This window comes from Streptosporangium lutulentum, from assembly GCF_030811455.1.
Lineage (GTDB): Bacteria > Actinomycetota > Actinomycetes > Streptosporangiales > Streptosporangiaceae > Streptosporangium > Streptosporangium lutulentum.
Window position 1 is genome coordinate 7160754 of sequence record NZ_JAUSQU010000001.1, and the last position, 57237, is coordinate 7217990.

Consider the following 57237-nt stretch of genomic DNA (forward strand, 5'->3'; position numbering starts at 1 on the left):
AGGGGCTGGCCCAGCGGATCGTCGCGGGTGACGTGCCCTCCAGCCTGCGCGACAAGCGTCTGATCGCCCTGGACCTGGGCGCGATGGTCGCCGGCGCCAAATACCGGGGCGAGTTCGAGGAGCGCCTCAAGGCCGTGCTCAGCGAGATCAAGGAGAGCGACGGCCAGATCGTCACCTTCATCGACGAGCTGCACACCATGGTCGGCGCCGGTGCCGCCGAGGGCGCGATGGACGCGGGAAACATGCTCAAGCCCATGCTGGCCCGGGGCGAGCTGCGAATGATCGGCGCGACGACGCTCGACGAATACCGCGAGCGCATCGAGAAGGACCCCGCCCTGGAGCGGCGCTTCCAGCAGATCTACGTGGGCGAGCCCAACGTCGAGGACACCATCGCCATCCTGCGCGGCCTCAAGGGCCGCTACGAGGCGCACCACCAGGTCCAGATCGCCGACAGCGCGCTCGTGGCCGCCTCCGCCCTCTCCGACCGCTACATCACCTCCAGGTTCCTGCCGGACAAGGCGATCGACCTCATCGACGAGGCCGCCTCCCGGCTCCGCATGGAGATCGACTCCCGTCCCGTGGAGATCGACCAGCTCCAGCGGAGCGTGGACCGGATGAAGATGGAGGAGCTCGCGCTCTCCAAGGAGACCGACGAGAGCAGCGTCCAGCGACGGGAGCGGCTCCGCAGAGAGCTCGCCGACCGTCAGGAGGAGCTCAACGGCCTGGTCGGCCGCTGGGAGCGGGAGAAGGCCGGGCTCAACCGGCTCGGTGACCTCAAGAAGCAGATCGACGAGGCGCGCGGCGCCGCCGAGCGGGCACAGCGCGACGGTGACTTCGAGGCCGCCTCCCGGCTGATGTACGCCGACGTGCCCAAGCTGGAGGCCGAGCTCGCCGAGGCCAGCACGGCCGCCCAGCCCGAGAACCCGATGGTCAAGGAGGAGGTCGGCCCCGACGACATCGCCCAGGTCATCTCCTCATGGACCGGCATCCCCGCCGGCCGCCTGCTCGAAGGTGAGACCAGCAAGCTGCTCCGCATGGAGGAGGAGCTCGGCAAGCGCCTGATCGGCCAGAGGCCGGCCGTCCAGGCCGTCTCCGACGCCGTACGGCGGGCACGCGCGGGCATCTCCGACCCCGACAGGCCGACCGGAAGCTTCCTGTTCCTCGGCCCGACGGGTGTCGGCAAGACCGAACTGGCCAAGGCGCTGGCGGACTTCCTGTTCGACGACGAGCGGGCGATGGTCCGCATCGACATGAGCGAGTACGGCGAGAAGCACAGCGTCGCGCGCCTCGTGGGAGCCCCTCCCGGTTACGTGGGGTACGAGGAGGGCGGCCAGCTCACCGAGGCCGTGCGGCGCAGGCCGTACACCGTGGTGCTGCTGGACGAGGTCGAGAAGGCCCACCCCGAGGTCTTCGACGTCCTGCTCCAGGTCCTCGACGACGGGCGGCTCACCGACGGGCAGGGCAGGACCGTCGACTTCCGCAACGTGATCCTGGTCCTCACCTCCAACCTCGGCTCGCAGTTCCTCGTGGACCCGAAGCTGGACAAGGAGACCCAGCGGAAGACCGTGATGGACGCGGTGCGAAACGCCTTCAAGCCCGAGTTCCTCAACCGGCTCGACGACGTGATCCTGTTCGACGCGCTCGGCACGGAGGAGCTGTCCAGGATCGTGGACCTCCAGGTGGCGCACCTGGCCGCGCGGCTGGCCGATCGGCGGCTCACGCTGACCGTGACCCCGGCGGCGCGCGACTGGCTGGCTCTGACCGGCTACGACCCGCTGTACGGCGCACGCCCGCTGCGCCGCCTCATCCAGTCGGCGATCGGCGACAAACTGGCCAAGCAGGTGCTCGCCGGCGAGGTCCACGACGGAGACGAGGTCCTCGTCGACCTCGACGAGGCGAACGACACCCTGGCGATCGGCCCGGTAATGGCTTAACCATCGTTGGGCCAAACGGATCCCCCTTCAAAACCCCGCTGTTACGTTCGGCACTCATCCGATTACCGAAAACGAACAGGGAAACGCGCATGTCTAACGCATCACGGAACGTCAGGGGGATCCTCGCGACGGCGGCGCTCATGGCCGGCGTGAACTGGGCGGTGATCATTCCTGCGTCGGCGGAGGTCGTGCCCTGCCAGGGCCGGGACGTGGTGAGCGTGGTGGGGGCGCCGGGCTACGGGGCGGCGATCTGCGACGGGATCGGCGATTCCGGGATCACCGCGACCGGCGGCGAGATAATGATCCCCGCCGGCTACGGAGCCCCGAGGACCGTGGACCCGTTCGCCCGGGCCGCGGGCCTGCCCGGTCTCTCCTGGGCCTCCGGAACGGTCGGCTTCACCGACGCCGGGGCGATCGGCTTCACCGACGGCGGAGGCGCCGCCGGGATGGTCGGCTTCGCCGACCCCGCGGGCGCCGCCAGGGGCATCGGCTTCCAGTCTCTGCCCCTGGAACGGCGGTGGGCCGGCACCCTGTCCACCACCCCGGACCTGCCCGGCCTGCCGGGCGCGCCCGGCACCGGAGCGGACGGGTCGCCGGTCCAGGTCTCCCGGTTCCCGGGCCTTCCCGGACCGAGTGGCACGGTGTCCGGCGACATGCCGCTGCCGGAGCCGATCCCGGTGAGGGCCCGCACGGAAGAGGCGCCCGGCACGAACCCGCCCGGCGTGGACGCGAGCCCGTCCCGGACGGACCTGCCCGGAACCGGCACGGACCTTCCCGGCCCGGGCACGGACCTTCCCGGCGCGATCCGGCTGGAGGTCCCGCCCGTGCCGGAGAACCTCGTGGACGACGCCGCACCGGACGACGCCGCTCCGGTGGACGGTGCGGAGGTCGCCCCGCTGGACGGCATGGAGGACGGCACGGGGATCGCTCCGCTGGAGGACGCGGAGGAGGTCTCCCGGCCCTCGACCCTGAGCACGGTGTCCTCGGGTCTCGGACTCGGCTAGCCGGCGGGGTCGCTCGACGGAGAAGGGCCGTGATTCGGGGGGATCACGGCCCTTCTCCGTCGGCACGACCCACCGGCCACGACGCGCCTGCCCCGTCACCACGACGGATCAGGCGAGGAGCCGGCCGCGTTTCCCGACCCACCGGCGCGCCGGATCGGGCGGGGAGCCGTCCGCCGGCGTTCAGTGCGAGGCGTCCAGCAAGGCGTCGAGCTCGTCTTCGGGAAGGCCCAGATCCACCCGGATCCGGTAGCGGGTCCTGAGCAGCGCGATGTGCTCACTGCCGCCCTCCGCGGCCTCGTGGGCCCCCTCGGTGGCCCAGCGATGGGCCTCCCTCAGGTCGCCGTAGGCGACGAGGGTCTCGGCGACCGTGAGGGCGGTGGCGGGGGTGACCCCGCCGTCGGCCCGGATCGCTTCGATCACCTCCCGCGCCTCATCCGCCTGTTCGAGCTCGAAGAGGGTGTCCGCGATCCCGGCCCGGGGGTCGACACTCACCTCGCCCCCGTCGTCCACCGCCCGCTGGAAACAGTCGAGGGCGTGGGCCGGCTGTCCGGCCTGCCGCCACTCCTCCGCCGCGAGCAAGAGGATCGCCGACCGCGATACGTCACCGGTCACGTATGCCTCTACCAGGGCTTCCAGCCGCCGGGCCAGGTCTTCGTGATCGTCGGCCAGAAGTGTCTGCTCAAGCAATCGATCGAGTTGCTCACGTGTCACATGTGCCACATCGCGAGAGTACCGAGCGGCGCTCGATTTCGTCCGGACAACGGCAGGTATTGGTCACACGACCTTAGGTAAACGACTGGTCACGGTGCGCGTGTCCCTCCAGCAAAACGGGCATATGAGCCGGGACTCCTGGTAATGGAGTGACCTCGTTGGGAGGGCTGCGATGGGCATGTCCAAGCAGACGACCTTCACTCTGACACTCCTGGTGGCCGTTTCCGCGATCGTTCCGGGGTCCGCCGGATACCTGTCCGCCAGGATGGACGCCGTCGAACAGGCCCGCAGCGAGCTGCTCTCCCTGGAGAGCCGGCTCCGGCAGGAGAGGCACGAGGAGCTGGCCGAGGAGATCGAACTGGTCCGCCAGGCTCGGCGGTCCCGGGCCGCCGTACCCGCCCCCACCCCCTGCAAGGCCATGGAGAGTTCCGGACAGGAGCACGGAAGGCAACCGCACAGACCCACCGCGATCGTCCCCGGGCCGTTGGAACGCGAGACGGAGAGGCTTCTCCAGAAGAGGATCCGCGGGGACGAACTCCTTGAGGCGAGGCTCGACGAGGAGATCACCGAGGAGGTGCGCCGGTTGACCGAGCTTGAGCGCAGGCGCAAGATCCGCGAGCGCGTGGAGAGGCTCATCGCCCCCGGGCTGAGCGCCGTCACCGAGAGGATCCTGCCGTCGGAGGCCTACCGGAGAGCCCGGCAGGAGAGCCCGGCCCCCGAGTCGCCTCAGCCCGACGTCCCGGCGAACTGACGGTTCAGATATCCCCGGATCAGGCGCTTGGCCTCGGCCACGATCTCCGGATCACCCTTCGGATCGTGCCGGAAGGCCAGTTTGAGCACCGCGTCTCCCGCCTCCACGGCGACCAGGGCGGCCAGGTCGATCTTCTCGCTGTCGGCCAGGCCGTACTCCTGGAGAAGGAGGCCGCGCAGTCGTCCGGCGATCACCGTGTTGTTGTCCGACACCGCGTCGAGCAGGTTCAGGTCGACCACGTCGCCGAAGTGCAGGGATCGGAAACCCGGGACGGACCTGTGCATCTCCACGTATTCGTCGATGATCGCGTCGACCGCGTCCCACCAGCCGGCGTAGTCCTCCGACAGGAAGCGCCTCCCGATCCGGGAGACGAGCCGCTCCACCTGGCGCCGGGTCATGGCCTGGATGACGGCCCGTTTGTCGGGGAAGAACTGGTAGACCGAGCCGATCGCGACTCCGGCGCGTTCGGCGATCCGGGTGGTGGACAGCGCGTCGTAGCCGACCTCGTCCAGCAGATCGGCACACGCGTCAAGCATCCTCTCGACGCGCCGTGCGCTCCGCCTCTGGGTCGGCCGGCGCCGCAGCGGAGCTTCACCGGGCTCCTCGGCAGGCATGGTGGACACCCCACCATCTTGCCTGCCCCACCTCTCCAGGTCAGGCCTTATTCGTCAATCGCAAGATTTCTCCCGCCCCCGAGAGCCGAAAGGGATTCGGCCTAACCGGGCTCGGCCGCCAGGCCCGCGCAGTCGCGCAGCGCCTTCCAGCCGTTGACGGCCTGCTGCTTGCCGCTTCCGGTGATCGGGAGCGGCACTCCGCCCTGGATGGAGGCGGGGGTCCACTGGTCCTTGAGCACCTTGCGGCCGTTGATGGTCAGGGTGAGAACGCCGGTCCTGCCCGTCTCCGGGCCCCAGTTGTAGAAGACGAAGTTGCCCAGGCCGTAACTGACGTAGGCGTTCTTCAGGTAGCCGCTGCCGAGCAGGATGTGCGCGTGACCTCCCACGACGACGTCGGCCCCGGCCGCGATCAGCTTGGGGGCCAGGCCGAGCTGGGCGTCGTTGGGGCACTTCTGCAGCTCGGTGCCCCAGTGCAGGTGGACGATCACCGTGTCGGAGTTCTTGCGCGCCTTGCGCACCTCCTGAATCAGTCGCGGCTCGTTCTTGGCCGAGGCCAGGCCGCCCTTGCTCGCGGTCGCCGTCCAGGCGTCGATGAACTCGGCGTCCAGCACCTGGGTGGCGCCGATGATGGCGACGCGGTTGCCGTTCACCGTCGTGCGCCAGGGCCTGTACGCCTCGGCCTCGTTCCTCCCCACCCCCACGATGGGGAACTTCGAACGCTTGACGGCGGCCAGGGAGTCGGCCAGCCCGCTCTGCATGTAGTCCATGCCGTGGTTGTTGGCCATGGACGCGACGTCCACGCCGGACGCCTTCAGCGCGGTCAGCGCCGCGGCGGGGGCCCGGAAGGTGTACTGCTTGCCAGGGGCGGGGGTTCCCCCGGTGGTGATCGCGGTCTCCAGGTTGACCATCGCCAGGTCGGAGGCCTTGAGCACCTTGGCGATGGGGCCGAGCGCGGTCTTCGGGTCGGCGTTCAGCCTGGTCCTCAGCACGCCCTCGAAGTGCACGTCGCCGCCGAAGGAGATGGTGTACGGCCTGCGCGTGGGTGTGGGTTTGGGTGTGGGTTCGGTGGAGGTGGTCGGCTTCTCCGCGACGTCGGGTGCGGCCGTCGGGGTGGCGGACTCGGCCGCCGAACAGGCCACGGCGAGCATCGTGGAGAGGGTGACAGCGGTGGCCGCGACGAGGCGGCGGGCGGGATATGTGTCCATCGGTATCCGAGGATGCCATCTCACCCGCGTCATGGGGGATAACCGGCCCTATGAGATTTGACTCCGCGAGACTTGGATGATTCGTTTACTTGAATGATTCCGGTTTGGGTCGTAGCGTGGGGTCCGTGGAAGAGGAGGACCGACTTCGCCGGGCAGGTCTGCGGGTGACCGCGGCCCGACTGGCGATCATGCAGACCGTACAAGAGGGCGACCACCTGGATGTGGACGCCGTTCATCGTGGCGTGCGGGACCGGGTCGGTCAGGTCTCCCTGCAAGCCGTATATGACTCCCTGCACGCACTACACCGCGGCGGGCTGCTCCGCAGGATAGAACCCGCGGGCAGTCCCGCCCGATATGAGGCGCGGGTCGGCGACAACCACCACCATCTCGTCTGCCGAGGATGCGGAAAGGTCACCGACGTCGACTGCGCCGTCGGGCACGCCCCCTGCCTCGACCCCGTATCCGATGCCGGATATCTGGTCGATGAGGCAGATGTCATCTTCTGGGGTATGTGTCCCGACTGCCGTTCCCAAGACGCAAAAGACGCCAGATGAAGAAGAACTCCGGAGGACCGATCTATGAGCACCAGGCCGATCACCACCACCGATGCCGGAATCGCCGCCCCGAGCGACGAGCACTCCCAGTCGGTGGGACCCAACGGCCCCCTTCTCCTTCAGGACCACTACCTGATCCAGAAGATGGCCCACTTCAATCGGGAACGCGTGCCCGAGCGCGTCGTCCACGCCAAGGGCGGCGGTGCGCACGGCATCCTTCAGATCACCGAGGACGTCAGCCAGTTCACCAAGGCCGGCCTGTTCGCCAAGGGCAAGGAGACCCCGCTCTTCCTGCGCTTCTCCACCGTGGCCGGCGAGCTCGGCAGCGCCGACACCCAGCGCGACCCGCGCGGCTTCGCGATCAAGTTCTACACCGAAGAGGGCAACTACGACCTCGTCGGCAACAACACACCGATCTTCTTCATCCGCGATCCGCAGAAGTTCTCGGACTTCATCCACAGCCAGAAGCGCCGCGCGGACACCAACCTGCGTGACCACAACATGCAGTGGGACTTCTGGACGAACTCACCGGAGAGCGCCCACCAGGTCACCTTCCTGATGACCGACCGCGGCACCCCGACGTCCTGGCGCCACATGCACGGCTTCGGCTCCCACACCTTCCTGTGGTACAACGCGGCCGGCGAGAAGTTCTGGATCAAGTACCACTTCAGGACCGACCAGGGCGTCAAGAACTTCACCGACGCCGAGGCCGGCGCCGTCATCGCGCAGGACGCCGATTTCCACCTCCGCGACCTGCACACCGCGATCGCGTCCGGCGACCACCCGTCCTGGACGGTGAACGTCCAGATCATGCCGTTCGAGGACGCCGCCGACTACCGGTTCAACCCGTTCGACCTGACCAAGGTGTGGCCGCACGCCGACTACCCCGAGATCACGATCGGCAGGTTCACCCTGAACCGGAACCCGGTGAACTACTTCGCCGAGGTGGAGCAGGCCGCCTTCGAGCCCGCCAACCTGGTGCCGGGCATCGGCCCGTCACCGGACAAGATGCTCCAGGGCCGGCTGTTCTCCTATCCCGACACCCACCGCTACCGCATCGGCCCCAACTACCTGCAGCTGCCGATCAACGCACCGTTGTCGCCCGTCCACAGCTACAACAAGGACGGCCACATGACCTTCAACAACCCCGCCGACCCGGTCTACGCGCCGAACTCCATGGGCGGCCCCGTGGCCGACCCGACGCTGTTCGAAGGGGAGAACTACCAGGTGAGCGGTGAGATCATCCGCTCCGCCTACACCCTGCACAGCGAGGACGACGACTACGGTCAGCCCCGCGCCCTGTGGGAGAACGTCCTGTCCGACACCGACCGCTCCCACCTGGTGAGCAACGTCGTCGGCCACGCCTCCGCCCCGGAGGTCACGGCCGAGATGAAGAAGCGCGTCGTCGAATACTGGACCAACGTCCACAAGGACCTCGGCCAGGGCGTCGCCCAGGGCCTGGGCGTCACCGCCGGCTAGTCACATCCGCTCATGCGGCCCGCATCTCACCGGGGTGCGGGCCGTACGGCTGTCTCCAGGAACACGAAAGGGGCCTGACCCGCCATTGGGTAAGCCCCCGTCCTGGAAGGGCGGCCGCTCAGAGATCGAAGTCTCCGCCCTTCACTCCCGCGATGAACGCGGCCCATCCGGAGCCGTCGAAGATCAGCACAGGCCCGGTCCGGTCCTTGCTGTCCCTGACCGCGATGCGCCGCCCCGGAAGGCAGGCCACCTCGACACAGTTCCCGTTGACCGCACTGGCCCGGCTCTTCCACCACTCCACCCCGAATGGGTCAATATCGGACATAACTCACCCCTTCTCCCATGAGAGACCATAAGGCACCTTAAGGATGAACGGGTGACGGAAAACCTGCAAGACATTGGACGCGACAAGATAGTGCACTGTGTCTGTCACAACCTACGGCATGCGATGATTCTTGCCTGTTCCACCGGCAGGCCGTCAATCCATCCGGTGGGCGGAAACAATGAAGTCGCAACAATCCCAACGAAGCGGCCCTGGTTCTTGCTCGTGAGTGCCGGGGCCGTTTCTACTAGAGGTCGAATTCCCCGTCCTTCACCCCCCCGACGAAGGCTTTCCACTCATCGGGGGTGAAGACGAGGACCGGGCCGGACTGGTTCTTGCTGTCACGAACCCCCACCTGCCCCTCACCCAAGGGCGCCACTTCGACGCAGTTGCCGTTGATGGCACTCCGGGCGCTCTTTTTCCACATTACACCGCTGAGATTATTTGCGTTCATTGTTCTTCCCGAAAATGACAGGGCAGCGGCAGGCGGAAACCTGTCGCTACTCACTCCAGTACTTGATTGTCTTTTTGATCAGCTCCTGTGACGCCATCTCATCGAGAGCTCGTTCCACCAGGTGACCGAAGGCCAGCTCGTACGCGTAGACCAATTCCGCGTCCTCCACGAATCGCCCGCCGAGGAGAGCCTCCACGTAGACGACATCGGGAAAGTCGGGGAATTTCAGGTGCACGAACGATCCCGTGGACACCGGCGGCGGAACGTCCTGAGGAAGGATTCTCATCTCCACGTGCTCCAGCCTCGACACCTCGATCAGGTGCGCGAGCTGGTCCCGCATGACGCGGGCGTCTCCGTACTGGTTCCTCAGCACGGATTCGTGGAACACGCTCACGTGGGTCAGCGGGTCGGGCACGTGCAGCAGGGTGCGCTGCCGTTCCATCCGGATATCGATCAGCTCCTGGAGCCGGCCCGGCGGAACCTGACCGGCATGCTGATTCGCCTGGACGAGGGATCGCACATATTCCTCTGTCTGGAGAAGGCCCGGCACGATCTGGGGTTCCCAGTTCTGCATCAAGGTGGCCTCCGCCTCCATCCCCATGAGCGTGATGTATTCATCGGGGATGGAATTGCGATACCGCTCCCACCAACCCTTTCGGGACGCGTCGCGCCTCAGCGCGACCAGAACGTCCTGAAGGGCTTCGTCGACCTTGTAAAGCCTGATGAGCGCCTCGACGTCGGCCGGACCGGCCAGCGTCTTGGCGTTCTCGATGCGGCTGACCTTGGCGGTCGACCACTCCAGGCGCTCGGCCACCTCGTCGCCCGTCATGTTCAGGTTCTCGCGGAGCCGACGCAGCTCCATGCCCAGCCGTCGCCGGCGAAGCGCGGGGCTGCCACGTTCGGACATCGCGACCTCCTCACCATGACGCACAGGCGCACCTCATGGCCTCAACAGGAACAATCCGAATGGTAATGCAAATTGCATAGATCGTTGCAGTGCATATGCGAAAGTTTATTGCTTTTTTCCTTACGCCAAGCCTTGCAGGGAAATCTCTGCTGAGCGACTATCGGAACAGGAAGGTTCCCAGAAGATCGGGGAAGCCACCGGTGATCATCCGGCGGAGTTTCTTCAGGAGACCTCAGCGGGCCACGCGCGGGAGTCCGGGTGGTGCGCGACCTGATCGGCAACGGCGCCGGCTCACATGTCGGAGTCATGCGGGGAGGCCACCAGGGGGAGCAGGAAAAACCGGACGGCGACAGCCCAGTGTCGCGCACGCACCAGAAAGGCGCCGACGAGGCGCCACAGAAAAACCGGGTCGGCGGCCACCGACCCGGTTGGCACAAGAACTCCGCGTCAAAGCCACGAAGGGAGTTTCCTATGTCCTTCCACGGTACCAAGGGACTCTGCGGAATCAAGACCCTCATCCTCGACCTCCTCGACCTCTCCGATCGAGAGCTCTGCATGGACCAGGACGAGTGGGCCTACAAGCTCGGCTGGACCGTGACCCGGATCGGGTTCGGGGCCCGGCGCTACCGCGACCCCCGCTTCGACCTCCTCAAGGCCGAGCGCGCCGCCGCTTCCGCCCTCGCTCTCGCGCCCACTCCCGACGAGGGGGTGAGCGGCGGTGTCCCAGCGTAATCTCCGCAACAACCGCTACGACCGGGCGGGCGAGCGGCCGTACCGCCGGGCGAACCCTCTGGTCCGGCTGTGGCGCTGGCGGACGGAGATCGCCCTGCTGGCCGCCGCCGTCACCGTCGTGGCCGTGGTCGTCCACTCCCTGGGGGAGGGCCGCTGGTGGCCGTCCTTGATACTGGCCGGCACCATCGGTGTCCCGGCGGCCTCCCGCCTCGGACGAAACTGGATGATCGCGCACCTGTGGTGCCTGGTCTCCCGGCACCGCGTCCAGAGGACCTGCGTGGAAAGCGGCATACACACCCGCACGGGCCGGCTCCCGCTGATCTTGTGGATCACTCCGACGAACGCCGGGGAGAAGGCCCTCGTCCTCACCCGGGCCGGAACCTGCGCCGAGGACTTCGAGGCCTTCTCCGGGGAGCTCGCGTCGGCCTGCTACGCCCGGCGGGTGAACGTCGCACGGCACCGGAAGTGGGCCCACCTGATCACCATCGAGATCATCCGCAGGGAGCCGGCCCCCGGCCTCTTCCCGGTACTCGACCGGATCTACGGGCAGGCGAACTGGGTGCCCGTGCGCTCCGGCCGGGACCATGAGGAGGTACCCGATATCCGCTCCGTCACGACGACGTTCCCGGTGGCCGCATGACCCCCCGCGAACCCCTCACGACCCTCCATGCACGGCCCGCTTGATCACCGCGAACCCCTCACGACCCCCACGACCGCTGCGAACCACGCGGGCGGCCTTCGCCCCCTGATCGCGTGACCCTCACCCGCGCCATGCGCCCGGCCGTGGTCTCCCCGCTCGGCGTGAAGCGGACCAGGAGTTCACGCGACCCCTTCCGAGGCCCTGAAGCGTGCGCTCCGGGGCTTCGGGAGGGACCGGATCGCGGCCACGACGCGTCCAGGCGTCACCCGCGCCCCATCCCAGGCCGTCCGAGACCGCCCGAGGCCGCCCGCACGACGTGGAACCGTTCGCCGGCGGAGCACCCGACGCGCGCCGACAGCGCTCCGGAAGCACCCCGACAAGGCGATTCGGCGATCGGCGTCCCCTCCGGAAACGCCGTGTTCAACGGGTCACCGTCACACTTGGTCGCGCATGATCCCATGGTCGCTCGGAAAAGGGGGATCGACGCGCATTAGGCTTGCGCAGGTGACCACCCCTCCAGCACAGGACCGTCTGCACGCTCAGCTCGCCTTCGCCATGGAGATCGACAAGCTCAGACGCATCGTCCGCCGCAACACCCTCATGGACGGGTCGCGGCGCGAGAACGACGCCGAGCACTCGTGGTACGTGGGCATGCTGGCGATGGTCTTGGCCGAGCATGCCCCTCCAGGCACCGACCTGGACAGAGTCGTCGCGATGCTGCTCGTCCACGACATCGTCGAGATCGACGCCGGAGACACGTTCATCTACGACGCCCCCGCCGTCGAGGCCCAGCTCGGCATCGAGCGCAAGGCCGCCGACCGGATCTTCGGACTGCTTCCCGAGGACCAGGCGAAGCGGCTGCGCGCGCTCTGGGACGAGTTCGAAGAGCGCAAGACTCCCGAAGCCCGGTTCGCCAAGGCCCTCGACCGGATCGCGCCGATCATGGCCAACCATCACAACGAAGGCGGCACCTGGTCGCTCTACAAGGTGACAGCCGACCAGGTGCTTGAGAAGGTGAAAATCATCGAGGAGGGATCGGCGACCCTGGGCGCCTACGCCACCGAGATCATTGCTCTCTCCGTCAGCCGGGGGCATTTGGCGCGTGCATAATGCCGTTCCCGGGTAGGTCCCTATGGGCTAAGAAGGGGGCAAATATGAAGGAAACAGTCAAAACAGGACGCCGGACCTTCAGAGATCTGGTGCCTCCGGTCGACCTCACCGACCGCATCGAGCGGTCGACCAGGGCCGACAAGCCGATCCGGATACTGGCCAAAGCCGTGCGACGGCGGATCCGCCCGGGCCGGTTGCGCGACCTGCTGCACGGGGTGCCTCTCGGCAAACCCCTCCATCCACCGCTCGCCAACGCCAGCCTGGGCTTCTGGATGGCGACGGCGGTGCTCGACGTGACCCACTCCGATCCGCGGGCGGCGCGGATGGTGCTCGCCGCCGGGATCGCCGGCGCGATGCCCGCCGCCGCGGCGGGAGTCACCGACTGGTCGGTACTTCACAGAGAGCAGCAGCGGGTCGGGTTCGTACACGCGATCTCCAACCTGGCCGCCCTCGGGCTCTACACCGGCTCGCTGGCGCTCCGGCTCGCCGGGCGCGAACGGGACGGACGGACGTTGTCGTTCGCCGGGCTGGCCGCCGCCGGCATCGGGGGCTACCTCGGCGGCCACCTGGCCTACCGGCAGGCCGCCGGGGCCAACCACGCCGAGTCGGTCACCCACCTGGTCCCGCTGGGCTGGCATGACCTGTGCGATATCACCGACCTTCCCGACGGACGCCCCGTGTCCAGGCGGCTGGGCTACATCGACCTGTTCGTCCTACGGGTCGGCGGCGGGGTCACCGTGCTCGCCGATGGTTGCTCCCACCTGGCCGGGCCCCTTCACCAGGGGAAGCTGGTCTCTGAAGAGGGCACCACCTGCGTGGTGTGCCCGTGGCACGGGAGCACCTTCCGGCTGTCCGACGGAGCCGTCGTCCACGGCCCCGCCACGGCCCCGCAGCCGTCCTTCGAGACCCGGATCCGCCGTGACGGCATCCTTCAGGTCCGTCCCACCCAGGTCTGACCCGCACGTGCCGCCCAGGTCCGGCCCACATGTGACGGCACCCGGGCGGGATGGACGATCTCCATTCCACCCGGGTCCGATCCGCGCGATGAGACCCGACGGGACGGACGGGGTCCATCCCGGCCGTGCCCGGCCGGCGCGCGACGGAACCCGGGCCCGGTGAACGGTCGCCGCCCCACCCGGACGTCGAGCCGGATGGGATGGACGATCAGTCGGGCTTGCCGTCAGCCGGGTGTTCGACCAGGGCGAGGACCCTGCTGGACATGAACCTGGCGGTGCGCACGGCCGTACCCGTTCGGGTGACCTCGCTCACCTCCACCACACCACCGCGGAGATTGGTCACCTCGACCCGGCGGCCGGCTCTGGTTGCGGCGACTTCATAGGTGCGTGAGCTGTCCCCTGCGTCAATGACAATCTCTACCTTGTCACCCTTCATGGGTGCTATATACCCAAAAAACCTGCAGGTTTATCCGTACACCAGTTTGATTATCGCCAGGATTCCGATGAAGACGACGACTGCCCGGAGGACCGGTGCGGGGAGCTTTCTGCCGACTCTCGCGCCGATGAAGGCGCCGATCGTGGTACCCGCCGCGATCAGTGCCACCGCGTGCCAGTCCACCTCGGCGACCATGATGAACAGGGTCGCGGCGGTGGCGTTGACCAGCAGGGTGAGCACGTTCTTGGCGGCGTTGACCCGCTGCAGGTCGCTGTCGAGGAAGGTTCCGAGCAGCCCGATGAGCAGCACTCCCTGGGCCGCGGCGAAGTAGCCGCCGTAGGTCCCGGCGGCGAGGACGCCCAGCCACAGCCACGGCCCGCCGTGCGGATGAGGGTTCTCCCGCCGGCCGTTCATCCACTTGCTGAGCTTGGGCTGGAGCACCACCAGCACGCACGCCAGACCGACCAGGACCGGAACGATCATTTCGAAGGCCTCGGCGGGGAGGAAGAGCAGGAGCACGCCCCCCATGGAGGAGCCCAGAACCGACGCGATCCCCAGCCGGATCAGCCGGGCACGCTGCCCCTTGAGTTCGGCGCGGTAGCCGAGCACCCCGGTCAGCGAGCCGGGCACCAGCCCGATGTTGTTGGAGACGGTGGCGATGACCGGCGGTATTCCCAGGGCGACCAGCGTAGGAAACGTGATCAGCGATCCCGAGCCGACGACCGCGTTGATACCGCCCGCCCCGATTCCGGCCACGAAGATCGCAACCGCGTCCAACGGCGTCATGACGCCTCCCCCTCAAACTTGTCCGGCTCGCGCCCGTGAACGGTGCACGGCACTCACCGGATGCTAGGGGAGGGCCCCGCCTACCCGGAGGCGGGGGTGTCTTTACCTCCGAGCAGGCTCTCCAGGCTTTCCATCACCCTGCCCATGTCAGATGGCATGATCCACACCTTGTTGGCGTCGCCCTTGGCGATCTCGGGGAGCGTCCGCAGGTACTGGTAGGCGAGGAACTCCCGATCCGGCTTGCCCTCGTGGATCGCACGGCAGAGCATGCCGATCGCGTCGGCCTCGCCCTTCGCCCGCACCGCCCTTGCCTCGGCGTCGGCCTGGGCCCTGAGCACCACGGCCTCGGCCTCACCGCGGGCTCTGAGCACCGCGGCGTGCTTCTGACCCTCCGCGGTGAGGATGGCCGCCTGCTTGTGCCCCTCGGCCGCGAGCACCGCCGCCCGCTTGTCGCGTTCGGCGCGCATCTGCTTCTCCATCGACTCCTGGATCGAGGCGGGCACGTCGACCGCCTTGAGCTCGACCCGGTTGACCTGGATGCCCCATTTTCCGGTGGCGTGGTCCAGCGCCCCGCGCAACTCGGTGTTGATCCTCTCGCGGGAGGTCAGCGTGCGTTCGAGATCCATGCCGCCGACCGCGTTACGCAGCGTGGTCACGGTGAGCTGCTCGACGGCGACCAGGAAGTTGGCGACCTCGTAGGTCGCCGCCCGGGGATCGACGACCTGAAAGTACATGACGGCGTCGATGGAAATGACGAGATTGTCCGAGGTGCTCACCGGTTGCGGCGGAAAGGAGACGACCTGCTCGCGCAGATCTATCGTTTTCTTCATCCGGTCGACGAATGGAACCACCAGATTCAGCCCGGGTCTGAGCGCCCGGTGATAACGCCCGAACCGCTCCACGATCCCCGCGGTGGCCTGCGGAACGATACGGACCGACCTCATAAGGGCAAGCCCTGCCATTACCGCGACGACGAGTGCAGCGACCAGCGATTCCATGAGCCACTCCGGACGGTCGAGTCACCTGGGTCTCTCGTACCGGAAGGATATTTGGTTTTACCTTTGACGGCTTTCGAATGTCGCATTGCGTTCTCGGAGAAGGACCTAAAACTCCGATAAGGCCCCTATAATTCCAAGAAAATCCCAGAGTTCAGGGAAAGTCCCAGAACTCCGAGAAAATCCCGGCGAAAACCTTAGAAATGATGCGCCCGTGCGTACCAGCGGCCGTCGCCCCCGCGCTCCAGGCTGAGCGGGACGCTGAAAGTCCGTGACAGGTTCTCGGCGGTCATCACCTGATCGATCGGGCCCTGGGCCACCACCGATCCGTGCCGGAGCAGCAGCGCGTGGGTGAAGCCGCTGGGCACCTCCTCCACGTGGTGGGTGACCAGCACCATCGTCGGCGCCTTCGGATCGTGCGCGAACGTCGCCAGGCGGCGGACCAGATCCTCCCGGCCGCCGAGGTCCAGCCCGGCGGCGGGCTCGTCCAGCAGCAGCAGCTCGGGGTCCGGCATCAGCGCACGGGCGATCTGGACCCGCTTGCGCTCACCCTCCGACAGCGTGTTGAACCGGCGCCGGATCAGATGGGCGCAGCCGAGCTGATCGATGAGCTCGACGGCGCGGGTCACGTCGTTGGAGTCGTACTCCTCCGTCCAGCGGCCGATGATCGCGTAGGAGGCCGTGAGCACCAGGTCGATGACCTTCTCCTCCGGCGGCACCTTCTCGGCCAGCGCCGCGCTCGCAAGTCCGATGCGGGGCCTCAACTCGAAAACGTCACTCTGGCCGAGCCGCTCGCCCAAGATCTCGACAATGCCCTCGGTGGGGAACAGCATCGCCCCCACCACCTGCAGCAACGTCGTCTTGCCCGCGCCGTTGGGACCGATGACGACCCACCGCTCGTCCTCGTGAACGGTCCAGTCGATGTCCCGCAGCAGGGCTGCCCCGTCCCTGCGGACGGTGACGTCCTGTAGCCGAAGCACCTGACCGCCCATCCCTTTACGCCTCCTCATGAATCGCCTGGAACAAAACCTATTGCAGGACAAGCGCATATCGTGGATCGGTGCATCCTGATTCACCGATCTCGGCCACCTTGGTCTGCTGGGGCAACGCCTGGCTCACCGGGCAGGCCGGCCTCGACGAGGCCGTCGACCGCGTGGAGCGGCAGGCCGGCCCCCAGCTCGTCGCCGGAGACTCCGGCGACCTCCCTCTCCGCGGATTCCTCGCCGACCTACGTCTTGAGGGCCTGCGGTCACTGCGACTGGCTCTTCCCGTCGCGGGCGACCCACTCGGGCTCACCGGACCACCCCCCTTCAACTCCGCGGCCATCGAGGCGGGACAGGCTGTGATAGCCGTGCTCGCCGGTAGATGTCTTGGTCTCATCCCCGTGACGGACCGCCGCGGGTCATCGTACGCCGGGGTGCGATGGAGCGTGCTGGAGGCCCGTACCACCGCCCCGGATCTCCCCTCGCTGGCCGAGGCCGAGCGTGAGCTGACCCTCGCGATGAGCGCCGCCACCGACGCCCTGCTCAGCGTGGAGGGCCCGGCTCAGGGCCACCGCCGGGTGAAAATCGTCAGCGACGGCCTGGCCCCCGGCTACCCGGCCCGTGCCCACCGGGTCGCCGCTCTCGCCGCCCGGCTCGACGCGGTGCTCCGCGTCGCCGACGACCGGGGGCTCACCTCGGGTCAGATCGCCGTCCGCGACCACGCCCTGCGCGACCTCGACCGCGCGGTACGGCGTGCGCTGGTGGCCGCCCATCACGCGATCACCGAATTCGTCTAGGTCAGTCCAGGCCGTGTCTCACGGCGTAGAGGGCGGCCTGGGTCCTGTCCTGGACCCCCAGTTTCATCAGCACGTTGGAGACGTGGGTCTTCACCGTCTTCTCCGCCACGGTGAGCTCCCTGGCGATCTCGCGGTTGGACCGCCCGGCGGCGATCAGCGTGAGCACCTCTCGCTCCCGGTCGGTCAGCGGCGTCACGCGCCCGGCCGCCGGCGCCGCGGTACCGGGTCCCGGCAGCCCCGGCGGCTCCGACAGCATCGCCTCGGCGGCCTCGGGCGCCAGCAGGACCTGGCCTCCGTGAACCGCGCGAATGGACTGGACGAGCGCGGCGGGATCGACGTCCTTGTAGAGGAAACCGGCGGCCCCGGCCCGCATCGCCGGAGCCACGTCCTCCCTGTCGCTGACCGAGGTCAGCACCAGCACCCGCGGGAACGGCCCTCGCTCCCCCAGTCTGATCAGCGTGCCGAGACCGTCGAGGACCGGCATCTTCAGATCGAGCAGCAGCACGTCCGGGACGAGGGACTCCACCAGGGCGACCGCCTCGGCGCCGTCCGCGGCCTCTCCCACCACGTCGAGGTCGTCCTGAAGGTCCAGGAAGGTGCGCAGACCCTGCCGGACGACCGGGTGGTCGTCGGCGATCAGCACACGGATCACAGGGGTCACGCGGGCACCTCCATCCTGACCAGTGTCCCGTGGCCGGGCTCCGATCTCACCCGCACGGCCCCGCCCAGCGCCTGAGCCCTGTCTCCCATCGACGCGATGCCCAGCCCTCGCCCCGTGGCGGCCTCCACGTCGAACCCCGCCCCGTCGTCACGAATCTCCAGGACCACGCGCCCGCCCTCGCAGCCCAGCCGTACGCTGACGGTGCCCGCCGCCGAGTGCCGGGAGGCGTTGTGCAGAGCCTCCTGGGCCACCCGGAGGACGGCCACCTCGGTCGTCGGTTCGAGCGCGCACACCGAGCTCTCCTCGAAGGTGAACGAGGCCGGGTGGAGCCGGTCCAGCAGGCGCACGTGCTTGCGGAGCGTCTCGGCCAGGCCGTGCCGGTCGAGCTCGGCCGGGCGGAGCTCGACGATCACCGCGCGGAGCTCGGCCAGGGCCTCCCCCGCCAGCCGTTCGACCCGATCGAGCTCCCGCAGCGCCCGGTCGGGGTCGCGAACCACCAGCGAGGCCGCGGCCTGGGCGGTGAGCCGGAGCGAGAACAGCTTCTGGGTCACCGCGTCGTGCAGTTCCCTGGCCATCCGGGTGCGCTCCTCCACCAGCGCCAGCTCCCGGCCGCGCTCGTAGAGGCGGGCGTTGGTGAGCGCGATCGCGGCGTGCGCGGCGAACATGGTGAGCAGTCGCTGGTCGGCCTCGGTGAAGCCCCCCGGGCTCCGCTTGTTGGACAGGAAGATGATCCCGAGCACCTGGTCGCCGTCGAGGATCGGCACCCCGATGAAATCCTTGAGAACCGGATGAGCTCGCGGCCAGTACTCGAACCGGGGATCCCTGCGGATGTCGGGCAGCCTGACCGGTGCGCCCTCGCGCAGCATCGCGCCCAGCATGCCGTGCTGGCGGGGCGTGGGCCCGATGGCGTCCCACTCCTCGTCGGAGATGCCCTCGGCGACGAACTCAGCGAACGCCCCCTCGTCGTCGGGCACGCCGAGCGCGGCGTAGCGGGCGTCCAGCAGCTGCTGGGCCGACCGCACGATGACCTGGAGCACCTCCCTGACCGACAGGTGCCTGGTCACGGCGAGCACGGCGGAACTCACCGCGTGCAGGACCGCCTCCCGGTCTTCGTTCATGAAAAAACTCTAGGCCCCCGTGCTCGCGAGCGCGTTCGGCCGTAGGTCCTAGGTCCATGAGCCCAGGGACGGCCCGGTCCTGAGCCCGATGTGCCGGGGGCGCGCGATTCCTACCGTCGAGACATGACCCGTCAAGACACGACGAAGACCGCACTCATCACCGGAGCCTCCCGCGGCCTCGGCCTGGCGCTCGCCCGTTCCCTGGCCGCCGACGGCTGGCGGCTCATCCTCACCGCGCGGGGCGCGGACGCCCTCAAGCCCGTCGCGGACGAGCTCGGCGCCCTCGCCCTCGTCGGGGACGTCGCCGATCCGGGCCACCGGGACCGGCTGGCGCACGCCGTACACGATCAGGGTGGGCTGGACCTGCTCGTCAACAACGCGTCCGGGTTGGGCGCGGTCCCGCTGCCGCCCCTGTCCCGCTATCCGATCGACACCCTCGAAGACCTGTTCAGGTCCAACGTGCTGGCCCCGCTGGCGCTGATCCAGACGACCCTGCGGGGGCTCAGGGAGCGGCGCGGGGCGATCGTCAACATCTCCTCCGACGCGGCGGTGGAGTCCTACGAGGGCTGGGGCGGGTACGGCGCGACCAAGGCCGCCCTGGAGCGGCTCTCCGGCGTGCTGGCCGCCGAGGAGCCCGACGTCCTGGTCTGGTGGGTGGACCCGGGCGAGATGAGCACGGCCATGCTCGCCGACGCGGTCGGCGCGGAGGAGGCCGCGGCGGCCCCGGGCCCGGAAGCGGTCGTCCCCACCCTGCGACGGCTGATCGCGGAGCGCCCGGTCAGCGGGCGGGTGAGACACACGTGAACGAACGACGCGAACGGGCCGATGATCGGGGCGGCATGCGGATCAGAGTGGCGAAGGAGGAATCGTGAGCACATCGACGGACGCCATGGCCTCGGGCTTCACACTCCCGTACGACCTGGAGGCGCACGAGCCGCCCGAGGCCCGGGGGCTGACCCGTGACGGGGTGCGGCTGCTGGTCTCGCGGAGTGGCGCCGGCCGGACGCGCGGGGACGTGGGAGGAGTCCTCGAAGGCGCCGGGGAGATCGGTCATCACGCGTTCACCGACCTGCCCGGCCTGCTGGAATCCGGTGACCTGCTGGTCGTCAACAACTCCGCCACGCTCCCCGCCGCGGTCCGGACCGACCGGCTCGCGGTGCACTTCTCCACCGAGCGGGAGGACGGAACCTGGCTGATCGAACTCCGCCTCAGGACGGAGCGGCGAGGCTCGGAGGCGGCCGGTGAGCCCTACTCCGGCGGTGTCGGCGGGGAGTGGCTGCCGCTGCCCGGCGGGGCCACGCTGCGGCTGCTGGGGCGGGAGACGCCACGCCTGTGGCGGGCCAGGCTCGACCGTGACGTCCCCGCCTACCTCCACCGGTACGGCGTGCCGATCCGCTACTCCTACGTGGACAGGGACTGGCCGCTGGCCGCCTACCAGACCGTGTTCGGGGTGCGCCTGGGAAGCGCGGAGATGCCCAGCGCGGGGCGGCCGTTCACCACCGAACTGGTGACCGCGCTGGTGTCGCGCGGGATCGGCGTCGCGCCGATCACCCTGCACACGGGGGTGGCCTCGCCGGAAAAGGACGAGCCGCCCTACCCGGAGTGGTGTGAGGTGCCCGAGACCACCGCCCGGCAGGTGGAGCTCGCGCGCGAGTCGGGCGGCCGGGTGATCGCGGTGGGCACGACCGTGGTGCGGGCGCTGGAGACGGCCGCGCTGGCGGACGGCCGGGTCCGGGCCGTACGCGGCTGGACCTCCCACATCGTGACGCCCTCGACCGGGGTGAGGGCGGTGAACGGCCTGATCACCGGCCTGCACGAGCCGCGCTCCAGCCACCTGCTGATGCTGTCGGCGATCGCCGGTGGCGAGTTGCTCTCCCGCTCCTACGCGGAGGCGCTCGGGGAGGGGTATCTCTGGCACGAGTTCGGCGACGTCCACCTGCTCCTGGGCTAGCGCGGGACGCGCTCCGCTCTCACGTCTCACGCCGAAGCCGGGCCGGGGCACCGGTCACCCCACCGGAGGCATGCCGATCACCGGACCGTCCCGGAACACATGCGTCCGGGGCGGGATCCCGCGAACCCGCTGCCGGTACTGGCACAGCAGTCCCGGCCAGTCGGTCTGGATGATGTCGGCGCCGTGCGCCATGAGCCGTCCCCATCCGTCGGCCGGGTCTCCGAAGACGGAGGTGCGGTCGTCACGGCCCGCGAAGAGCGGGACTCCGTCGGGCAGGTTGATGGCGTTGAGCAGGCAGGCCAGTCCGGCCGCGTGCGCCTCGGCGACGACGTCATGCCCTGTCAGGTCGTCGTCCTCGTGCCCGGCGATGAGCTCCACCCCGACGAGGTTGATGTCCGGGTCGCCGAGCACCGCGCCGATCTCGCGGCGCGATCGCACGATCGGGATGTACGGATACTTGACCGGATGCCGGCGCAGCCTGTCGAGCCAGACCTCCTCGACGGGGCTCTTGAAGACCAGCTGACCGGCCATGTCGAAACGGTCGGCGAAGGGCAGCAGGTCGTCCCAGTACCACCACGAGCGGTCCACGTTCAGGAGCGCCTCACCGGGAAGCCGCTCAAGCACCGCGTCCAACCCGGTCACCGTGGCGTCGTATCGGACCCGCCGGTACCGCAGGGCGCGTATCTCCCCGGTCGTCAGCTTGCGGAGGTCGATGTCGCGCTCGAACGCCTGCCGCTCCATGCCGTCGTGAAAGAGAAAGAAGTCGCCGTCCGCCGACTCGACGACGTCGATCTCCACCATGTCGGCGCCCTGCCGCAGAGCGGCCTCGACGGCCTGCCAGGTGTTCTCCGGCACGTCGCCGAGGCCCGTGCCCCGGTGGACGGCCACCAGCGGCCTCCGCTCGACGAGCCGGGCGTTCAACAGGGCGTTGACGTCCTGGTACTGCGCCTGTCCGAACATGATTCCTACCGTCAGCCGATGGGTGTGCCGTCGATGAGCGGGCGAGCCCGGATCCCGGCGGTCGCCGTCTCCTCCCGTGTACGGGCCCCCGGCCACCGCCGCCGCGCCCGTACACGAACCACATGGTCAGAGTGGAGATGACCATGAGCGGCACGGCGTAAACGAACGTGGACGCCGTGGCGTCACCGTTTCCCTCGCCTTCCCCCGCCTTCCCTCGCATTCCCTCGCCTTCCCTCGCCGGCCGCGGTGCTCTGGACGGCGAGGCCGAGCGGCCGGCGCGCGAGGAGCAGGGCGGTGTCGTGGCCGGCGAGCAGGCCGCCGGCGTTCGATCGTCCGATGCCGTGACCGCCGCGGCCGCCGGCGGGGCTGGGTGGCTGAGGGGCTGGGGACGGAACGACGCCGGCGACCGGCGACCGGCCGGGCGAGGTGCCGATCGTGCGCGCCCACCGTGAAGCCCGCCTCCCGGCAAGAGTGCGGACAACCCCATATGCGCGGGGAACCGTTCCCCGTCATGATTTCCCCATGAACGGTTCCGGGCCCCGCGCGGCCCATGGCTGAGCTCAGGGTCGTCCTGGCCGAGGACCACTACCTGGTGCGTGAGGGCACCCGCCGGCTCCTGCAGGCCTCGGGAGAGATCGAGGTGGTGGCGGCCGTCGGCACCGCCGACGAGCTGCTCGACGCCGCCCGGCGGCTCCGGCCCGACGTGGTGGTGACCGACATCCGGATGCCCGGCTCGGCCGAGCTCGTACGGCCGGGCATGGAGGGCATCGACGCCGCCCACCGGATCCGGGCCTCCTCACGCGACATCGGGGTCGTGGTGCTCTCCCAGTTCTCCGACGCGCTGTTCGCCCTGGATCTGTTCAGGGACGGCACCGAGGGCAGGGCCTACCTGCTCAAGGACCGGGTCGGCGACATCGACGAGTTGCTCGGCGCCATCAGGTCGGTGGCCGCAGGCGGGTCGGTGATCGACCCCAAGGTGGTGGAGGGCCTGCTGGCCAAGCGAGGGGTGCGTGACAATCCCCCGCCCGCCGATCTGACGCCCAGGGAGCTGGACGTGCTCAGGGAGATGGCGCACGGCCTGTCCAACGGGGGCATCGCCCGTGCCCTGCACTTGTCGATCTCCGCGATCGAGAAGCACGTGAACTCGATCTTCATGAAGCTCGCCCTGGAGAACAGCCCTGACACCCACCGCCGGGTGGCCGCGGTCATCGCCTACCTGGAGTCGACCTAGGAGCGTCTCCGGTCGCCGGCGGGGCGACACGTCGTCCCGCGTTCCCACCCGCGCTCCAAGGGGCCCTCACAGGAGTCACAGGACCACCGGCCGCGGTCCAGGGTCACACGGGCCCCGGCCACGGCTCCCGGCCGTCACAGAGCGCCCCACCACCGGCCACGGCTCCGGGCCACGACAGGCCACCGGCCGCGGCTCCAGGCCCCCTGAGGGGACGGTGAGCCGCGGCTCTAGGCCGCCACGGGGACCGCGTGCCGGGCAGGGGCCAGGATCACCGACGCGACCGAGGACTCGGCCTTCCACGCCAGGACCCGGCGATTCGCCGCGGTCACCGGAGGAAGCATGGTCACCTCCACGACCAGCCGGCGGAAGGCGACCACCCTCCGGATCGAGGCCAGAAGCGTGTCGTCGCCGACGAAGGTGGACCCGGTGGCGAGGGTGCCGTCGGTGTCCACGTAGCGCAGCGCGACCGGGCGGACCGGAGCCTCGGCGTCCAGCGCCGCCTGGAACACGGCGGGCTTGAAGGCGCCCATCTCACGGCCGCACCAGGTGGTGCCCTCGGGGAAGGCCATCACCGGGTGACCTTCCCCGAGGGCTCCGGCCATCTCACCGACCGCCTCGGGCAGCGCCGACAGCCGGTCCCTGTCGAGGAACAGGGCGCCCGACCCGGCCGCCAGCATGCCGATCATCGGCCATTCCCGGACCTCCCGCTTCGCGAGCAGGCGGCACGGCAGCGCGGCCGCCATGACGAGCGGGTCCAGCCAGGACACGTGGTTGGCCACGATCAGCGGAGCCGCTCCCGACCTGGCCACGACCGACGGGGCCGTGGCCAGGGTGGGGACGGAGCCGCGCGAGGAGGCCGACCCGGCCAGGAACGTGAAGCCCTGCCGCACCTCGATCCGGACGCCGAGGGCCCGCAGCAGCAGCCGGGACCAGGCGCTTGTCATCCGGATCCGCTCCGCCGTACCGAACGCGCGGGCGGCGAGCGTGAGCACCGTCCCGGCCAGGATCATCATCACGGCGGCCGTCAGCCGCAGGGTCCTGCGCGGCCAGGCGGCCCTCGCCTCGGAGGGAACGAGACAGGTGGCGGGCATGCACGGCGCCACCGGCAGCCAGGGGTTCACGCCTGCTCTCCCAGGAAGTGACGCAGGTAGCGGGGGTCGGCGTTGGCCATCGAGAGCAGCACGAAGAAGTCGGCCGTGCCGAAGGCGGTGTCGTGGGCGGGCGGGCCGCAGACCCACGCGCCCAATCGGACGTAGCCGCGTAGCAAGGGGGGCAGCACGGTCCGGGCTCCGCCCGGGCCACCGAGCCAGGGAAGGCGGGGGGTGACGCGGTACTCCTGCGGGGAGAGCGGCACCCGCTGCATGATCCCGGCGGCGGCGGACACCGGGACCGAGCAGCACCCGGCCAGCCAGCCGTACCCCCCGGCGACCATGTAACGCGCGATGCCCGCCCACATGAGCCCGAGCACCGCCCCGCCCCGATGATCGGCGTGCACGCAGGCCCTGCCCGCCTCGACCATGCCCGGCCGGATCCCGGCCAGCGCGCTGAGATCAAATTCGGAGTCGGAGTAGAGCCGGTCGGCCCGGCGGGGGGTGAGCAGCCGGTAGGTGCCGACGACCTCGCCCGTGTCGCCGCGCCGTACCAGCAGATGGTCACAGTAGGCGTCGAGCGGATCGACGTCCAGACCTGTGATGGGGCTGTCCAGCCGAGCACCCATCTCCTCGGCGAAGACCTGGTGGCGCAGGCGCTGGGCCTCGCGCATCTCGACAGCGGTACTGGCCAGCCCGACGGTGTAGCGAGCGACTCGTGGCTCTGCGGGAAGGGTCGTCATAAGTTCATGAAGACACCCATAAGTGACGCCGGACCTGAGGTGTCCGCGAACTTCAGGCGTCCGGATGATGAACCACATTCACGATCGAATCCAGAGCCAAGTAGCGTAGAGAACGATGAACCAGCGCACACTTCTGATCACGTTGACCGGCCCCGATCGACCGGGCGTCACCTCGCGGATCTTCTCGGTCCTGTCGGGCTTCCCCGTCGTCGTCGCCGATGTCGAGCAGGTCGTCATCCGTGGTCGGCTCACCCTCGGAATCCTCGTCTCCTACGCCGGCGAGGCCCCCACCGGGACCGGTGGCACCCTCGGCGCGCTCTGGACCGCCGTCGAGCGGGCCGCCGAGGACCTCGGCCTGCAGGTGGAGCTGTCCACGGGCTCCGACCCCAAGGAGAGGCGGCGACGCGGGCGGCTTCACATCACCGTGCTCGGCGCCCCCCTCCAGCCCGCCGCGATGGCGGGCATCGCGGGGCGGATCGCCGCGGCGGGCGCCAACATCGACCGGATCGAACGGTTGTCCAACTATCCGGTGACCTGCATCGAGCTGGCCGTCTCCGGAGCCGATCCTGACACGCTGCGGGCGGAGCTGGCCGCCGAGGCGCACACGCAGCAGGTCGACGTGGCCGTGCAGCGGACCGGCCTGCACCGCAGGGCCAAACGGCTGATCGTGATGGACGTGGACTCCACGCTCATCCAGGGCGAGGTGATCGAACTGCTGGCGGCGCACGCCGGCTGCCTGGAGGAGGTCGCCAGGGTCACCGAGGAGGCGATGCGCGGCGAGCTCGACTTCGCCGAGTCGCTGCGCCGTCGGGTCGCGCTGCTGGAGGGCCTCAGCGAGGAGGTCTTCGAGAAGGTCCGCGAGGAGGTCGTGCTCACCCCCGGCGCCCGTACGCTGGTGCGGACGCTCAAGCGGCTCGACTACCGGTTCGCGATCGTCAGCGGCGGGTTCACGCAGCTCACCGACGCCCTCGTCAAGGACCTCGGGATCGACTACTCGGCGGCCAACACCCTGGAGGTCGTGGACGGCAAGCTCACGGGCCGGGTCACCGGCGAGATCGTGGACAGGGCGGGGAAGGCCCGGGCGCTGAAGCGCTTCGCCGAGGAGGCTGCGATCCCGATCAGCCAGACCGTGGCGATCGGCGACGGCGCCAACGACCTGGACATGATCGCGGCGGCCGGTCTGGGCATCGCGTTCAACGCCAAGCCGGTGGTCCGCCGGGCCGCCGACACCGCGGTGAACGTGCCCTACCTCGACTCGATCCTCTACCTGCTCGGCATCCCGAGGGCCGAGGTCGAGGACGCCGACGCCGAAGACGGCGTCACCCTCACGGGGCACTGAACTCACGGGGCACTGAACTCACGGGGCACCGAGCTCACAAAACGCTGAACTCACGAGGCGATGAGCTCACGGGACGCCAAGCTCACGGGACGCCGGGCGAGACGGCCCCGGACGAGACTCACCCTCACGGGGCGCCGGGCGAGACGGCCCCAGACGTGGCTCACCGTCGCGGAGCGCTGAGCGAGGCCAGCCGGACGGCTTCGGCGCTCAGTCCCCGCAGGGGCGACTGAGCGGCCGCGGCATGCCTGATCCCCTCGTGTACCCCGGTCATCCGGTCGGCGGCCCCCTCGGCCCCCTCGGCCCGCTCGTCCATGCGGCGCGCGGCCAGCCCGTCCACGTACGCGCCGAGTTCGTTGAGGATCCCGTCCAGATCATCGGGTGGCTCCTCGGGCCGCTCCGTCCTGACCGCCTCGGCGACCCTCTCCAACCGGTCGGCGACCATGTCCAGAATCGTCACAGTGGGCCCCGCCTTCTCCCCCGGCGGTGGCACCGCGAGCAGCGCGAGCACGTTGTCACGCAGCCGCTGGGCCGCCGTCACCGCGTCCCTGAGCCGCTGCGGCGCGCTGCCCCCGGGCTCCTTGTCCAGTCGGTCCAGGGATTCGGCGAGCCGCTCCTCGGCGTCGGCCGCCGAGGCGACCTCGGCGCGCACCCCGCCGGAATCCTGGTCGACCAGCGACCGCACCAGCGCGGCGTGCTTCTCGATCATGTCCGCGATCCTGCCGGTCAGCTGGGCCCGATTCTCCCTGGGCCACAGCAGCCGGGCGAAGAGCAGCGCCAGCGCCCCACCCGCGATCGTGAGTGCCACCCTGGCCACCGCGGCGCTCCAGTCGAGCGGCAGGGAGAAGTCGGACAGCATCAACGACAGCGGCGTGGAGAACATCGCCCAGTAGCCGTAACAGGAGCCGCGGAACGCGAACCCCAGCGCCGCGCAGATCCCGATGAACAGGATCAGGGGCGGGAGTCCCGGTGCGATCGCGAGCACCAGGGCCGCGCCCATCGCGCCCACCGCCGTGCCCAGCACCCGCAGCAGCACCCGGTCCACCGTGTCGCGATAGGCCGGACGCAGGCTGACGACCACGGTCACCACGAACCACTTGGCGTAGTGCTCATGAACCAGCACCATCAACCCCATGGCCACGATCGTCGCCAGCCCCCTCCGGACGGGGTCGTGACCGGGTGCGAACACCGGCCTTCCGGGCAGTCCGAACCTCGGCAGCCGCAGCCTGACGTCGAGCCCCTCCGCCGTCTGCTGCGCCACCGACCGCACGGCCATCCCGGTACGGTCCACGCCGCGGCGGATCTGCCCCAGCAGCACGGCCCCGGTCAGCGGCGTACCGCCCGTGTCGACGGCCTCGAGGATCTCCTCGGTCCGGTCGGCGAAACGCCTCGCGGCGGCCAGCGCCTCGGGCACCGAGGCCGAGCTTCCGGACGTCACCGCCTCCCGCAGCGCGAGGGCCAGCGCCTCGACCGCCTCCTCCAGCTCCTCGGTCCAGCTCGCCCCGATTCCCGCCTGTACGGCCGCCGCCCGCAGCACACGCAGCGCGATGGTCTCGTGGAGGATGCGGGTCAGCGTGACCAGCAACCGCTCCGGTGATCGGTTGTCCTCGTCCGAGACCCGGTAGAGGGACAACGCCCGGGCCGCGGCCTTCTGCGCGGTGAGGGCGTTGCGCTGCAGCAACTCCCGGCTCTCCTCCGAAAGCGAGGCGCGGCCCTCGGAGGCCAGGAGGTCGGCGACGGCCGTGCCGGCACTCCGCATCGCCCTGTTGAGCGGCTGAAGACGGCGCACCGGCCAGACCACCACGACCAGGAGCGTGACCAGCAGGCCACCGGCCGCAGTGATCGCCATGTGGAACGGCGGACTCAGAGCGGACGGGGCGAAGTAGGCGAGGACCACGGCGAGCATCGCGGGTATGCCGAGCACACTCCAGTAGGTGCCGGCCGCGACGACCAGACCGACCACGACGACGGCCGGCCAGGGATGGAACTGGATCAGCCCGCCGAGGCCGACGCCGAGGGTGACCACCGCCGTGGCCAGGAGCAGCTTGCGGGCGCGCGCGCCGTACGGCAGGCCGGGGGCGTCGCCGAAGACGGCGAGATAGCCGCCCAGCGCCATCGCGGCGCCCTCATGGATGCGGCCGGACAGAACGCCGACCAGCAGCGGGAGGCAGATGCCCAGCGCGCAGATCAGGCCGTATCCCCATGCGGGACGTCCGGAGATCACGAAGTCACAGCGCAGCGCCTCGACGATCCTCCGCATGTCACCCCCGATCTCAGCGACGGGAGGTCGTACCCTTCCTAGCCCTCCTGACCTTCTTGCCCTGATATCGGATGTTCAGTGGTCTCCCGGGCTCCAGCGGATGACACCGCGTCCCGTGTCGAGCCCGGCCCACTCGTCGTCGATCTCGATGACGGCGAACGCTCCGGGGCGGAAGCCGGGGTCTCCGTCCCAGCCGGTGAGCTCCCGGACCAGGTCGTGAACTCCCGGGTTGTGGCCGATCAGCATCAGCGTGCGCGTCTCGGGGTCGCTTCGCCGGATCAGGGTGAGCAACTCTTCGAAATAGGCCTCGTAGATGACCGGCTCGAACAGGATGTCCGCACTGGAAGGGGTGAAATCGCCTTCGAAACCGGAAAGGGCCAGCGCGGCGGTCCGCCTGGTCCGCACCGACGGCGAGCAGAGCACCAGGTCCGGCCGGAGATCCATTCCGGTGAGCGCCTCACCGACCCGGCGGGCGTCGAGCTCCCCGCGTTCGGTGAGAGGGCGCTCCCTGTCGGGGAGGCCGGAACCATGAGCCGCCTGCGCGTGCCTCAGGACGATGAGCGTGCGCGTCGTCACCCCGCCGCCCAGATGGCGGCACCCACGATCACCGCGAACATCACGGCCATCGCCAGCAGGATGAGGAGAAGTGTCTTGCCACCGGAGGGTTGCTGTTCCATGGGCTCAGTTTCCCACCGGGGTCGGCCGGATACTCGGAAGGGGTGCACGCCGGGCGTGCACCCCTTCCGTCACGCCTCGCTCAGCTGGAGATCTGCTCCGGCTCGCGATCCATCTGGCTCTCCTCGGTCGGGGCGATGCTCGCCGAACGACGCTTGGAGATGATCACCGCGGCGACGATGACGCCGACCGCGATCACGGTGGCGCCGATCCGCAGCGCCACGTTGTCGGCATAGGTCACCACGGCGGGAGCGATCAGCAGCGCCACCAGGTTCATCACCTTGAGCAGCGGGTTGATCGCCGGACCCGCGGTGTCCTTGAACGGGTCACCGACGGTGTCACCGATGATGGTCGCCTCGTGGGCCGGCGAACCCTTGCCTCCGTGGTGACCATCCTCGACCAGCTTCTTGGCGTTGTCCCAGGCACCGCCGGAGTTGGCCAGGAACACCGCCATCAGCGTGCCGCAGGCGATGGCGCCGGCGAGGAACGCGCCGAGCGGCGCGTAGCCGAGGGCGAAACCGACGGCGATCGGGGTCAGTACGGCGAGCAGACCTGGCGTGGCCAGCTCCCGCAGCGAGTCGCGGGTGCAGATGTCCACGACCCTGCCGTAGTCGGGCAGTTCCGTACCGGCCATGATCCCCGGCTTGGTGCGGAACTGCTCGCGCACCTCGAAGACCACCCGCCCGGCCGCACGGCCGACCGCCATGATCGCCAGACCGGAGAACATGAACACCACCGCGGCGCCGATGATCAGGCCGACGAGCACGTTCGGGGAGTCGACGCTCAGGTTGAACGACGCGAACGAGCCCAGCGTCTCCTTCACGCTCGCGCTCGCGATGGTCAGCTGGGTCTCGACCGCCGTGCGGAACGCGCCGAACAGCGCGGTCGCGGCGAGCACGGCCGTCGCGATCGCGATGCCCTTGGTGATGGCCTTCGTGGTGTTGCCCACCGCGTCCAGCGACGTGAGCACCTGCGCGCCCTCGCCCTGGACGTCGCCGGACATCTCGGCGATGCCCTGGGCGTTGTCGGAGACCGGGCCGAAGGTGTCCATCGACACGATCACGCCGACCGTGGTCAGCAGGCCGGTGCCCGCCAGGGCCACGGCGAACAGGGCGATGGTGACGTTGCCGAACCCGAGCAGGAAGGCTCCGTAGACCGCGGCACCGATGATCAGCGCCGAGTAGACCGCCGACTCCAGGCCGACGCTGATGCCGGACAGGATGACCGTGGCGGGACCGGTGCGGGAGCTCTCCCCGATGTCCTTCACCGGACGACGGTTCGTCTCGGTGAAGTAGCCGGTGAGGATCTGGATGGCGCTCGCCAGCACCAGGCCGATGAGCACCGCGCCGATCGCCACCAGGCGCGGGTCGGAGGTGATCGCGGCGACCTGCGGGCTCACACCGGTCAGCCCGGCGAAGGTGCTCGGCAGGTAGACGAAGGCCGCGACGGCGACGAGGATCGCCGAGATGGCCGCGGAGATGAAGAAGCCACGGTTGATCGCGGCCATCGCGTTGCGGTCACCCTTGCGCGGGGCGGTGACGAAGATGCCGATGATCGCGGTCAGCACACCGATCATCGGAACGATCAGCGGGAAGACCAGACCCTCGACGCCGAAGGCGACCTTACCCAGGATGAGGCTGGCGACGAGCATGACCGCGTAGGACTCGAACAGGTCGGCGGCCATACCCGCACAGTCGCCGACGTTGTCGCCCACGTTGTCGGCGATGGTGGCGGCGTTGCGCGGGTCGTCCTCCGGGATGCCCTGCTCGACCTTGCCGACCAGGTCGGCGCCGACGTCGGCGGCCTTGGTGAAGATGCCGCCGCCGACTCGCATGAACATGGCGAGCAGGGCGGCGCCGAAGCCGAAGCCCTCCAGCACGGCCGGGGCGTCGCCTCCGTAGACGAGCACCACGATGGCCGCGCCGAGCAGGCCCAGACCAACAGTGATCATGCCGGCCACGCCACCGGTGCGGAAGGCGATCCGCATGGCGACCTTCTCGCCGGCACTACGGGCGGCCGCGGCGACCCGGACGTTTCCGCGGACCGCGAGCCACATGCCGATGAAGCCGGTCAGTGCGGAGAACAGCGCGCCGACCACGAAGAAAATCGATCGGCCTATCGCCACGCCGGTCGACTCGGCGGGGAGAAGATAGAGCAGGAAAGGAATCAGTACGACGAACAACGCGAGCGTCCGGAACTGCCGCGTAAGATACGCGGAAGCTCCTTCTTGAACGGCTCGCGCGATGTTCTGCATACGCTCGGTGCCCTGGTCGGCGGCGAGCACTTCCCGCACCAGGGCGCCTGCGACGCCGAGTGCGAGCAGGGCCACGACGGCGACCACGATCACGATGTTGAAATGGGAACCGCTCAGGGATACCGCTGGCTCTTCGACAGCGGCGAGGTGGAGCACAGACATCCGACTCTCCTTGGCAAGACGGGAACCACGTCCTGCCCGGAGTGCGTTGCAATGGGTGTAGGCGGGCGAAGCGACGCACATCCGGGGTGGTTCGCAGTGCCGCTTCCAGTTGCGTCCGCAGACGCCCACCGGATTCGGCCCGTAATGGGCCGCTCCGAAGGACAAACCTTGGCCGGTGCCGGGAGTCTACGCAGCAGTGACGCGGATATAAAGCCTCTCCTGGCGGCCAATTGACAACGCGTCCGCCAAGCTCTCATCGACCGACCTGCTTATAAGGGCATTTACGCCGCTACACCAGGGCCTGCAACCCAGTTTCACGACTATTTCGGTCTACATATATCCAAATTATGTTTTATCCGAAATTTGGATTACACAGACGAAACAGCCGGGCGCGTCCACAGGTGGACACGCCCGGCTGCCGAAGTCGTCCGCCCCGGAGACAGACCATGGAGTGGCCGTCGACCGGGGACAGCAGTGGTGGCTCGTCAGACCAGCTCGTCAGATCGGCTTGCCAGACCGGAGACAGGCCGCCCGTCTCAAGCCGGAGACAGGCCGTTGGTCGCCGCGGGCCAGCTCATGCGAATACGCATGCCCTTCTGGCTCGGGTAGACCTGAACGTCGTCGGCCAGCCCCGCGATGACCGCGATGCCGAATCCGGACATCAGGGTGTCAGGGAGCTGCCCGAGCGGATCGTCGAACCGTAACAGCTCGCGATCCTGCTCCAGCTCGTCGCTTGGAGCGGAGTCGGTGACTGTCACCTCGAACCGCCCCAAATCATCACGTAGCTCGATACGGATCGGCTCTCCCGGACAGTGGAGACGGTGTGCCTCCACGGCCCGTGAGCATGCCTCACCGACAGCGAGCCGTACCTCGTCCAGCAGCGACTCCTCGACACCGGTGCGCCTGGCGATCGCCGTGGCGACCAGGCGTGCCGTGCGCACATGTGCCGGGAGAGCGCTGAACGTCAGCTCGACGGTAGCCACGACTACTTGTCTCGACCGTGGGCTTCCTTGGCCTCGTCGACCGAGGCGTAGATCCCGAAGACCTTGGTGAGGCCGGTGATCCGGAAAATCTTCAAGATGCGCTCCTGGGTGCAGACCAGCTCCAGTGAGCCATCGTGCGCCCGAACTCGCTTGAGCCCGCCGACCAGGACACCAAGGCCCGTGGAGTCAAGGAAGTCGACCTTCTCCATGTTGACGAGCAGGTGGAAATTCCCCTTGTTGACCAGGTCGATCAGGAGCTCACGCAATCTGGGCGCAGTGTAGACATCGATCTCACCCTCGACCTCAACGATGGTGAGACGGTCCTCGGAATGGTGGTCCAACTTCAGATCCACAGATCCTCCAGCGCCTTGCCTGCGAAAGTACCGATTCGGGCGTGTCTCCTGGGACCGAGTGACCCCCGGACAACAAGCCCCGACGCGCGGCATTCAACCATGCGTACGCTCAGTGTCTATACGAAATCACGATTCCCGGCGACTCTGCCCAGAGATGTGAGACTGGAAACCAGTGACTCCGCCCTCATCCTCTTCCCTTCGAGCGGGCACCGCTCTCACCTACCTGCTCGACGTTCCCGCACGTCGTGAGCGTGTAACGCACGTGGAGCACGTTCCCGCACGTCAGGCGGGCGAGACCCGATGGCCGGACTGGGTCGACGAGCGACTGGTTACGCGCTGGGCGAACCGCGGTATTTCCGGCCTGTGGCCACATCAGGCAGAGGCGGCCGAACTGGCCCACGACGGTCTAAACGTGATCATCGCCACAGGAACCGCGTCGGGCAAATCCCTCTCCTACTTGGTCCCCGCCCTCTCGGCGGTGCTCGACGGCGGCACGATCCTCTACCTGTCGCCCACCAAGGCGCTGGCCGCCGACCAACTCCGCTCGCTGGGCGAGCTCGACGTGCCCGAACTTCGCGCGGCCACCTTCGACGGGGACACGTCCTTCGAGGAACGGGCCTGGATCCGCAGGCACGCCAACTACGTCCTGACCAACCCGGACATGCTCCACCGCACCCTGTTGCCCCGCCACACCCAGTGGTCGGCCTTCTGGCGGCGGCTACGGATGATCGTCGTGGACGAGTGCCACGGCTACCGAGGCGTGTTCGGCTCCCACGTGGCGCAGATCCTGCGCCGCCTGCGCCGGATCTGCGCCCGGTACGGCTCCCGCCCGACCTTCCTGCTCTCCTCGGCCACGGCCAGCGAGCCCGGGACTTTCGCGATGCGCCTGACAGGCCTTCAGATGGCCGAGGTGACCACGGACGCCTCTCCCCGAGGTGCTACCACCTTCGCCCTGTGGGAGCCACCCCTGACCGATCTGCGGGGCGAGGGCGGCGCACCCCTCCGCCGTCCCGCCACCTCCGAGAGCGCCGACCTCCTCAGCGACCTCGTCTCCGCCGACGTCCGCACCCTGGCCTTCGTCCGCTCCCGCCGCGCCGCCGAGTCCGTGGCCCTCACCACCCGGGCCAGGCTCCAGGACCTCGTCGTCGACGTGGGCGCGCCGGCGGAACTGCCCGGCAAGGTGGCGGCCTACCGGGCCGGATACCTGGCGGAGGACCGCCGGAAACTGGAGAAGGCCCTGCGGTCGGGAGACCTGCTCGGGCTGGCGACGACCAACGCGCTGGAGCTCGGCGTCGACGTGTCCGGGCTGGACGCCGTGCTCATCGCGGGCTGGCCGGGAACCCGGGCGTCACTCTGGCAACAGGCCGGGCGGGCGGGACGAGACGGGCAGGACGCCCTGGCGGTGCTGATCGCCAGGGACGACCCCCTGGACACCTACCTGGTCCACCACCCCGAGGCCCTGTTCGGCCGGCCCGTCGAGGCGATCGTTCTCGATCCCGACAATCCCTACGTGCTGGGCCCCCATCTGTGCGCGGCCGCCTCCGAGATTCCCCTCACCCCCGACGACCTGGAGATCTTCGGTCCGGCCACCAAGGAGGTGCTCTCGGGCCTGGTCGAGGACGGCCTGCTCAGAGAACGCGCCACGGGCTGGTTCTGGACCAGCAGGGAGCGGGCCACCGACCTCGCCGACATCCGGGGAGCCGGCGGCGCCCCCATCCAGGTCGTCGAGATGTCCACCGGACGGCTGCTCGGCACCGTGGACGAACCCTCCGCCCACATGTCCGTCCACACCGGCGCGGTCTATGTGCATCAGGGAGAGACCTTCCTGGTGGCCGAGCTCGACCTGGAGGCGGGAGTCGCCCTGCTCGAAGCCGGGACGCCCGAGTACACGACCTTCGCGAGGGATGTCACCGACATCTCGGTGATCGAATCCCTTCGTTCACACCCGCTCGGCCCCGGAGAGCTTCACTTCGGCTCGGTGGAGGTCACCAGCCAGGTGGTCTCCTATCTCAAGCGCCGCGCCCAGAGCGGCGAACTCCTCGGTGACGAGCCTCTCGACCTGCCTCCGCGTACGTTGCGAACCCGCGCGGTCTGGTGGACGCTTCCCGCCTCAGCGATCACCCCCCTGGCCGAGGACGGCCTGGACCTCGGCGGAGCCGCGCACGCGGCCGAACACGCCTCCATCGGCTTGCTACCGCTGTTCGCTACCTGCGACCGCTGGGACATCGGCGGTGTCTCCACCGAACTTCACCCGGACACCGGGCTGCTCACCGTTTTCGTCTACGACGGTCACGAAGGCGGCGCGGGCTTCGCCGAACGCGGTTACTCCCGTGCCCTCGACTGGCTCACCGCCACTCGCGAGGCCATCGCCTCGTGCGAGTGCGAGCGCGGCTGCCCCTCCTGCATCCAGTCGCCCAAGTGCGGCAACGGCAACGAACCCCTGGACAAGGCCGGGGCCCTCCGCCTCCTCGCCGTCCTGCTCTCCATCGATCCATGTGAGGTGTGATCGAAGGTCGGTGCGCTCGAAGGGCGGCGCGCTCGAAGGGCGGCGCGCTCGCATTTTCGGTCAGCTGAAAATCCGTGATGACAAAGCCCTGTATTACCTTCACGGACCGTGGCTGGAATCCCACGCCTACGGACCGTGGCCGGCATCCCACATCCACAGGCTGTGACTGAAACCCCACCTCCACGGACCGTGACTGGAACCCCACCTCCACGGACCGTGACTGGAATCCCGCATCGCTCCTCACCCGGCCGGGGCCCATGTCGGCCTCGGCCTCGCTCCCGAAAGGACTCATCGTTTCCAGCCGTGCCTTCTTCTCAACCGGCCAGATCGGAGATGTGGACAGGCCCGGCGCGCGCGTCGGCCATGACCGTCACACCGCCCGCCAGGGGTAACAAAAACCGCACGGCCACCTGGATGGCGGCGATGCCCCCGCCGTCGATGGAACAGCGTGTGATCTTCGCTCCGTTGCCCACGGCAAGCGTGGAAGCCTCCGCGCAGCCGCGGTTCGGATCGGCGAAGGCCAGCCGCGCGGCGGCGAGCGCGCTCAGATCGGCGGCGCTCTGCGCTCGGTGGCGCGCCACCCTGGCCATACCGGCGAAGGCGACCGCCGTCGCCACCACAAAGATCAACGTCATGAGCCCGACCATCCAGATCGTGGCCGAACCCCGCTCTCTCTCCGCCCTGTCTCCGGCCGCCCTGTCTCCGGCCCACATCCGCTCCGGCCTGTTCTCCATTCGCACCCCTCCGCTCTCCGTTACGGCGTCGATCCCTGACCCGGAACAGGCGACAGCCCTCACTCCCCGGCTCGAAGCCGAAACAGCCATTACTCCCGGTTTCGAGCCGGGGGCAGCCGTCACTCCCGGTCCGGTGTCGAAGACAACTGCCCCCTGACTTCGGCCAGGGAGCAGCCGTCACTCCTGGTCCGGTGTCGAAGACGAGCGCCCCTGATTTCGAGCCGGGGGTAGCCGTCCCTCCCAGTCCGCCGTCACAGACGAGCGCCACCCCTGACTTCGAATAGAAAGCAGCCGTCGCTCCCGGTCCGGTGTCGAAGACGAGCGCCACCTCTGACTTCGACCCGGAAACAGCCGTCGCCCCCCGGCTCGGAGCCTGGAGGGATCACTCCCCGTTGGGTTCGGCGGCGGACATCACGCCGGGTTCGGTGGCGGACATCGCGGCCGCGCGAACAGTGACGCTCGGAAGCGAGGCGCCCCAGCGAGGTCTGACGCTTACGGACACCTCCACCCGGGCGATCTCCGCACTCCTGGTCACCACAACTCGCGCACCTGCCGGAGCGACGGCGAGAACGCCGCCCCGGACCCGCTCCAGCGCTTCACCGCGTGAGGCGGCCCGAGCGCCCGCCCGGGCCGCGTCCACACATTCGAGCTGCGCCTCGACCGCCGCCACGGCCCACAGCCCGGCTGCCAGCACCACCATGAGGGCGGGCAGCACCGCGGCGGTCTCCACGGTCACCGATCCTCTCGATCGGCGAGAGGAAGCCACGGGCGCCACGAAGATCAACCAGCCACGTTCAAGGCCCGGTTGATCAGCCCCGTGATCAGTTGCTGAACCTCGGAGCTCGTCACCACCTTGAACAGGATGGCCGCGAAGGCGCAGGCGGCGATCGTGCCGACCGCGTATTCGGCGGTGGACATGCCCCGGTCGCGGTGCGGACCGGTGGTCAGCGACGCCCAGCGGGCCCGCAACCACCACAGCCGGTCATCCCCGGTGCGGCCGGTGCTCACTCGACCCATCGTTTCCTCCTGGAAAGTCTCAGCCAGGCCCAGCGCCCGGCGTCGGTCCGGCCAGGGTTTCCCAGGTGCCGACGACCTCGTCGACCCGAACCGCGTTCTGGGGAGAACTTCCGGTTGTCCACAGCCACCGATCGGCCGATCCGACCTCACCGCCATGGTGCGATCCGACCTCACCGCCACAGTGGACGATTTCAGACCGCCGGTCGGACGACGAACACCATTCCCCTCCGGCTCCGGATCGCGAGTCGGACCGTGATCTCAGCTCCTCGGCCGCGTCGATCCGTCGCGGATCCCGGACCGACGACGGACAGGCCGATCAAATCGCGTCATCATGCTTGATCACATTCCGTTTGACATGACTCATGGGATCCCAGTAACTTCAAAGGGTTGCAGTCTTAGTTTCCTCGTACGTTTGCTCTGTCTGAAGCGCCCGCGGGAAGTTCCCTGACAGCGGGCTTTTTTGCTTCTCCGGATATTTCGGCGGACGCAATATGCGGTCCGTATGCAGCCCTGTGTTATCGACTTGATGACGCGGTGAGGCTCCCCTTAATAGGAGAAGCAGTTGACTGAAGGCACCGTGAAATGGTTCAACGCCGAAAAGGGCTTCGGATTCATCGCCCCCGACGACGGTAGTGCAGACGTGTTCGTGCACTTCTCGGCGATTACCACCGGTGGCTACCGCAGCCTGGAGGAGAACCAGCGCGTCGTGTTCGAGACGACGCGTGGCCCCAAGGGCCCGCAGGCCGAGCAGGTCACCGCGCTGTAAGCAACGCACCGACTTCTGATCCGGGCTTTCACCGTTCCAATCGGTGGGAGCCCGGATTCATTTCGGTGGGAGCTCGGTTCCTTTTCCGGACGACCTCAACATGGTTTGAAAAACGGCGAAACCGGTGGGATCGACCTGTACGTGCTGAACATTCTGGAGTTATCAAGACGATGGCTCCAGAGAATCGGCCGCGCAACCCGCCCACAACCAGACTCACGGCCGGGTCCATCACCTGGCTCACCGACCGGCCCGGAGCAGACGAAGCGCGTCCGGCGAGCTCGCCCGCGATCACACCGACGGACGTCGCCGGGTGGCCGAGATCTGCATGACGATGAACAGGAACGATGTTGTGGGGGACATGCCAGACAACGGAAGCTGATTACTCACAGCTACTTTGCCCCTGATGACGCCGATCCGAGTGGAGGGCCCGAATCGGGTCATGGCCCGCGTGGAGAGGATCGGCGAGATTCTCACCGGTTGTTCACCCAACCGGCTCGATGCCCTCTCCGACCGCTTCGCCCATGCGTCCGCCACCTGCAGGAGGCCGCCGACAGGCCGCGACCCATCTGCGGTCCATCGACTCTGCGGCCATCGACGGCACTGCCTGGCACCGACCAGCCATGAGAGACCCCTGCCCGCCTCCCCGCCGTCGCTTGAAAAATCTTTGATCGCTTATCCACAGGGCGACATTTCCCTGTGGATAACGTGGAGTCAACCAGGAAAGCCCTGTGGATAACTCAGGGAAGCAGCACCTCTCCGGCGAGACCGGCCACGACGGGGATGATTCCGAGAAAGACGAAGGCCGGCAAGAAGCAGAGGCCCAGCGGGGCGACAGCCTGAACCCCCACCCGCTGAGCAGCCGCCGACGATGCGGCGCGAGCGGCCTGGCGGGAGTCATCGGCCAGTCTGGTGAGAACATCGGCCACCGGGGCTCCGCTGAGCGCGGCCCGGCTCATCGTGCGTGCCAGGGGAGCGAGTGAGCGTTCGGATGCGAGAACCTGCCAGGCGCTCTCCGGCGCGGCGCCCAGTCTCAGCTGTCCGTTCACCCAGGCCAACCGGTCGCCGAGTGGCCCGCCGATCGCCTCCACCGTGACACCGATGGCCCCGCTGATCGGCTGTCCCGCACGCAGGCAGGCGACCATGAGATCGGCTGCCAGCGGCAAATCCGCCATCACCCGAGCACGTTGCCGCCGAAGCTCGGGCGACTCCCGCCTTCGCACGATCACCAACACGACCCCGAACCCGATTGCCCCCACGATGGCTCCAGGCGTTCCGCCGACGGCCAGATACGCCATCAGTCCGGCGGCGAACGCCACCATTGCCTCTCTCCGGCTCGGCCGCCGCCTTCCAGCGGAGTCGTGGCCCGCCGCATGTGGGGAGAACACCGTATGCGGAGAAAAACGCGGAGAGAACGAAGGCGCTTCCGCACTCGTCCGTACCCCCTCAGGTGACCATGCTCCTTGAAGTGCGGGTGACCGTTCTCCCTGAAGCTCGGAGGGGCCGAAGCGCCCTTCTGAAGATGACGGTCCCGAAGCCGACGATCGTCGCCGGGCTCTGCGGATCCGGGCGGCAGGATCGCCAGGTGCGGCCCACAGCCACCCGGCGACTCCGGCGAGCATCACGGTGAGCAGCATGATCATTTTCTTCACTCCTCGCTTCTCGTTCTTTCCCGCCGCGCCCTTCGGCCTCGGTCAGGTCTCCTCCGCACGGGTGACCAGGCGGTGGGTCCACCACAGGCCGCAGGCGTCGAGTGCGAGGCCCAGGATCAGGCAGCCCGCCCCTGCCGGGCTGCCGAGCAGGAAGTGCAGCGGTCGCATGCCGAGCCCAGCCGCCATCAGCAGGCCCAGCACCGGCAGCCCCGCCAGGAGACGGGCGGTGGCGCGAGGACCGGCCAGTTGGGCGGCGACGTCCTGGCGGTGGACCTGAGCCTCCCTGAGCGAATCGGCTACGCGGTCGACGAGAACGGCCAGGCCCGCCCCTGCGGTCATGCTCACCCTCCAGCAGGCGGCCAACCGGCGGAAGGCCTCACCGCCGCGCTCCGGGGCCACGGCGAGTAAGGCGGCGGGGACGTCACCACCGTCCCTCGCTGCCGCGATCAGCGGGCGCAGCACCACCGGATCGGGAAACTCCACGGCGGGCACTGCCCGTACGAGTGCCTCACCGGCCGTCCGGCCGGCCGCCAGTTCGGCCGAGAACGCCTGACACAGCTCGATCGACGCGGTCCGCCAAGCCCGCATGCGTTTGGAAGGCCGGGAGCGGCCGGTGAACCTCTCACGTAGAGAACGCGATTCACCCAAGCGGTGATGCCGTGTCCGCATCCATCGCAACCGGGCCGTACCGGGATCGGGGCCCGTCCACAGCCACACCGCCAGAGCGGCTAGGACCAGGGCCATCATCGTCACGACGACACCCCCGACGTGTCAGAGGCATGGTCGCCCTCCGCAGCGGAGCCCCCCGCGTCGGAGTCGTACAGCGACCGGCGAGTCGCCGGGAATCCCTCCGGCCGCTCATGACGACGCTCCTGCCGAGCGGATTCATACGGCTTACGGACGGGACCGGGCGGCCCAGGGTCATACGCCCTGCGGACGGGACCGGACGGCGCAGACTCCTTGAGACCGGACGACCCGGGCTCCCACGTCCTGCGGACGGGACCGGGCGGCGCGGACTCATACGGTCTGCGGGTGGGGTCGGGCGCGGTGAGAATGCCGGGTGCGCGGGCCGCGAGGGCGGGGAGGCCCGGGCCGGAGATCACCTGGCCATCAGGGGAGAAGGTGAGGGCCGGCTCCGCGTCAACGAAGCCTGAGGGACGGCGGATCATCATGCAGATCTCGGCCACCCGGCGACGTCCGTCGGTGTGATCGCGGGCGAGGTGGATGACGACGTCCAGGGCCGCGGCGATCTGGCTGTGGACCGCCTCCCGGCTGAGACCGGCGGCGCAGGCGAGTGCCTCCAGCCGGGGTGGAACGTCTGCGGCGGTGTTGGCATGCAAGCCCTGTTAACTGAACTAATGATGGAGTTTTTCCAGTTCAGAGGCATATTTCCCTGATCTCTGTTAGCGTCCCGCCTCATGATCGACCAAAGTCCCGATCGGGATCTGGCGTCATTAATGGTGCGGATTGTGGGACGGCTCGTTGCAACGGGTGATCCGTGGGAGCCGTTCCAGTTGCTGGACCGCGGCGGCGCGGTCGTCGAGCCGGTGGCGGCGTTCCTGCGCGAGCTGCAGGCGCAAGACCTGTCGGAGTCGACGCTGCGCTCCTACGGCAATGATCTGCTGCTGTGGTGGCGGTGGCTAGCGGCGGTCGAAGTGCCGTGGAACCAGGTGACGCCGGCCGAGGGGCGGGACTTCGCGCGGTGGATGCAGATCGCGGACAAGCCGACCCGGACGCACTGGCGTCACCGTGACGGCAGCCCTGACGGTGCTGATAGACGTGGGCGGGGCTCGGCGACATCGCGGGCCGGGGAGGTGAATCCGCAGACGGGCAAGGCCCAGCCCGGCACGAAGTTCGCGCCGTCGTCGAGGGCGCATGCCGAGACGGTGCTGCGCCGGTTCTATGACTTCCAGCTCGAGGCCGGGACGGGTCCGATCGTGAACCCGTTCCCGCTGGACCGGTTGCGGCGCGCGGGCCGCGCGAACGCCCATCACAATCCGATGGAGCCGTTCCGGCGCGAGCGGGTCGGCCGCTACCGGCCGAAACTGCCAGCCCGGATCCCCAAGCGGGTCCCCGACGACCAGTTCAACAAGATCTTCGCCGGGCTGAAGTATCACCGCGACCGCGCCCTGGTGGCGTTCTGGGTCTCGACCGGCGCCCGGGCCGAGGAACTGCTCGACTCCTTCCAAGACGATGTCGACCCGGGCGAGCAGGTCATCAGCGTGACTCGCAAGGGGAGCCGGGCGACGCAACTGCTGCCGGCCTCGCCAGATGCGTTCGTGTGGTTGCGGCTCTACCAGGAGGAGATCTGGCGCAAGGGCGCTGCCCGCGGCCGCCGTCAGCCGCTCTGGGTCACGCTCCGGCGGCCCTTCCGGCCACTGACCTACCCCGCCGCCCGCGCGATGTTCGCTCGCGCGCAGGAACTGCTGGGCTCGAACTGGACCATCCACGACCTCCGGCACAGCGCGGCCTGGCGGATGAGCCAGGACCCGAACATGCCGATCAGCGATGTTCAGTGGATCCTCGGCCACGCGAGCTTGAGCACCACGCAGCTCTACATCACCCCCAGCCAGGACGAAGTGATCGCCCACGCCCTCGCCCACCACGACCGCAGAAGACAGCAGAAGCCCGTCTCGGTCACGCCTCCGGCCGTCAGCTACAACCCTCGCTCTCTGGACATCCTCTTCGGACGGGACACATGACAACCCAGAGCAACGCCTCACGCCAGCGACTCGTGAGGGCTGGATCTTTCGCCTCGTCCCTGAGCGGTGAGTCGGTCAAGCAGCTTCGGGTGAAGTTCCCCGCCAGGCAGCCGCCGGCGGTCTGGACGGCGACCACGCACTCCGAACGGCAGATCCTCGAGGATCTGAATCACCATCCTGGTCGGGCCACTGGCACCACGCACGACCAGCGGAAACGCGGAGTGCGGAAGCTGCTGCTCTGGCTCAAGGACTTCCCCGGCGAAACATGGCAGCAGCGTTGGTACGCGACACCCGCCCACTCGCTCGGAGGGAAGTGGGATGAAGAAGCCCTTGCTTGGCTTGTCGACCATGACCCGACCGTCCAGAAGAGAGGAGCCTTGAAGGCTGGGTTCCTCTGGCTGGTCTGCGCGGATGTTCTGCGCCCGGACGTGGAGTGGCTCTCGACGATCATTCGGTCCCGCCACTGGCGGAACCCGATGGCCACCTACCGAGATCCAGAAGGATTCGCTCAACTGCACGCTGCTGCTGATCGTCAGGGAGTCGACGACAAGCGCAAGCACCAGGCTCTCATCCAGATCACCACCATCATGGCCGCCAAGGGCGGCAAGGTGGCTGATATCACTGTTGGTGACTGCCTAGAGCTACGCGAGGTCGAGTCTCGCACTCGCAACCAATTGGGCGCAGGCCGGGGATATTTTTATGATCTTCTGCAGCAGCTGGAGTTTTTCCCCGCAGACGCGCCGCCCACGCTCCGGCAGTTGACCATGCGCTCAGGCCAGGTGAGCCCGGGACAACTGGTGGACCGCTACGCCCTGGAGTGCGGACCCGTTCGCGACCTGATCGTCGACTACTTGGCCGAGCGCCAACCGGCTCTCGACTACAACACCCTGGAACAACTCTCGCGACATCTGGCACTGCACTTTTGGAAGAACATCGAAACCCACTACCCGGGCGCCAGTTCCCTCCGGCTGCCCTCCGACGTCATCGCAGCGTGGAAGTCCAGGCTGCAGGTCAAGACCCGCCGCGAACGACAGCCTGACGGCAGTGTTCGCGAGGTCACCACCCCGCGGAGCAGCTACATCGACCTGTTGACCAACGCCCGGGGGCTTTACCTCGATATCGCCCAGTGGGCGACGGAAGATCCTGCCCGTTGGGGGCCATGGGCAGCGCCCTGCCCCATCACCGCAGCGGAGATCTCCGGCAGAAAGCGCAACGCGAGACGCAAGGCGCGCATGGACCAGCGCACCCGAGAGCGACTGCCCACCATCGCCGCCTTGGTCCAGGTCGCCCACCAGCAGCGAGTGGACGCACAGGCACGCCTGACCGCACTGCGCAACGCAGCTCCCGGTGAGACCTTCACCGTCCTGGGCGAGGTCTTCGTCAAGGCGGTCGGAGAACCCAGCCGGGCCGTCGGCAGCGACTTCGCCTACGACTCTGCCGGGCGACTTCGGCAACTCGCGCGGGCCGAGAACCGGGCCTTCTGGGCCTGGGCATCAGTCGAAGTCCTGCGTCATACCGGTCTCCGCGCCGAGGAGATGCTGGAGATCAGCCACCAGAGCATCACCCAATATGTCGTCCCCGACACCGGTGAACTCATTCCCCTGCTCCACATCGCCCCCTCGAAAACCGATCAGGAACGCCTTTTGGTCGTCGACCTCGAACTCGCCGACGTCCTGGCGACGGTCGTCTCCCGGGTTCGTGGTGACGCAGGCGTCGTTCCATTGGTCTCCACCTATGACGTCCACGAGAAGACCTGGAACCCCCCGATGCCGATCTTGTTCCAATCGCGAGCAGGAGGACAAAACCATCCTCTCGGCCAGAGCGCGATCCGCCGGGTTCTCGACGAGTTGCTGCTGGCGGCCGGCTTCACCGACGCCGGGGGGCAGCCCTTGCAGTTCCAGCCCCATGACTTCCGGAGGATTTTCACGACTGAGGCGATCTTGAATGGGATGCCGCCTCACATCGTCCAGTTGATCTTGGGGCACAAGTCGATCGATACGACCATGGGGTATCACACGGTCTATCCCCAAGAGGTGATCAACGGGCACCGGGCCTTCATCGCCCGACGACGGGCGATGCGCCCCAGCGAGGAATACCGCACCCCCACCGACCAGGAATGGGAGGAGTTCCTCGGCCACTTCGAGCGCCGGAAGATGGCTTTGGGCGATTGTGGCCGCGCCTACGGCACAAGCTGCCAACATGAGCACAGTTGCATCAGATGTCCGCTTTTGCGAGTCGACCCAGCTGAACGGCCCCGCATGGAGGAGATCCGAGACAACATGATCGCCCGGATCGCCGAAGCCGAACACCAAGGATGGCTCGGCGAAGTCGAAAGGCTGCAAGTCAGCCGGGCCGCAGCCGAAGGCAAACTCGCCCAGCTCGACGAGCGGGCCCGCCGCGCGACCACGATCAACCTCGGCATGCCGTCCTTCCCGGAGATCGCCGGGCGAACCGCCACGCTGCCCGGCCGTCGACCATGATCCTGTCCCAGTCCGGGAGCTCAGCCCTGATCCGCGTCTGGAGTGACGAGCAAGACCTCGGTCCCGGCGCATCGCCGATCCCCCTGAGTTGCAGCCCGCGGTGAACGCCTCCGGGCGTTCCATGCCCGTCCCCATAGGGCTTTGTTGACTATTGTGGCCTTCCTGCCAGGCCGCTGGCGGGCAGAAGGGAAGCGGACATGGCCTTGAATTTCGATGCCAGAAAGGCCCCACGCAACCATGCTGAGCTCGAAAAGCTCGTGCAGGCAGTGCGGCAGGCCAGCAAGGCAGACGAGACGATCTGGTTGGAGTGGAAGTCCGAACTGGACTTGAACCCGGCCGACAAAGGAGACAAAAGCGGCAGAGCACATGTCGCCAGGGCGATCATTGGGTTCGCCAACCGGATGCCGGAAGACGCCGCTCGCTTCGCCGAAGGCTACGGCTTCCTCTTGGCGGGAGTAAGCCACGACAGCATGGCCGGCGTTCGCCAGCACGACATCACCGAGCTGGTTCGCTGGATCCGCCCCTATGTCGGCGAGACCATCAACTGGCAGCCGACCTACGTCGAAGGCAACGGGGACAACGGGCCGGTGAGCATTTTGGTCGTCACCGTCGACCCACCCCGCTGGGGCGACCCCATCCACTGCATGCGCAAGGAAGCTCCATCGCCGACCAGAGACAAGAACATCCCCGAAGCGGCGATCTTCACCCGTCGAGCTGATGGCACGACCGCCCGGGTCAACGCCAAAGAGCTCGACTTGCTCAGCCAGCGGCTACTGCGTCATTCCCCCAGCATGGAGCTGGCGCTGGAAGTCGGCAGCGGCGTTGCGACCCCGATTTCCTACCCAGATTCCGATGTCGCTAGGTTGCTTGGAGCTCTGGAGGAGCTAGCTCTGAGCTCTTTGAACGAGCACCTGGCGAACAGGGGCAAGCCGCGTAGTTACGTTGTGATGGAGATTCCAGAGGAACGAACGCCGGAGGAGTATCGGCAAGAGGTCAAGCGCTATCTCGAAAAATGCCAAGCCAAGATCAGCGAAGCAGTGGACGAGACCGCCGCCATCTTCCTAGCCCCGATCGTGTTGCGACTGACCAACCCGACGGAAGCTCCTCTTACCGGCGTCCAGGTTGTCCTCAACATCCCAGGCGATGTCCGTGCCCTGGAGCCAGAGGAGGCGGCCCCCTACGCCAGCAACGACAGGTTCCCCAGAGCCTTGCCAAAGCCGCCCGTTACCTTCGGCCCGACCTTTGGTCACAACTTCCAGAACACCTTCATGTCTCCCCCTGACCTTATGGGCCTTCGATCACTCCGCAACGGGCCTCCGGTCCGGATCGACAACTCCGGCTCGACGACGGTCTACTTCCCCTCCGTGGACATCCACGCAGGCCGTCATGCAGACCTAGCTCCTTTCGTCCTGATAGGCACCGCTGGCAGCGATGAAGGCATCACAGCGCAGTGGTCCGCAACCTCCTCGAACATGAACGGTTCCTTGGCCGGCGAACTGCACATCCCCCAGGCAGAGCCGATGTCTTTCCTTGAGCTGTTTACTGCTCAACCAAGTGACAGCGACGACGAAGACGAGTAGCCCCTGCCCCGGGAGCCACCGCCTCGGGGCAACTCGAACTTCGTCGTAGTTCAGAGAAGCCTCGTTAGCGGCGAAGGAGCATAGCGAGGGCCCTCTCCCGTTCGGGCCTGGTGGCTGCCTGGGCCTGCTTGAACGCCTCAGACTCCTTGTCCTTCCACCATCCGGGCTGCTGCGTTGCGCTGCGTTCGACGCAGAACGGCAACCTTCGCACCAGGGCGTCATCGGCCGTCAGGCAGGACACCCGCCGCTCGCCGGGCCTACTGTGATCTTCACCCCTGACCTCACGCGGATACAGGCCCATTAACACCGCCTGACCGGCCTCGGCGACATAATGACTCGCCTTGCGAGCAGCGTTCATCTCCGAACTCGTGGGCTTGCGTCCCAGGACCTCGGCGACGACGTCCCGCACGATGATGGTTGATTCGGAGCTGAGCCGGGTCAGGAAAAGCTCGCGCCAGAACGCCGTTCCTCGATTCACCTGGGGATGTTCCCAGTTACGCGCTAGATCAACTCAGCATCTTGCCCACAACTGAATCAGCCGACTGAAACCGTTGACCTTAGTTCAGAGAAGGTGCCGCAGCCGCCCTCGTGGCCGGTGTTCAGCGCGGCGAGCAGATCGACCACTTCCGCTCCTCTGACCTCACCGACGACAAGGCGATCTGGGCGCATGCGCAGGGCCTGGCGGACCAGATCACGCAGACCGACGCCGCCGGCTCCCTCCAGATTGGCCGGGCGGGACTCCAGACGGACGACATGGGGATGCAGCGGTCTCAGCTCGGCGGAGTCTTCGACCAGCAACAGCCGATCGCCGGGATCGGCCAGGGACAGCAGCGCCGACAGCAGGGTCGTCTTTCCCGTGCCGGTGCCGCCGGTGACCAGGAAGGCGAGCCTTGACTCGACCATCGCGGTGAGCACGGGAACGCTGTCGGCTCTGATCGTGCCCGCTTCGACGAGGTCGGGGAGGGTGAAGGTGCGACGGGGCGGGAGCCGCAGGGACAGGCAGGTGCCGCCGGGAGACACGGGCGGGAGGACCGCGTGAAGCCGGACGCCCCCGGCGAGGCGGGCGTCGACGTAGGGACAGGCGTCGTCGAGACGCCTTCCCGCGGCCGAGGCGAGGCGCTGGGCGAGCCGCCTGAGCGCGTCTTCTCCAGGGAAGACGACCGAGGTCAGACGCAGGCCGTGGCCGTCGTCGACCCACACCTCGCGTGGGCCGTTCACCAGCACGTCGGTGACCTCGGCCTCGGCCAGCAGCGGCTCCAGCGGACCGGCGCCGATCAGGTCGGCACACAGGACACGGGCCACCGCCAGGATCTCCGCGTCGCCGAGCACCGCCCGCTCGGCGCGGAGCGCGACCGCGACGTGTGCGGCGCTGGGCTCGATTCCGGTCCGGGCCAGCCGCACCCGGACCGCTTCCACCAGCTCGGGTGAGACCGCGGCGGGCTCCGCGCGTTTCACGTGGAACCTCCGAACAACGAATGCAGGAACGAGGCGCAGAACCGGCCCAGAGAGCTTCGGCGGCTGAGCGGGGGGAAGTCTCCGCGGTTGAGGGCCGCGGCAAGCCGGGGCTGATCGGGGAGGCTTCCCGCGTACGGCATGCCCAGGGAGGTCGTCACCACGTCGTCGTCCAGGACACCGTTGCGCACGACGACCCGCACCTCACCGGTGTGCCTGCGCAGCCCGGTGAGCACCTGAGCGGCCGCGAGCACACCGCGTACGTCGGCGGTGACGACGAGGAGGGTGGTGGTGGCCCTGCCGAGAGCCTCCACCGCGGCCTGATCGGGGTGGCGCGGCAGGTCGACGACCACCAGGTCGAAGCCTCGCTGCCCCGCTTCGATCACCGAGCGCATCGCCTCGGCGGGGATGGCCTCGACCTCGCCGCGGTGGAAGGACAGCAGCGTCAACCCGGCGAAGGAGGGCAGTGCCGCCTGGAGCGCGGTGAAGCTGACCCTGCCCTCACGGGCGACCAGATCGGACCAGCGGGCTCCGTCCACCTCTTCCTGCCCCAGAAGGACGTCCAGGCCGCCGCCGAGCGGGTCGGCGTCGATGAGGAGGGTGCGGAGGCGCTGCCGCGAGGCCGCCAGCGCCAGCGAGGTGGCGAGGACGCTGGCTCCGGCTCCGCCGCGTCCACCGGCGACGCAGACCACGTGTCCGGCCCTCGTCGGCGGCTCCACGACGTCGGCGAACTCGTCGACCAGCTGCCGCTCGGCCGAGGGCAGCTCCAGCACCGTCTGCGCGCCGACGGCGACACACTTACGCCAGGTGTCCGGGTCTTCGGAGGTGTGAGTGACCAGGATGACCCGGTGGCGGGGCGGCGGGCCTGTGGCGGCCAGCGCGTCGGCCAGGTCGCTGCCGACCACGACCAGAGGGGCGCGATTCCAGTAGGGCCGGGCATGTGCGGGCACATGAGCGACGTCGAGCTCGGCTCCGGCGGCCGCGGCCACGCGGAGCAGATCATCAAGCAGATCGTGGTCTTCGGTGATGACCAGAGGGCGGTCCAACGGTGCCTCCCTGAAGTGCGGGAACCCCACCTTCCGGGATGGCCCGTTCCCGCCGGGACACCGAATGCCGCACTGTGGACAACCGGGCCCAGGGTCCGCCTCGCCTGTGGACAACCACTCGGCGAAGTGCCGGCAGGTCGTCTCGGAGAGAGCCGTGGGACGCGTCGCCCGGTCGACGCCTCGTGGCGTATCGAGGAGATCCAAACCGATGACCACGACCAGGAGGCCCTTGAGTCGGTGGCCGTGTCCGAGGAGGCTCAGAAGTGCCCGCGGAAGCGCGAATGATCAAGGTCGGCCACGCCTGTTCGCCGGCGAAAGACGTCCATGAGTCCGTGGGCGCGACCGCGGCCCGGGAGCGACGCCGGGAAAGAGGATGCCGCCGGTGCGGGTGTGAACAGGGTGACCAAAAAGTGGCGACCCCCGCCGGGGGGGAGAGCGGGGGTCGCCAACCGGTCCGGCTCTGGGGGGGTAGAGCCGGTCCCGTTTCAGAAGAAAGCTTTCAACAGCAACCAGAGCCTGACAAGAGGATTGCAATACCAACCCATGCGCAGTTACTCCGGTTTGGGGAGATACACCCTCATGCTGCCCGATCCACTTGAGTTTCGTCGAGGAGTAACCTCCACTTTTCGCTGGTTTTTTTTAATGTATCGGTCCAGACCCCGAACATCGTCCGACCGAAACCCGTTCCCGATAGGCCGGGACATGATCACACAGAGTGATCGGAGCCGGAGTGCAGATCCGGCCGGCGAAGGACTTCAGCGCCGGATTCGAGGCATCTCTCATCACATAAGGGATGTTTAGTTCATTAATACCCCTGATCCGTAAAGGTCTTGGTTCCAGGGGTTCCCATCAGCCGGGATTCGTCGTACAAAGGTTTTACGGACCAGTTGTCCGGGCACGGCCGCTTGGTACCCACGCGCCGCCAGCCGCGGGAGGCGCGTCGGAGTGGGCTTGTCCCGCTTCGACGATTATTGGGTGCACGCTTGGTAACCAGGTTGGACGTGCCGGCGACGGCGCCCCGCTACCAGGGGCGCCGTCGGTCTTATGAGGAGACGTCCGTAATCAGCAGCGCTGCGTGATCAACCGCGCTGCATGGCCTCGCAGATCGCCGTGGCCTCGCGCACGCCCAGCGTGACCGCCGACGCACAGTGCCGCACCCACGCCGCGACCCCGTCGGGGGTTCCGCTGAGGTAGGCCCTGAGGTTCTCCGCGTAGGCCGTGCCGAGTTCGAGGTGACCTACCTCGACGGCCGCCAGCGACTTCGGATCCAGGCCGAACTCCACCAGTGTCAGCCGTTCCGCGGCCCGCGCGACCATCCCGTCCGCCGATCCGAACGGTCTCAGCACCGCCAGTTCCGCGTGCACGATGGCGGCGAGCACCAGCGCGGGCGCCTTGGAGGACCCCTCGGCGGCCCCCGTGACCAGCCCGACCAGCCCGTCCACCCGGGCCACCGTCTCCTCGGGGCCCGGGGCCTCGCCCAGGCCGAGAAGGTCGGGCGCCTCGACGGCGCTCCGGGGGCGGCCGAGATCCTCGGTCAGGCCGGCGGCGGCCAGGGTGTGCAACCTGGCCAGCACCTGCCGCGGCGCCGTACGCCAGGTCAGGCCGAGCCGTCCCAGCTCGGCCGAGACCCGCAGCGCGCCCTGGACGACGGGGTCGGTGGCCTCGGGAATGGCCTCAAGGGGAACGTCCACGCCCTCAAGCGCGGCGGACGCCCTGGCCCCGCGCAGTGACGACCTGGCCGACACCTCCGGGCTCTTACGCCGCAGCACGCGGTGCCCGTAGAGCCGGTCCACGGCCTTGCGCGCGTCGGCGACCGCCTCCGACACTCCGGGCAGTCCGGCGATTACCGCCAATGGGTCACTCACGGTCCCCGACCCTACCGGCCGGTCGGCGAAGCCCCGACGGCACCATCGAGGGGTTCGGACCGCGCCGTGCCGTGCCGTGAACACGGGCCGGGCGGTGGGCCGGACCAGAGGGCGGGAAAGATCATCAAACCGTTCACCGAGCGCCTGGCACCGTCCGGCGCGCAGCCCCGCCGAATCACGTTGAATGGCACCCGCTACGTTCTTACGGTGTCAAAAACGTACCGTTTCAGCGGCAGTTATCCTCGCTGATAAGACTTTTACGAAACGTCGCGGGTCCTCATCACCGATCGGTACAGACCTGTCTAGACCTCTTGTGGCAGGCAGTACGGGCCTGGTGAAGTGGGACACGACCAGTACCAGCAGTACCTAAGGAGTGCGTAGTGGCCCCGGAGATCCCTGGTTCCAAGTCGCGTGAGACCCAGGAGACGTTGTCGAACCTGCTGCAGGAGACCCGGCGGTTCGCCCCTCCCGCCGACCTGGCCGCGGCCGCGAACGTGACCGCCGACGCCTACGCCGAGGCGGAACGGGATCGCCTGGCCTTCTGGGAGAAGCAGGCCGACCGTCTGGCCTGGTCGAAGCGCTGGGACACCACGCTTGAATGGAACCCGCCCTTCGCCAAGTGGTTCGTCGGCGGCGAGCTCAACGTCGCCTACAACTGCGTCGACCGCCACGTCGAGGCGGGCCGCGGCGACAAGATCGCCTACCACTGGGAGGGCGAGCCCGAGGGCGACAGCCGTACCCTCACCTACTCCGACCTGCGAAGCGAGGTCGCCAAGGCCGCCAACGCCCTGGAGGAGCTGGGCGTGCGCAAGGGCGACCGGGTCGCCATCTACATGCCGATGATCCCCGAGCTGCCGATCACGATGCTGGCCTGTGCCCGCCTCGGCGCGGTCCACTCGGTGGTGTTCGGCGGGTTCTCCGCCACCGCGCTCAGCGGCCGGATCCAGGACGCGGACGCCAAGGTCGTGGTCACCGCCGACGGCGGCTACCGCCGCGGCGCGCCCAGCGCGCTCAAGCCGACCGTGGACGAGGCGGTCGAGAGCTGCCCCGGCATCGAGCACGTCCTGGTCGTGAGAAGGACCGGCCAGGACGTGGCCTGGACCGACAAGGACGTCTGGTGGCACGACGTCGTGGACCGGCAGCCGGACGTCCACGAGGCGCAGCCGCACGAGGCCGAGGATCCGCTCTACATCCTCTACACCAGCGGCACGACCGGTAAGCCCAAGGGCATCCTGCACACCACCGGCGGTTACCTGACCCAGGTCGCCTACACCCACCACGCGGTGTTCGACCTCAAGCCGGAGACCGACGTCTACTGGTGCACCGCCGACATCGGCTGGGTGACCGGCCACTCCTACATCGTGTACGGCCCGCTGGCCAACGGCGCGACCAGCGTCATCTACGAGGGCACCCCGGACACCCCGCACCGGGGCCGGTTCTGGGAGATCGTGCAGAAGTACGGCGTCACGATCCTCTACACCGCCCCGACGGCGATCCGCACCTTCATGAAGTGGGGCGACGACATCCCCGCCAAGTACGACATGTCGTCCCTGCGTGTCCTGGGCAGCGTCGGCGAGCCGATCAACCCCGAGGCCTACGTCTGGTACCGCGAGCACATCGGCGGCAACCGTACCCCGGTCGTGGACACCTGGTGGCAGACCGAGACCGGCGCCATCATGATCAGCCCTCTCCCCGGCGTGACGAGCGGCAAGCCCGGCGCGGCCATGCGCCCCCTTCCGGGCATCACCGCCGACGTGGTCGACGACCAGGGCGAAAGCGTCGGCGACGGCGGTGGCGGCTTCCTCGCGATCCGCGACCCGTGGCCGTCCATGCTCCGCACGATCTGGGGCGACGACCAGCGCTACATCGACACCTACTGGTCCCGCTTCGAGGGCGTGTACTTCGCGGGCGACGGCGCCAAGAAGGACCAGGACGGCGATCTGTGGCTGCTCGGCCGCGTGGACGACGTCATGCTCGTCTCCGGCCACAACATCTCCACCACCGAGGTCGAGTCCGCCCTGGTCTCCCACCCGAAGGTCGCCGAGGCGGCCGTGGTCGGCGCGACCGACCCGGTGACCGGGCAGGCCATCGTGGCGTTCGTGATCCTGCGCGGCAACGCCGAGGAGGGCCTCGACATCGCCACCGAGCTCCGTGCCCACGTGTCCAAAGCGCTGGGCCCGATCGCCAAGCCGCGTCAGATCCTGGTGGTCCCCGAGCTGCCGAAGACCCGCTCGGGCAAGATCATGCGGCGTCTCCTGCGCGACGTGGCGGAGAACCGCAGCATCGGCGACGTCACCACGCTGGCCGACAGCACGGTGATGAACCTCATCTCCGAGAAACTGCCCAGCGCCAAGAGCGAAGACTGAGACCGAGGGCGTTCACGGGCCACGCCCCCGAACGCCCTCTCGACCCCGCGAAGGCGCGAATCCCCGGTGACGGAGGTTCGCGCCTTCCGCTCAGACGGCCCCATCCGCACTCGCAAGCCCGGCGGAGGTCCGATTCGCGGACTTCTATAGGGTGGTGATCAGGTGTGCCGGGAAGTCTGGTCGGCCGGGGAAGGAAAGCCCTTCCCCGCATTCGCGGAGGTTCTATGCGCCGCACCGTTGATATATGGCCTTTCCGACCTACAGTCCGATACACCCGCCAGCTGGCCGAGGCCCTCCGGGCCGAGACGGTCGGTGGTGTGCTGATGCTGCTGGCCGCCGTCGCCGCGCTGGTCTGGGCCAACGTGTCCAACGACTCCTACCAGGCGCTGCGCACCGTCACGATCGGCCCCGACTTCTTCCATCTCGAACTCTACAAATGGGCCCAGAACGGCCTACTCGCGATCTTCTTCTTCGTCGCGGGAGTGGAGATCAAGGAGGAGTTCGTCCACGGGGAGCTCGCGAATCTCCGCAAGGCCGCGCTGCCCGTCCTCGCCTCCATCGCCGGGATGATCGTGCCCGCCCTGATCTACCTCGCGGTGAGCTGGGGCGCGCCGGGCGCGAGCCGGGGCTGGGCCATCCCCACGGCCACCGACATCGCCTTCGCGCTCGCCGTACTGGCCGTGACGGCCAGCTCGATGCCCGCCGCGCTCCGGGTGTTCCTGCTGACCAGCGCCGTGGTGGACGACCTCGGTGCGATCACCGTCATCGCCGTCTTCTTCACCGAGCACCTGAACATCCTGGCTCTGGCCGCCGGAGCCGTGATCATCGCCCTGTACGGCCTGCTGCAGGCCAGGCGGGTCCGAGGACTGTGGATCTATCTGCCCCTCGCCCTCGTCACCTGGTATCTCATCGAGATCAGCGGCGTTCACGCGACCGTGGCCGGGGTGGCGCTCGGCCTGGTGACCCGCGTGCGCGGCGGCCCCGGAGAGGAGAGCTCCCCCGGCGAATCGGCCGACCGTTACCTCCGCCCCGTCTCGGCGGGCTTCGCGGTGCCCGTGTTCGCGTTTTTGTCCGCCGGGGTAGTACTCGGCGGGGAGGGACTCAGCACGATACTGAGCGATCGAGTGGTGCTCGGTGTGATCGCCGGACTGGTTGTCGGTAAGTTCCTCGGTGTCTTCGGCGGGGCGTGGCTGGCCGTACGGCTGGGCCTGGCGAGACTGTCGGAAGAGTTGCACTGGCGGGACATGGCCGCCGTCTCGATACTGGCCGGGATCGGGTTCACCGTTTCCCTGCTCATCGGCAACCTCGCCTACGGCGACGATCCGGAACGGGTGAACATGGTGACCACCGGCGTGCTCGTGGCAAGCCTCATGGCTTCCGTCCTGGCCACGATCCTGCTGCGGGTGCGCGTGCGTAACCGTCTCAACGCGCAGGATGATATTTGACATCGGCGCTTGATAGGAGATCGTTCATGACACAGATTCCGCCCACGGAACCGCAGGAGGAGTCGCTGGGCTCGCTGGTCGCCGCGGCCAGCGACCAGATCTCCACCCTGGTCAGGGCCGAGATCGAACTGGCCAAGGCGGAGCTCAAGTTCGACGCCAAACGGGTCGGCGTGGCCGGAGGGCTCTTCGGCGCCGCCGCGTTCATGGCCCACCTGTGCCTGATCCTGCTCTCGTTCGCGATCGCCTACGCCCTGATCGGTGTGGGCATCTGGCGCTGGGCGGCCTTCCTGATCGTCACGGGGCTGTACCTGGTCACGGCCGGGCTCCTGGCCTTCATCGGCATGAGACGGCTCAAGGGCATGACCAAGATGAAGGGGACCCTCCGCTCGCTCAAGACCATCAAGAGCGGCGAGCCCGAGCTCGGCTCCGCCCCTCCGGCCACCGCGGGCCAGATCGGCACGCATCGCGAGCCGGTGCGACCAGGCCAATGAACGGTCCCGACGAATCCCTGGTCAGCATCGAGGGCCCGTGGACCCATCGCGCCGTCCACGCCGGTGGCACCCGTTTCCACGTCGTGGAGGCCGGCAAGGGCCCCCTCGTACTGCTGCTGCACGGGTTCCCGCAGTTCTGGTGGAGCTGGCGCAACCAGCTCGTCTCGCTCCCCGCGGCGGGATATCACACCGTCGCCGTCGATCTGCGGGGCTACGGAGCCAGTGACAAGCCGCCCCGCGGTTACGACCTGCCCACCCTCGCCGCCGACGCGACCGGGCTGATCCGGGCGCTGGGTGAGACCGGCGCGATCGTCGTCGGTCACGACTGGGGCGGGCTGCTGGCCTGGACCATGGCCGCGATGGACCCCAAGACGGTCCGGCGGCTGGTCCCGGTGTCGGCCCCGCACCCGCTCCGCCTGCGGTCCGCGCTGCGCACCGAGCCGTTCGGCCAGCTCAGGGCCGGCCGCTACGCGCTGGGCTTCCAGCTGCCGATCCTCCCCGAGCGCCGGCTGACCGCCCACGGAGGCGCGATGGTGGGACGGTTGCTGGACCAGTGGTCGGGGCCCGGCTGGCCGGAGGAGGACGTGTCCAGGACCTACCGTGACGCGTTCCGCATCCCCAACGTCTCGCACTGCGCGCTGGAATATCACCGCTGGTTCGCCCGCTCCCAGCTCCGCCCCGACGGCCTGCGCTACGCCAGGGCCATGCGCGCCGGGATCAACGCGCCCACGCTGCACATGCACGGCGCGCTCGACGGGCACATCCTGCCCCGCACCGCCCAGGGCTCCAGCCGCTACGTGGTCGCCCCCTACAGGTGGCGGCTGATCGAGGGCGCGGGGCACTTCCCCCACGAGGAGCGCCCGGAGGAGTTCGACGCCGAGCTCATCGGCTGGCTGGCCGACCCGGAGCCCGACCGATGATCGAACGCGACCGGGATCCGGACGGCAGGGCGCGCAACCAGCGCCCCAGGGACGCGCTCGGACGGCCGCTGCCCCACGGAGCCGAGGGGGTGGAGCGCATCCCCGACGACTACGCGCCGAGCGCGGAGGAGGCTCTCTCCGAGGCGCGTCGCCTGCTCGACGAGGGCAGGCCGTTCCATGCCCACGAGGTGCTGGAGGGCCGCTGGAAGACCGCCCCGGAGGAGGAGCGGGAGCTGTGGCAGGGACTGGCGCAGATCTGTGTCGGCCTCACCCATCTCCAGCGGGGCAACCGGCGCGGGGCCGCGGCGCTGTTCGCACGCGGCGCCGACAGGATCTCCTCGTACGGCGCGCCGTACGAGGAGATCGCCCGGACCGCTCGCGCGCTGGACGACCTGGACGCCGGGACGGCCGTCTCCAGGATCCGGGCCCTGCTCTAGCCGGCCCGGCCCGGACCGTCTCCGGCCGCCGAGGTCCGGCCCTGCCCGGCCGGTCCGCTAGTTCTGGTTGCACTCCTGGGTGCTCACGGCGTTGACCAGTTTGGAGCCGTCTTCGGCGTCGGGGGCCACCTCCGCGGCCGTCAGGACGAACCCGGTCTCCGGCTGGTCGAGGACCGCCGCGAAGACGACTCCGTAGACACGGCCGTCCGTGGTGAGCAGCGGTCCGCCGGAGTTGCCCTGCCGGACCAGGCCGCGGATCGAGTAGACGTCGCGGGTGACGGACTTGCGCTCGTAGATGTCGGGCCCGTTGGCCCTCTGCTGCACCCGGATCCGGGCCTCGTTGGTGGTGAAGCCCAGGCCGTGCGGGAAACCCGCGATGATCGCGTCGTCGCCCTGCTTGGCATTGCCGTCGAAGCGCAGGAGCGGCATGTTCAGTCCGGGGACGTAGAGGATGGCGATGTCCCTGTCGGGGTTGTAGAGCACCACCTTGGCCCGGTGGGTGTGGTTCAGGTAGTCGGTGACCTGAAGCTCCTTGTCGACCCCGGCGACCACGTGGGCGTTCGTCATGATCCGGTCTTGCGAGTAGACGAACCCGGTGCCCTCGATGTGCTTGCTGCAGCTCGACGCGACGCCCTG

The 57237-nt window shown here is 68.5% G+C and carries 54 protein-coding genes and 1 pseudogene (2 of these 55 running past the window's edge); 24 read left to right on the plus strand and 31 right to left on the minus strand.

Annotation, left to right across the window (positions count from 1 at the left end; genetic code table 11):
• Both clpB and J2853_RS32015 read left to right on the plus strand, forming a co-directional pair.
• Positions 1–1934 carry the 3' portion of an ATP-dependent chaperone ClpB gene (clpB, locus tag J2853_RS32010; RefSeq protein ID WP_307564435.1) on the plus strand. Its footprint begins 649 nt before the window's first position, so only the last 1934 of its 2583 coding nucleotides appear in the window; the start codon falls outside the window, past its left edge; its stop codon occupies positions 1932–1934.
• Between the two features lie 89 nt (positions 1935–2023).
• Positions 2024–2938, plus strand: coding sequence for a hypothetical protein (locus J2853_RS32015; protein WP_307564436.1), 915 nt, complete (start codon positions 2024–2026; stop codon positions 2936–2938).
• 180 nt (positions 2939–3118) lie between these two features.
• On the opposite strand, the gene J2853_RS32020 is transcribed toward J2853_RS32015, so the two are convergent.
• Positions 3119–3658 (minus strand): hypothetical protein, encoded by a 540-nt coding sequence (locus tag J2853_RS32020; RefSeq protein WP_307564437.1) that lies wholly within the window; start codon positions 3656–3658, stop codon positions 3119–3121.
• A 169-nt stretch (positions 3659–3827) separates the two neighbouring features.
• Here J2853_RS32020 and J2853_RS32025 point away from each other — a divergent pair, with 169 nt between their 5' ends.
• The gene (locus tag J2853_RS32025; RefSeq protein WP_307564438.1) at positions 3828–4400 is read left to right on the plus strand and encodes a hypothetical protein; all 573 of its coding nucleotides are present in this window, start codon (positions 3828–3830) and stop codon (positions 4398–4400) included.
• Here the strand turns inward: J2853_RS32025 and J2853_RS32030 are convergent.
• Positions 4376–4936, minus strand: a complete 561-nt coding sequence (locus J2853_RS32030; protein WP_307564439.1) for a TetR/AcrR family transcriptional regulator — start codon at positions 4934–4936, stop codon at positions 4376–4378. The two genes, J2853_RS32025 and J2853_RS32030, sit on opposite strands and share 25 nt — an antisense overlap.
• A 179-nt stretch (positions 4937–5115) precedes the next feature.
• Complete coding sequence (locus J2853_RS32035; RefSeq protein ID WP_307564440.1) at positions 5116–6219, minus strand: CapA family protein; 1104 nt, start codon at positions 6217–6219, stop codon at positions 5116–5118.
• A 125-nt stretch (positions 6220–6344) separates the two neighbouring features.
• Between J2853_RS32035 and J2853_RS32040 the strand changes: the two genes are divergently transcribed.
• Positions 6345–6773 carry a Fur family transcriptional regulator gene (locus J2853_RS32040; RefSeq protein WP_307564441.1) on the plus strand — a complete coding sequence of 143 codons (429 nt, stop codon included), beginning with the start codon at positions 6345–6347 and terminating at the stop codon, positions 6771–6773.
• A 24-nt stretch (positions 6774–6797) separates the two neighbouring features.
• Positions 6798–8252, plus strand: a complete 1455-nt coding sequence (locus tag J2853_RS32045) for a catalase (protein WP_307564442.1) — start codon at positions 6798–6800, stop codon at positions 8250–8252.
• 118 nt (positions 8253–8370) lie between these two features.
• On the opposite strand, the gene J2853_RS32050 is transcribed toward J2853_RS32045, so the two are convergent.
• The 3 genes from J2853_RS32050 to J2853_RS32060 all read right to left on the minus strand — a co-directional run bounded on the left by J2853_RS32050 (position 8371) and on the right by J2853_RS32060 (position 9935).
• On the minus strand, positions 8371–8577 hold the full coding sequence (locus J2853_RS32050; protein ID WP_307564443.1) for a DUF397 domain-containing protein: 207 nt from the start codon (positions 8575–8577) through the stop codon (positions 8371–8373).
• A 244-nt stretch (positions 8578–8821) separates the two neighbouring features.
• Entirely contained in the window at positions 8822–9028 is a 207-nt protein-coding gene (locus tag J2853_RS32055; RefSeq protein ID WP_307564444.1) for a DUF397 domain-containing protein, read from the minus strand.
• Positions 9029–9074: 46 nt separating this feature from the next.
• Positions 9075–9935, minus strand: a complete 861-nt coding sequence (locus tag J2853_RS32060) for a helix-turn-helix domain-containing protein (protein WP_307564445.1) — start codon at positions 9933–9935, stop codon at positions 9075–9077.
• Between the two features lie 471 nt (positions 9936–10406).
• Between J2853_RS32060 and J2853_RS32065 the strand changes: the two genes are divergently transcribed.
• The 4 genes from J2853_RS32065 to J2853_RS32080 all read left to right on the plus strand — a co-directional run bounded on the left by J2853_RS32065 (position 10407) and on the right by J2853_RS32080 (position 13373).
• Entirely contained in the window at positions 10407–10667 is a 261-nt protein-coding gene (locus tag J2853_RS32065; RefSeq protein ID WP_307564446.1) for a hypothetical protein, read from the plus strand.
• Positions 10654–11307: a hypothetical protein gene (locus J2853_RS32070; protein ID WP_307564447.1), complete on the plus strand. Its 654-nt coding sequence runs from the start codon at positions 10654–10656 to the stop codon at positions 11305–11307. Before J2853_RS32065 ends, J2853_RS32070 begins: the two co-directional genes overlap by 14 nt.
• Positions 11308–11862: 555 nt before the next feature.
• Positions 11863–12417 (plus strand): HD domain-containing protein, encoded by a 555-nt coding sequence (locus tag J2853_RS32075; protein WP_307568898.1) that lies wholly within the window; start codon positions 11863–11865, stop codon positions 12415–12417.
• A 44-nt stretch (positions 12418–12461) separates the two neighbouring features.
• Positions 12462–13373 carry a Rieske (2Fe-2S) protein gene (locus J2853_RS32080; protein WP_307564448.1) on the plus strand — a complete coding sequence of 304 codons (912 nt, stop codon included), beginning with the start codon at positions 12462–12464 and terminating at the stop codon, positions 13371–13373.
• A 208-nt stretch (positions 13374–13581) separates the two neighbouring features.
• Here the strand turns inward: J2853_RS32080 and J2853_RS32085 are convergent, their stop codons facing one another.
• From J2853_RS32085 to J2853_RS32100, 4 genes are all read right to left on the minus strand, one after another.
• A complete protein-coding gene (locus J2853_RS32085; protein WP_307564449.1) occupies positions 13582–13809 on the minus strand; it encodes a DUF8836 family protein in 228 nt (75 codons plus the stop codon).
• Between the two features lie 30 nt (positions 13810–13839).
• Entirely contained in the window at positions 13840–14595 is a 756-nt protein-coding gene (locus J2853_RS32090) for a sulfite exporter TauE/SafE family protein (protein WP_307564450.1), read from the minus strand.
• An 80-nt stretch (positions 14596–14675) separates the two neighbouring features.
• Complete coding sequence (locus tag J2853_RS32095; protein WP_307564451.1) at positions 14676–15593, minus strand: SPFH domain-containing protein; 918 nt, start codon at positions 15591–15593, stop codon at positions 14676–14678.
• Positions 15594–15787: 194 nt separating this feature from the next.
• Positions 15788–16582, minus strand: coding sequence for an ABC transporter ATP-binding protein (locus J2853_RS32100; protein ID WP_307564452.1), 795 nt, complete (start codon positions 16580–16582; stop codon positions 15788–15790).
• A 68-nt stretch (positions 16583–16650) separates the two neighbouring features.
• Between J2853_RS32100 and J2853_RS32105 the strand changes: the two genes are divergently transcribed.
• Positions 16651–17370 carry an Rv1486c family protein gene (locus tag J2853_RS32105; RefSeq protein ID WP_307564453.1) on the plus strand — a complete coding sequence of 240 codons (720 nt, stop codon included), beginning with the start codon at positions 16651–16653 and terminating at the stop codon, positions 17368–17370.
• Between the two features lies 1 nt (position 17371).
• Here J2853_RS32105 and J2853_RS32110 read toward each other — a convergent pair whose 3' ends face one another.
• Both J2853_RS32110 and J2853_RS32115 read right to left on the minus strand, forming a co-directional pair.
• Complete coding sequence (locus J2853_RS32110) at positions 17372–18022, minus strand: response regulator (protein WP_307568899.1); 651 nt, start codon at positions 18020–18022, stop codon at positions 17372–17374.
• Between the two features lie 5 nt (positions 18023–18027).
• Positions 18028–19149, minus strand: a complete 1122-nt coding sequence (locus tag J2853_RS32115; RefSeq protein ID WP_307564454.1) for a GAF domain-containing sensor histidine kinase — start codon at positions 19147–19149, stop codon at positions 18028–18030.
• 123 nt (positions 19150–19272) lie between these two features.
• Between J2853_RS32115 and J2853_RS32120 the strand changes: the two genes are divergently transcribed.
• On the plus strand, positions 19273–19953 hold the full coding sequence (locus tag J2853_RS32120; RefSeq protein ID WP_307564455.1) for an SDR family NAD(P)-dependent oxidoreductase: 681 nt from the start codon (positions 19273–19275) through the stop codon (positions 19951–19953).
• A gap of 64 nt (positions 19954–20017) precedes the next feature.
• Positions 20018–21100 carry an S-adenosylmethionine:tRNA ribosyltransferase-isomerase gene (locus tag J2853_RS32125; RefSeq protein ID WP_307564456.1) on the plus strand — a complete coding sequence of 361 codons (1083 nt, stop codon included), beginning with the start codon at positions 20018–20020 and terminating at the stop codon, positions 21098–21100.
• A 54-nt stretch (positions 21101–21154) separates the two neighbouring features.
• Here the strand turns inward: J2853_RS32125 and J2853_RS32130 are convergent, their stop codons facing one another.
• Positions 21155–22060, minus strand: coding sequence for a glycerophosphodiester phosphodiesterase family protein (locus J2853_RS32130; protein ID WP_307564457.1), 906 nt, complete (start codon positions 22058–22060; stop codon positions 21155–21157).
• A 550-nt stretch (positions 22061–22610) separates the two neighbouring features.
• Between J2853_RS32130 and J2853_RS32135 the strand changes: the two genes are divergently transcribed.
• Complete coding sequence (locus J2853_RS32135) at positions 22611–23291, plus strand: response regulator transcription factor (RefSeq protein ID WP_307564458.1); 681 nt, start codon at positions 22611–22613, stop codon at positions 23289–23291.
• A 227-nt stretch (positions 23292–23518) separates the two neighbouring features.
• Here J2853_RS32135 and J2853_RS32140 read toward each other — a convergent pair whose 3' ends face one another.
• Positions 23519–24412 carry a lysophospholipid acyltransferase family protein gene (locus tag J2853_RS32140; protein WP_307564459.1) on the minus strand — a complete coding sequence of 298 codons (894 nt, stop codon included), beginning with the start codon at positions 24410–24412 and terminating at the stop codon, positions 23519–23521.
• A complete protein-coding gene (locus J2853_RS32145; RefSeq protein WP_307564460.1) occupies positions 24409–25122 on the minus strand; it encodes a GNAT family N-acetyltransferase in 714 nt (237 codons plus the stop codon). Before J2853_RS32145 ends, J2853_RS32140 begins: the two co-directional genes overlap by 4 nt.
• Before the next feature lie 115 nt (positions 25123–25237).
• On the opposite strand from J2853_RS32145, the gene serB reads away from it, so the two are divergent.
• Positions 25238–26461: a phosphoserine phosphatase SerB gene (gene serB / locus J2853_RS32150; RefSeq protein WP_307564461.1), complete on the plus strand. Its 1224-nt coding sequence runs from the start codon at positions 25238–25240 to the stop codon at positions 26459–26461.
• A gap of 160 nt (positions 26462–26621) precedes the next feature.
• Here the strand turns inward: serB and J2853_RS32155 are convergent, their stop codons facing one another.
• From J2853_RS32155 to J2853_RS32175, 5 genes are all read right to left on the minus strand, one after another.
• Positions 26622–28718 (minus strand): FUSC family protein, encoded by a 2097-nt coding sequence (locus J2853_RS32155; RefSeq protein WP_307564462.1) that lies wholly within the window; start codon positions 28716–28718, stop codon positions 26622–26624.
• Between the two features lie 75 nt (positions 28719–28793).
• The gene (locus J2853_RS32160; RefSeq protein WP_307564463.1) at positions 28794–29294 is read right to left on the minus strand and encodes a SixA phosphatase family protein; all 501 of its coding nucleotides are present in this window, start codon (positions 29292–29294) and stop codon (positions 28794–28796) included.
• A gap of 181 nt (positions 29295–29475) precedes the next feature.
• Positions 29476–31809, minus strand: coding sequence for a sodium-translocating pyrophosphatase (locus tag J2853_RS32165; protein WP_307564464.1), 2334 nt, complete (start codon positions 31807–31809; stop codon positions 29476–29478).
• A 536-nt stretch (positions 31810–32345) separates the two neighbouring features.
• Positions 32346–32792, minus strand: coding sequence for an ATP-binding protein (locus J2853_RS32170; protein WP_307564465.1), 447 nt, complete (start codon positions 32790–32792; stop codon positions 32346–32348).
• 2 nt (positions 32793–32794) lie between these two features.
• The gene (locus J2853_RS32175; RefSeq protein WP_030916965.1) at positions 32795–33145 is read right to left on the minus strand and encodes an STAS domain-containing protein; all 351 of its coding nucleotides are present in this window, start codon (positions 33143–33145) and stop codon (positions 32795–32797) included.
• Positions 33146–33407: 262 nt separating this feature from the next.
• On the opposite strand from J2853_RS32175, the gene J2853_RS32180 reads away from it, so the two are divergent.
• Positions 33408–35651: a DEAD/DEAH box helicase gene (locus tag J2853_RS32180; RefSeq protein WP_370879546.1), complete on the plus strand. Its 2244-nt coding sequence runs from the start codon at positions 33408–33410 to the stop codon at positions 35649–35651.
• A 314-nt stretch (positions 35652–35965) separates the two neighbouring features.
• On the opposite strand, the gene J2853_RS32185 is transcribed toward J2853_RS32180, so the two are convergent.
• From J2853_RS32185 to J2853_RS32195, 3 genes are all read right to left on the minus strand, one after another.
• Entirely contained in the window at positions 35966–36385 is a 420-nt protein-coding gene (locus tag J2853_RS32185) for an Rv3654c family TadE-like protein (protein WP_307564466.1), read from the minus strand.
• Positions 36386–36767: 382 nt separating this feature from the next.
• Positions 36768–37121: a TadE family type IV pilus minor pilin gene (locus tag J2853_RS32190; RefSeq protein WP_307564467.1), complete on the minus strand. Its 354-nt coding sequence runs from the start codon at positions 37119–37121 to the stop codon at positions 36768–36770.
• 44 nt (positions 37122–37165) lie between these two features.
• On the minus strand, positions 37166–37402 hold the full coding sequence (locus J2853_RS32195) for a DUF4244 domain-containing protein (protein WP_307564468.1): 237 nt from the start codon (positions 37400–37402) through the stop codon (positions 37166–37168).
• A 562-nt stretch (positions 37403–37964) separates the two neighbouring features.
• Between J2853_RS32195 and J2853_RS32200 the strand changes: the two genes are divergently transcribed.
• Complete coding sequence (locus J2853_RS32200; RefSeq protein ID WP_089208975.1) at positions 37965–38168, plus strand: cold-shock protein; 204 nt, start codon at positions 37965–37967, stop codon at positions 38166–38168.
• Between the two features lie 737 nt (positions 38169–38905).
• Here the strand turns inward: J2853_RS32200 and J2853_RS32205 are convergent.
• The 3 genes from J2853_RS32205 to J2853_RS32215 form a co-directional block, all read right to left on the minus strand.
• On the minus strand, positions 38906–39487 hold the full coding sequence (locus J2853_RS32205; RefSeq protein ID WP_307564469.1) for a type II secretion system F family protein: 582 nt from the start codon (positions 39485–39487) through the stop codon (positions 38906–38908).
• Between the two features lie 372 nt (positions 39488–39859).
• Positions 39860–40564 (minus strand): type II secretion system F family protein, encoded by a 705-nt coding sequence (locus J2853_RS32210; protein ID WP_307568903.1) that lies wholly within the window; start codon positions 40562–40564, stop codon positions 39860–39862.
• A 2-nt stretch (positions 40565–40566) separates the two neighbouring features.
• The gene (locus J2853_RS32215) at positions 40567–41157 is read right to left on the minus strand and encodes a P-loop NTPase family protein (RefSeq protein ID WP_307564470.1); all 591 of its coding nucleotides are present in this window, start codon (positions 41155–41157) and stop codon (positions 40567–40569) included.
• 129 nt (positions 41158–41286) lie between these two features.
• Here J2853_RS32215 and J2853_RS32220 point away from each other — a divergent pair, with 129 nt between their 5' ends.
• The 3 genes from J2853_RS32220 to J2853_RS32230 all read left to right on the plus strand — a co-directional run bounded on the left by J2853_RS32220 (position 41287) and on the right by J2853_RS32230 (position 46579).
• On the plus strand, positions 41287–42519 hold the full coding sequence (locus J2853_RS32220; protein WP_307564471.1) for a tyrosine-type recombinase/integrase: 1233 nt from the start codon (positions 41287–41289) through the stop codon (positions 42517–42519).
• Between the two features lie 89 nt (positions 42520–42608).
• A complete protein-coding gene (locus tag J2853_RS32225) occupies positions 42609–44999 on the plus strand; it encodes a tyrosine-type recombinase/integrase (RefSeq protein WP_307564472.1) in 2391 nt (796 codons plus the stop codon).
• A 197-nt stretch (positions 45000–45196) separates the two neighbouring features.
• Entirely contained in the window at positions 45197–46579 is a 1383-nt protein-coding gene (locus tag J2853_RS32230) for a hypothetical protein (protein WP_307564473.1), read from the plus strand.
• 64 nt (positions 46580–46643) lie between these two features.
• On the opposite strand, the gene J2853_RS32235 is transcribed toward J2853_RS32230, so the two are convergent.
• From J2853_RS32235 to J2853_RS32250, 4 genes and pseudogenes are all read right to left on the minus strand, one after another.
• Positions 46644–47057: a hypothetical protein gene (locus J2853_RS32235; RefSeq protein ID WP_307564474.1), complete on the minus strand. Its 414-nt coding sequence runs from the start codon at positions 47055–47057 to the stop codon at positions 46644–46646.
• Between the two features lie 92 nt (positions 47058–47149).
• Positions 47150–48034 (minus strand): annotated as a pseudogene (locus J2853_RS32240) (TadA family conjugal transfer-associated ATPase); the annotation flags it as partial.
• Positions 48031–49077 (minus strand): septum site-determining protein Ssd, encoded by a 1047-nt coding sequence (gene ssd, locus J2853_RS32245; RefSeq protein WP_307564475.1) that lies wholly within the window; start codon positions 49075–49077, stop codon positions 48031–48033. The gene ssd and the pseudogene J2853_RS32240, both read right to left, overlap by 4 nt.
• A gap of 1079 nt (positions 49078–50156) precedes the next feature.
• Entirely contained in the window at positions 50157–50942 is a 786-nt protein-coding gene (locus J2853_RS32250) for a Fic family protein (protein WP_307564476.1), read from the minus strand.
• Positions 50943–51322: 380 nt separating this feature from the next.
• Here J2853_RS32250 and acs point away from each other — a divergent pair, with 380 nt between their 5' ends.
• From acs to J2853_RS32275, 5 genes are all read left to right on the plus strand, one after another.
• On the plus strand, positions 51323–53308 hold the full coding sequence (gene acs, locus J2853_RS32255; RefSeq protein WP_307564477.1) for an acetate--CoA ligase: 1986 nt from the start codon (positions 51323–51325) through the stop codon (positions 53306–53308).
• A 224-nt stretch (positions 53309–53532) separates the two neighbouring features.
• Positions 53533–54753 (plus strand): Na+/H+ antiporter NhaA, encoded by a 1221-nt coding sequence (gene nhaA / locus J2853_RS32260; protein WP_307564478.1) that lies wholly within the window; start codon positions 53533–53535, stop codon positions 54751–54753.
• A 26-nt stretch (positions 54754–54779) separates the two neighbouring features.
• Positions 54780–55244 (plus strand): phage holin family protein, encoded by a 465-nt coding sequence (locus tag J2853_RS32265; protein ID WP_307564479.1) that lies wholly within the window; start codon positions 54780–54782, stop codon positions 55242–55244.
• Positions 55241–56164 (plus strand): alpha/beta fold hydrolase, encoded by a 924-nt coding sequence (locus J2853_RS32270; RefSeq protein ID WP_307564480.1) that lies wholly within the window; start codon positions 55241–55243, stop codon positions 56162–56164. Before J2853_RS32265 ends, J2853_RS32270 begins: the two co-directional genes overlap by 4 nt.
• The gene (locus J2853_RS32275; RefSeq protein WP_307564481.1) at positions 56161–56601 is read left to right on the plus strand and encodes a DUF309 domain-containing protein; all 441 of its coding nucleotides are present in this window, start codon (positions 56161–56163) and stop codon (positions 56599–56601) included. Before J2853_RS32270 ends, J2853_RS32275 begins: the two co-directional genes overlap by 4 nt.
• A 57-nt stretch (positions 56602–56658) precedes the next feature.
• Here the strand turns inward: J2853_RS32275 and J2853_RS32280 are convergent, their stop codons facing one another.
• A protein-coding gene (locus tag J2853_RS32280; protein ID WP_307564482.1) for a MarP family serine protease crosses the window boundary here: on the minus strand, positions 56659–57237 show its final stretch. It continues 618 nt past the right edge of the window; 579 of the gene's 1197 nt are visible here — the last part of the coding sequence; its start codon lies off the right edge, out of view; its stop codon occupies positions 56659–56661.

Excerpts from the sequence above, each read along its gene's own strand:
- J2853_RS32135 (WP_307564458.1), top strand. The coding sequence starts at position 22,611 with ATGGCTGAGCTCAGGGTCGTCCTGGCCGAGGACCACTACCTGGTGCGT.
- J2853_RS32185 (WP_307564466.1), bottom strand. The coding sequence starts at position 36,385 with ATGGAGAACAGGCCGGAGCGGATGTGGGCCGGAGACAGGGCGGCCGGA.
- J2853_RS32050 (WP_307564443.1), bottom strand. The coding sequence starts at position 8,577 with ATGTCCGATATTGACCCATTCGGGGTGGAGTGGTGGAAGAGCCGGGCC.
- J2853_RS32045 (WP_307564442.1), top strand. The coding sequence starts at position 6,798 with ATGAGCACCAGGCCGATCACCACCACCGATGCCGGAATCGCCGCCCCG.
- J2853_RS32090 (WP_307564450.1), bottom strand. The coding sequence starts at position 14,595 with ATGACGCCGTTGGACGCGGTTGCGATCTTCGTGGCCGGAATCGGGGCG.
- J2853_RS32030 (WP_307564439.1), bottom strand. The coding sequence starts at position 4,936 with ATGCTTGACGCGTGTGCCGATCTGCTGGACGAGGTCGGCTACGACGCG.
- J2853_RS32210 (WP_307568903.1), bottom strand. The coding sequence starts at position 40,564 with ATGATGGCCCTGGTCCTAGCCGCTCTGGCGGTGTGGCTGTGGACGGGC.
- J2853_RS32100 (WP_307564452.1), bottom strand. The coding sequence starts at position 16,582 with ATGGGCGGTCAGGTGCTTCGGCTACAGGACGTCACCGTCCGCAGGGAC.
- J2853_RS32155 (WP_307564462.1), bottom strand. The coding sequence starts at position 28,718 with ATGCGGAGGATCGTCGAGGCGCTGCGCTGTGACTTCGTGATCTCCGGA.
- J2853_RS32205 (WP_307564469.1), bottom strand. The coding sequence starts at position 39,487 with ATGGTGGCGTTCGCCGCCGGACTGATGGCGTATCTGGCCGTCGGCGGA.
- J2853_RS32080 (WP_307564448.1), top strand. The coding sequence starts at position 12,462 with ATGAAGGAAACAGTCAAAACAGGACGCCGGACCTTCAGAGATCTGGTG.
- J2853_RS32130 (WP_307564457.1), bottom strand. The coding sequence starts at position 22,060 with ATGTTCGGACAGGCGCAGTACCAGGACGTCAACGCCCTGTTGAACGCC.
- J2853_RS32270 (WP_307564480.1), top strand. The coding sequence starts at position 55,241 with ATGAACGGTCCCGACGAATCCCTGGTCAGCATCGAGGGCCCGTGGACC.
- J2853_RS32055 (WP_307564444.1), bottom strand. The coding sequence starts at position 9,028 with ATGAACGCAAATAATCTCAGCGGTGTAATGTGGAAAAAGAGCGCCCGG.
- nhaA (WP_307564478.1), top strand. The coding sequence starts at position 53,533 with ATGCGCCGCACCGTTGATATATGGCCTTTCCGACCTACAGTCCGATAC.
- J2853_RS32025 (WP_307564438.1), top strand. The coding sequence starts at position 3,828 with ATGTCCAAGCAGACGACCTTCACTCTGACACTCCTGGTGGCCGTTTCC.
- J2853_RS32035 (WP_307564440.1), bottom strand. The coding sequence starts at position 6,219 with ATGGACACATATCCCGCCCGCCGCCTCGTCGCGGCCACCGCTGTCACC.
- J2853_RS32265 (WP_307564479.1), top strand. The coding sequence starts at position 54,780 with ATGACACAGATTCCGCCCACGGAACCGCAGGAGGAGTCGCTGGGCTCG.
- J2853_RS32065 (WP_307564446.1), top strand. The coding sequence starts at position 10,407 with ATGTCCTTCCACGGTACCAAGGGACTCTGCGGAATCAAGACCCTCATC.
- J2853_RS32060 (WP_307564445.1), bottom strand. The coding sequence starts at position 9,935 with ATGTCCGAACGTGGCAGCCCCGCGCTTCGCCGGCGACGGCTGGGCATG.
- J2853_RS32195 (WP_307564468.1), bottom strand. The coding sequence starts at position 37,402 with ATGGGTCGAGTGAGCACCGGCCGCACCGGGGATGACCGGCTGTGGTGG.
- J2853_RS32165 (WP_307564464.1), bottom strand. The coding sequence starts at position 31,809 with ATGTCTGTGCTCCACCTCGCCGCTGTCGAAGAGCCAGCGGTATCCCTG.
- J2853_RS32275 (WP_307564481.1), top strand. The coding sequence starts at position 56,161 with ATGATCGAACGCGACCGGGATCCGGACGGCAGGGCGCGCAACCAGCGC.
- J2853_RS32085 (WP_307564449.1), bottom strand. The coding sequence starts at position 13,809 with ATGAAGGGTGACAAGGTAGAGATTGTCATTGACGCAGGGGACAGCTCA.
- J2853_RS32095 (WP_307564451.1), bottom strand. The coding sequence starts at position 15,593 with ATGGAATCGCTGGTCGCTGCACTCGTCGTCGCGGTAATGGCAGGGCTT.
- J2853_RS32145 (WP_307564460.1), bottom strand. The coding sequence starts at position 25,122 with ATGACGACCCTTCCCGCAGAGCCACGAGTCGCTCGCTACACCGTCGGG.
- J2853_RS32015 (WP_307564436.1), top strand. The coding sequence starts at position 2,024 with ATGTCTAACGCATCACGGAACGTCAGGGGGATCCTCGCGACGGCGGCG.
- J2853_RS32120 (WP_307564455.1), top strand. The coding sequence starts at position 19,273 with ATGACCCGTCAAGACACGACGAAGACCGCACTCATCACCGGAGCCTCC.
- J2853_RS32230 (WP_307564473.1), top strand. The coding sequence starts at position 45,197 with ATGGCCTTGAATTTCGATGCCAGAAAGGCCCCACGCAACCATGCTGAG.
- J2853_RS32115 (WP_307564454.1), bottom strand. The coding sequence starts at position 19,149 with ATGAACGAAGACCGGGAGGCGGTCCTGCACGCGGTGAGTTCCGCCGTG.
- J2853_RS32075 (WP_307568898.1), top strand. The coding sequence starts at position 11,863 with ATGGAGATCGACAAGCTCAGACGCATCGTCCGCCGCAACACCCTCATG.
- serB (WP_307564461.1), top strand. The coding sequence starts at position 25,238 with ATGAACCAGCGCACACTTCTGATCACGTTGACCGGCCCCGATCGACCG.